The organism is Pseudomonas sp. P1_F7 (assembly GCF_056405655.1).
In genome coordinates, this window is record NZ_JBFUBR010000021.1 from 1 (window position 1) to 55,099 (window position 55,099).

A 55,099-nucleotide genomic window follows, 5' to 3' on the forward strand; every position below is an offset into this window, starting at 1 on the left:
CCACTACCGCCACCACCCCCATCCTTGGCCTGAGCACTGGATACCCCGGACAGGCTGTCCGGAATCAATACGGTAGACGCCGACAGAACCGCGCCAATAGCTACTGCCAGTAAAAGCTTATTGATGTGCATGTCGTTCTCCGTCTTCTTATTCAGATTGGAACGTTGATGAACATTGCAACGTGTTGCTTTTTTCGCATGGGAACTTGTTAAACACCTCGACGGACTGATTTATTCAATTGGAGGTTGAAAAAATGCAACGGGCAGCGTGGCCCTGTTCCATATGGTCAGTGAATGCTTGAGGCCAGTTCGAAAATCGGGATGTACATCAGGATCACGATCACCCCGATCAACAGGCCGATGAAGGTCATGAGCAGAGGTTCGAACAGCCGCACGAACCATTCGATCCAGCGGCTGATTTCTTCGTCGTAGAAGTCGGCGCTGCGCTCCATCATCTGCCCGAGGTTGCCCGACTGTTCGCCGGCGCGCAGCAGGCGCAGGGACACCGGGGTCACCAGGTGATTGAGCTCCAGCGCGGCAGAAAGCGATTGCCCCTCGCGCACCCGGTCGCAGGCCTGGTCCAGGCGCGCGCGGGAGGCGACGCTGAGCAAACCACGGACCATGCCCATGGCGGTGACCAGGGGAATGCCGCCTTGCAACAGAATCCCCAGCGAGCGGTAGAAGCGCGCCAGCTCATACATGAAGATGCGTTGGTGCACCGCGGGGAGTTTCTCGATCAGGCGGTCCAGCCCCCGACGAAAGGCCGGTTGGCGCTGGAGCAGGGCGAGGGCGACGATGATGGTCAGCAAGCCACCGAAGAATTCGCCCTGATGGGCGTGAAGGAACATGCCGCTGCTCATCAGGATCTGCGACAACCAGGGCAGGTTCGACCCCAGACCTTCGAACACCAGGCTGAAGCGCGGTACGACGTAGCCCATCAAAAACAACACCACGCCACCGCCCACCACCAGCAGCAGCATGGGGTAGATCGACGCGCTGACGATCCTCTGGCGAACCTCGTCCATGCGCTGGCGGTAGCTGACATACCGGCCCAGGGCATCGCCCACGGCGCCGGTTTTCTCACTGGACTGCACCAGCGCCACGTACAAAGGCGGGAAAACGGCCGACATCTGGCTCAAGGCCTGGGAAAACGATTTGCCCTCGTAAAGCAAGCGCACCAGCTCGCTCAGGGTTTTGCGGGCTTGTGGCGCGTTTTCCTTTTCCGCCAGGCTTTCCAGCGCATCGATCAACGGCAGGCCGGCGTTGAGCAATGTGGTCAGTTCCTGGCTGAACAACACCAGGTTGAAGGTCTCGCGCTGGTGCAGGCGCAAGGCCCGCCAATGTCGCTCGGCGTGCAGGCTGACGACCCGCAGGCCCTGGTCTTCGGCGATGCGCCTGGCTTCGCTGTGCCCCGGTGCCTCGATGGTCATTGAGACGACACCGGCCTTGCCGACAGCTTTGAGATGAAAGCGCATGGTCGCCATTCCCGTCAGTTCCAGTTGGTGACTTCGGCGTTCTCGCCTTCGCCGCCGGGTTGCCCGTCCTTGCCCATGGACAACAGGTCGTACTCGCTGTTTTCACCGGGATAGCGATAGCTGTAGTTGCGGCCCCAGGGGTCTTGCGGGAGTTTTTTCTGCAGGTACGGGCCGGTCCAGTGCGGTTCGTCGGCGGGGGCAGTGACCAGCGCCTGCAAGCCCTGTTCGGTCGACGGGTAATGGCCGACCTCCAGGCGGTAAAGGTCCAGGGCTTTGCTCAAGCCTTCTATTTGCGCCTTGGCCACTTTCACTTCGGAACGGCCCAGTTGGGCGAAATACTTCGGCGCCACGATGCCGGCCAACAGCCCCAGCACCACCAGCACCACCAACAGTTCGAGCAGGGTGAACCCGCTTTGGATTCGCCTGGCGTAACACAGTCGCTGATTCATGATGACCTCCCTCAGTCGACAGCAGAGTCGCTATACAAGCGCATGCAATTGCCATGCTCATGACTGGGCATCCTTTTGCACCCCCCGTGCTATGGGCTTTTCACTTACGGCACAGTGCTTGCGTATGGCTGTTTTACTACCGGCCATTGGGGCAATACCCCCATTTTTCGGGGCCGGGCAGGGGAGGCATAACAATGAAAGCCATCACCGCAGGATTGCTCGGATTACTCGCGCTCGCTGGTGCCGCACAGGCCGATGTGTTCGTCTCCGTGGACGCCAAGGGCAGCTATGTCCTGTCCAATGTCCACCGCCCCGGACGCCACTATGAACGGGTGATCCATGAGCCCGATGCGGCGGTCGTCAGCCTCGACCAGCAACCGCAGATGATCGCCGCGCAACCCTACGCCGAGCTGGTGTCGGCGGCGGCCACGGCCAACGAACTGCCGGCGGCGCTGCTGCACGCAGTGATCAAGACCGAATCCAGCTACAACGCCCGCGCTACCTCACCCAGGGGCGCTCGCGGGCTGATGCAGTTGATGCCCGACACCGCCCGCGAAATGGGTGTGACCAACGTCTACGACCCCAAGGCCAACATCCAGGGCGGCGCCCGTTATCTCAAGCGCCTGATGACGATGTTCGACAACGACATCCGCCTCGCCGTGGCCGCCTATAACGCCGGCCCGCAAGCGGTGCTCAGCCGGGGCAACGTGGTCCCGCCGTTCGCCGAAACCCAGCGTTATGTGCCCAGCGTGCTGAACCAGTATCGGCGTTTGCAGGGGTTGTCCGCGGATGCGCCGTTGTGATCGAAAACCGGGGGGCGGTTTTCCCCAATAGTGGGGAATAGTGGCCCCGGCGAGAAAGTGGGGGGATTGGGTGGGGAATATCCCCCGGCTTATCAAGTCGTGATTATAAAGTGCTGATTAATAACGTATTTTTTTGTGGCATGCGGATTGCTCCGGACGAATTGTCGAGAAGTGTTTCCCGATAACCCGCAGCGAGGCCCGAGTACATGATTGGCATATCCCACGCGCCGTCCCTCATCAATTTGCTGTTGTTGGTGACATCGATGCTCGGCATCGAGATTGCCGGCTAGCAGATTCTGAAGGGGATTTTTGACATGGACAGGACCATCACAATCGCTGGCGGTGCGCTGATTCTCGGGATGGCGTTGATCGGGTTCGGGGTATGGCGGACCGTGCCCCCGACTGCGCTCGACGAAGTCGCCTTGCCCGACACCTGGAGCGAGCAGGCGCCGGAGCGTAACGGGATTTCGGTGGAACTTGCCGACATGCAATTTCGTGTGATGGACAAAGCCTCGGGCCAGCCCTTGTCCGGCGTCGCGCCGGGTGTTCGGGTCATACCCGGCGATACCCACTAAGAGGAAGCTGACATGAACCGATTAGCGCATCGCAGCCTGCTGACGTTCGGCCTGTTGGCCTTCGGTATCGGCCAGACGCTGGCCCACTCGGCGGACGAGCACACCGGGCACGACATGGCGGCCAATAAGGCCAGCCCGGAGACCGCCCGGATCAAGTTTGCCGATGTGGCCCTGCTGGACCAGAACGGCAAGGTCGTCAGCCTGGAAAAAGACCTGGTGAGCAACAAGATCGTGGTCATGGGCTTCATCTCCACCAGCTGCACCACGGTCTGCCCGGTGGTGTCCTCGATCATGGGCAAGGTGCAGAAACAGTTGGGGGCGCGGGTCGGCACCGAGGTGCAATTGGTGTCGATCAGCATCGACCCGCAGCGTGATGATCCCCAACGCCTGAACGACTACGCCCGCACCTTCCAGAACGGGCCGGGCTGGAGCTGGCTGACCGGTTCGCCGCAGTCGGTCACGGCCACCCTCATGGGTCTGGGCGCTTACAGCGGTGACGTCGAGAACCACTCGCCGATGATTCTGGTGGGGGACGGCAACAACCGTTTCTGGACCCGCTACTACGGTCTCACCGAACCGACGGAGCTGGCCCGGGCCGTCGAGAGGCTCAGAGGTGAACGCAACGCCCACGCCAAGCACACCGCCATCGCCATGGAGCATCAGCCATGAGAGCCATCGTCTGGTTGGCCCTGAGTATCTGTTACTGCATCTTCAGTTCAGTGGCGCTTGCCCACGAAGGGCATGAGCAGGCCGCGCCCGCGGTGGCGGCCGCGCAACCGTCCACTGGCACCGACGATTCGAAAACCTGGTTCACCGACACGCCGTTGCAGGACCAGAACGGCAACACGCTGCGCTTCTACAGCGACGCGTTGCAGGACCGGGTGGTGCTGCTCAATGTGATGTACACCCGTTGCGACGATGCTTGCCCGCTGATTACCCGCAAGCTCAAAGAAGTGCGTGAAGTGCTGGGCGACAAGGCCGACGGCATCACCTTTATCTCCCTTACCAGTGATCCGCTGCGGGACACCCCGGCGGTACTCAAGGCTTACACCTTGAAACAGGGCATCGATGGGCCCCACTGGTTTTTTCTTACCGGCGACAAGGCGCAAATGGACCTTGTATTGGATCGCATCGGCCAGACCGTGCCGAACCCCGAGCAGCACTCCACCCAGTTGATCGTCGGTGACGTGGCGACCAAGCGCTGGAGCAACATCCGTTCCGATGCCCCGGCCGCCGCCATTGCCCAGCGCTTGCAGTCGCTGACAATGCCCGTGGCCTGTCACTGAGCCACGGCCATGAACACTGCCCTCGTCCTTGGCCTGCTGCTCCTCGGCGGCATCACGCTCAGCGCCCAGGCGCTGCCGCTGAGCCTCAGCGAAAGTGCCGGCAAGCGGTTGTACCGCGAAGGTGTGTCGGCCAGCGGCGAACCGATCATGGCCTGGGTCGGCGCATCGAACATGGTGCTGCCGGCCAAGCGCCAGGCCGAAGACCGCGATCCGGGCCTGACCCCCGACAGTCTGCACCTGGGCACGTTGTTGCCGGGCACCGGGCCATTGAGCGAGGAGGGCGCCACGGTGGCGGCGGTGCTCAACGGCTGCGTGGTGCGTATCAACGAGGCGGGCGGAATTCATGGCCGGCAGTTGCGCCTGACCATCCTCGACCCCGGCACCGACCGTGCCAGTGCCGAAAAGGCGCTGGACCGGCTGATCGATGAAGAGCAGGTGTTTGCCCTGATTGCACCGCTGGCGCCGGCATTGGACATGGACCTTGCCGCGCGTCTGGAAGAGGCCGGCATTCCTCTGATCGGGCCGCTGTCCTTGCAGGGCACGCCCCACACCAGCCCGCAGATATTCGAACCGCTGCCGGGGCTTCGCGAGCAATTGATCGCCCTGGCCGATTACGCCGGTGCCAGCCTGCGGGTGCTGCCGGGGCCGACGCTGATCGCCTATCCGGACGAATCCGGCCAACGGCTGGCGGCGCAGGAACTCAGCCAGTACTTGCAGGGGCACGCCTGGCAAAAGGTGCGTCTGCAAGCCTACGACCCGACCGGGGATGATTTGCCCCTGGGGTCGCGCTCGGTGTTTTACCTGGGCAGCAGCAGCGGCTTCAGTCGACTGGCCGAGCGCTTGCAAACGGCGGGGCAGGTGCCGTACCTGTTCGCCGCCTCGAACCAGGTGGCGGGCAATCTGATGCAGGTGCCCAGCGGATTTTCCCGGCGGGTGTTCCTGGCCTTTCCGTTCGTGCCCAGCGACTGGACCCTGGCCGGGCGCCTGGCCTTGACCCAGTTGCGCGAACACCAGGGCCTCGGTGGCCAGCACGCGGTGCTGCAAGTGGGCGCGTTCAGTTCGATGATGCTGCTCAGCGAAGGCATGAAGCAGGCCGGGCGGGATGCCAGTCGCGAGAAGCTGGTCAGTGCCCTGGAAGGCCTGCATGACTTCGATACCGGGCTCACGCCGCTGATCAGCTTTGGTCCGGGCCGGCGCCTGGGCTTGAGCGGTGCCCATATCGTCACGGTGGATCTGCCGGGCCAGCGTTTCTACCTGGTCGCCCCCTATAAACCCTATAAACCCTATAAACCCGTTGCTACCACGCCCTGACCGGAGGCCGATCATGAATCTCAACACCTTGCCGGTCCTGCTGACGCTATGGGGGCCCGGTGCAGACGCTTCCACTGTCGAAGCCGCGCGGCTACGCTTAACCGGGATGCGGGCGTCGGCGCCATTGCGCTCGCGCAATCGAATCGAGCGGATTGACAATGAATAGGGGGTTTCCCCAACAGTGGGGAAAAAACCTCAATGCCAATCCGGTCGCTTTCCCCGTTTTTGGGGGAATGGGATATCTGTACAAGAAGGCATTGTTTTTAAATTCAAGGACATGAAGACCTGAAATTACCGGTGCTAAGCCTGGCGTGAAGTGTGCATAAGCCCCATCAAGGCGCGCACTCAGCCAGGTTCAAAACCCGGACCTGAGGTTTCAAGGAGTCGACCTTGTTAAACAAAATACTGGTTGTTGATGACGAACAGTTGCTGGCGGAAAACCTCCAGGGTTACCTGCAGGGGCAAGCACTGGAAGTCCGGATTGCCCACGACGGTGCGCAAGGAATCGCTGAAGCTGACGATTTCGCGCCCGATGTGATGGTGTTCGATTACCGCTTGCCCGATATGGAAGGCTTTCAGGTGCTCGATGCCGTCCGCCGGAACAGGAAGTGTCATTTTGTGCTGATCACAGGGCATCCCACCGCAGAAGTTTGCGAGCGGGCCCGGCAAAAGGGAGTCAGCCATATCCTGTTCAAACCGTTTCCATTGGCGGAGCTGGCCCGTGCAGTGCTTGATCTTCTGGGCAGGCAGCGCGAGCCCAAAGCGGGCGTGAGCACTTGCGAAGGATTCGTCGAACGACGCCAGAGCAGGACCGAGAGTTTCCCGCTGCAGTTGTACGACGGTAGTTGGGTGCTTGCAGATCGCCGAAAAAGTACATCGGCCTCCATGGCACCAGACGACGAACAATTGCTCACCGGGGAGTAGTGGCGCGACAAGACGTTCCGGCCCCCGCCGAAATGGCTCGCCGCGCCGACAGGGCTCAAAGCCCCGGGCGTTGGAGAGCAAGCCATGGACCGTCTATCCCTTGCCGTAGAACCGGCGCAACCGGAATGTGTACCGACTCGCTTTACCAGTGAACAACTGGCCCAGGCCCGAGCCCTGGCCACCAGTTCCGGCGAGCGGATGCTGGACGCCCTCGGGGGGCTGTGCGAACTGGCTCCCATGCCGTTCATTCAATGCCTCGGCGTAACCCTGCACTACCCGGTGCTCGATACCGATAGCCTGTTCAAATCCACGCCGGTGTTCGACCGGGTGACCCTGGCCCAATGCCTCAAGCGCGAATTTATCCTGCTGCGTCACGACGATGCGGTCATTGGTGTGTTCGCCGACCCCTTCGACAGCGCACGCCTGGCCTGGATCGATGAATGCCTGCACGGCGCGCCGCTGTACCTGGTGCATGCCGATGACCTGAAGGCCTACCTGGCGCGTCACGAAGAAAGCTTCCATGCGGTGGAGTCGCTCAACGCCCAGAGCGACGCCGGCGCAGAAATCGATAACCTGCAAAGCCTGTCCCTGACCAGCATCAGCGAAGATTCCAGCGTGGTGGTCAAACTGGTCAACTCGACCCTGTACGACGCGCTGAAAATGCACGCCAGCGACATCCACCTCGGCACCACCGGCAGCGGTCTGGTGATCAAGTACCGGATTGACGGCGTGCTCAACAACATCAGCAAGATCCAGGGCAGCGAGTTCGCCGAGCAAGTGATTTCCCGGGTCAAGGTCATGGCCGAACTGGACATCGGCGAAAAACGCGTGCCCCAGGATGGCCGCTTCAAGATCGGCATCAGCGGCCGGCAGATCGACTTCCGGGTGTCGATCATGCCGAGCATTTTCGGGGAAGACGCGGTGCTGCGGGTGCTCGACAAACAGGACCTCGCCGACAAGGTCTGTGGCGTGCAGTTGCAGGCCCTGGGCTTTGAAGAAGAAACCCTGCGCCAGCTGCGCCGGCTGGCCGCCGAACCTTACGGCATGGTGCTGGTGACCGGGCCTACCGGTAGCGGCAAGACCACCACCCTGTACGCGATGATCACCGAGATCAACCACGGCGTGGACAAGATCATCACCATTGAAGATCCGGTGGAGTACCAGCTGCCGGGCGTGCTGCAAATCCCCGTCAACGAGAAGAAAGGCCTGACCTTCGCCCGGGGTCTGCGCTCGATCCTGCGGCATGACCCGGACAAGATCATGGTCGGTGAAATTCGCGACCCGGACACCGCACAGATCGCCGTGCAATCGGCGCTCACCGGTCACCTGGTGTTCACCACCATTCACGCCAACAACGTGTTCGACGTGATCGGCCGTTTCACCCAGATGGAAATCGATCCCTACAGCCTGGTCTCGGCACTCAATGCCGTGCTGGCCCAGCGTTTGATCCGCCTGGTCTGCACCAGTTGCAGCAGCCCTTACAGCCCGACAGAAGAAGAGCTGGAGGTCTCGGGGCTTGACCCGCAAAAGGTCGCTCACTACCAGTTCGTCCACGGCAAGGGCTGCGGGCATTGCCGGGGCACCGGTTATCGCGGACGTAGCGCGATTGCCGAGCTGCTGCACCTGGACGACGAACTGCGGCAAATGATCGTCGAGCGCCAACCCATTTCGAAAATCAAGGCCCATGCCTGCAAACGTGGCCTGCGCCTGTTGCGCGAGTCGGCGCTGGAGATGGTGGAACAAGGCCGGACCACTCTCGAGGAGATCAATCGTGTCACTTTTGTCTCGTGAGCAATTTGTCGCCGTGCTCGGCGCCAGTGGGGTTGGCCTGGGGCAACGGCAAGGCAGCGCAACCCATTGGCTGGGCAGCGTCGGCTACATCGACGAAGGCTTCCAGGCCTGGGCGGTGGCCCTCGACACCCTCGACCGTTTGCTGGCCGAACACAGCGTTGCCAGGGCGGAACTGACCGTGGTGATCTCCGGGCACTTCAGCCGCTATTGCCTGGTGCCCTGGAGTGAGCAGATCAGCAGTCCGGCCGAATTGCGCAGCTTCGCCCAACTGTGTTTCGAAGACCTCTACGGTGCCCCGACGCAACCCTGGAGCCTGGTGCTCTCGGCCGAACCCGCCGGTTATGACCGCATCGCCACCGCACTGCCACAGGACCTGCTCGAACACCTGCGCGCCCTGGTCAGCGCTCGCGGATTGCGTCTGCGTTCGGTGCAGCCGTACCTGATGGCGGCGTTCAATCATTTCGATAAAAGCTTTGATCCCGGGGACTTCCTGTTCGTAGTCGCCGAACCGGTACGCAGCGTATTGCTGCTGGCCCGGGAAGGGCGCTGGACCTCGGTGCGTTCGGTGGGCAGCAGCGACAGCGATGCCGCGCTGACCGCGTTGATCGGCCGTGAAAACCAGTTGCAGGCTTCCACCAGCGAACGGCCGTTGAATGTCTACCTGCATGCACCGGCGCGCATCGATTCGCATCCTGACGTGCCCGGTGTGCATCTGCGCACCCTCGAAGAAGACCGGACAGCCGTACGCGATTGCCTGTACGTCATGTCTCGGGCGGTGGCCTGACATGCGCCCGTTGATGCTCGACTTTCAGCCGCGCCGCCGTGCAGGTCCTCTGGGCTGGAGCCTGCTGGCCGGTGGCGTGGTACTGACACTGACTTGCGCGCTGGTGCAACAGCACCTGAGCAACGAGGCCGAACAACAGCAGGGCCACCTGCAAACCACACAGCGGGTGCTCACCGGCGATACCGGCACCAAGCTCAGCCTGACTCCGGCGCAAATCCGCGAGCAGGCGCAGAACCTGGCCGAAATGCGCAAGGTCTCCCAGCAGTTGCGCCGCCCCTGGGAACGCCTGTTTGCCACCCTCGAAGCCATGCCGCGGGACAACATTGCCCTGCTGACCCTGACCCCGGACGCCCGCAAAGGCCAGGTGCGGATCAGCGCCGAGGCGCTGGACCTGGACGCCATGCTCGATTTCCACCGCCGCCTCGAAGCCAGCGACGAGCTGTCCGACGTGTCGCTGCTGAGCCACGAAATTGTCGCCAACGTGCCGGAACACCCGGTGCAGTTCAGCCTGTCGGCTACCTGGGAGATCGGCGATGCAAATCCATAAATTGATCGTCCACGAATACCTGCAAGGCCTGGGCGTTCCGGGGCTGGCAGGGCTGGCCCTGTTGGTGCTGGCGCTGAGCTATGGCCTGGTCGGGTTGCTGCCGGACTGGGAGTCGCTGCAAAGCCTCAGCCAGCAGACTCGCGAAGCTACCGAGTATCTGGCCAAGGTCGAAGACGGCAGCGTGGCTGCGCCGGTGGTACCGCAGCGCCAGCTCGACGATTTCCGCAGCAAGTTGCCGTCCCAGCCTCAGGCCACCGTGGCCATCGACAAGATCTACGCCCTGGCCGCCCAGGAGCGCATCACCTTGTCCCGGGGTGAATACTCGCTGGGCGTGGACCCCAAGACGCACCTGGCCCGTTATCAGATTCTGCTGCCGGTGCGTGGCAGCTATCCGCAACTGCGGCGTTTCCTGCACGCCTTGCTCGGCCAGTTGCCGGCGGTGGTGCTGGAGGATGTGGAGTTTCAGCGCAAGAACATCGCCGATACCGACCTGACCGGGCGGATCCGCATGACCCTTTACCTGTCGAGGTCATGATGAATACCAAACGAGCGGTGGGTTGGGGGGCGTTCTTCGCTGTAGCGGCAGCGCTCGCCTGGTTCCCCGAATACTTCAAACAGGCTGACGACAGCGACCCTGTGGTGGCCACCGTGGCCGCCGTGACCACGCCAGCCAAGGTCAAGGCCCCTGGCGTATCGGCGACTGCATCGAGCGCCGCGGCGGTAGCGCCGATCAAGGACCTGAGCCCGGCAGGCGACCTGTTCGCCGCCCGCAGCTGGAAAGCAGCGCCGGCCCCCGGCACCGTCACTGAACAACCGGTCGTCGTGACTCCGGTGGTGCAAGTCCCCACTGCACCGCCGTTGCCCTTCCAGTTTGTCGGCAGGCTGGATGACCGTTCCGACCTGCAGGTGTTTTTGCAGAACGGCGAAAAAATATACGTCGTGCGCAAAGGGGATGTCATCGACGAAACCTGGCGGATCGAGCGGATTTCCGATGAGGAACTGAGCCTGGTTTACCTGCCGCTGCATGTATCGCAGACCTTGTCTGTGGGGAGTACGGAATGAACAAATCCCGTTTGCTGATGAGCCTGTGTCTCTGTGCAGGGCTGGCCGCGTGCAGTTCGGCGCAGATCGCCAGGGACGAAGCTTCCGCCCTGATGGAGTCGGGACAGTACGAAGCCGGTCTGGCCCGCATCGAACAGGGATTGCGTGAAAACCCTCGCGATACCGATCTGCACATGGCCCTCAACAACGGTCGGGCCCGCGCCGTGACGGCGCTGCTGACCCAGGCCGACATGGACCGGGCCCAGCGTAATTTTGCCGGGGCCCGCATGGCTTACAGCCGGGTCTTGAACATCGAACCGAACAACCGTCGTGCCCAGGATTCCCTGCGCCAGCTCGACTATCTGCGCAGCATGGATGAGAAACTCGAACTGGCTCGTGGCGACCTGCGTCGCGGTGACATCTACGGTGCCGACCGCCAGGTCAAACAGATTCTCGAACTGGACCCGAAGAACGAGGGGGCCCTGGAACTGCAGGACAGCATCCGCCTGGTGCAGAGCCGCAACGTGGTGCAGTACCCGCAGCTGCGCACGCGCCTGGACCGGCCGGTGACCCTGGAATTTCGCGAGGCCAACCTCAAAACCATTTTCGAAGTGCTGTCCCAGGTCGCCGGCCTGAACTTTATCTTCGACAAGGACCTGCGCCCGGACATGAAAGCCACGATTTTCGTGCGTGACGTGCGTATCGAAGACGCCGTGGAACTGCTGCTGCAACAGAACCAGCTGCATCAGAAAGTGGTGAACGAAAACACCTTGCTGATCTACCCGGACTCGCCGCAGAAGATCAAGGATTACCAGGAGCTGGTGATGCGCACCTTCTACCTGACCAGCATCGATGCCAACACGGCACTGAACATGATCAAGACCATGCTCAAGACCCGCGACGTGTTCGTCGATGAGCGCCTCAACACCCTGACCATGCGCGATACCGGTGACGCGGTGCGCATGGCGGAAAAACTTCTGCAATCCCAGGACCAGTCCAACCCGGAAGTGGTGCTGGAAGTGGAAGTGATGGAAGTCGCCCGCCAACGCATTCTCGACCTTGGCCTGCAATGGCCCAACACCTTCGGTGTGGTCAACAGCGACGGCTCGGCGGTGACCCTTCTTGATCAACTCAAAGGCATCGACTCCAGCCGGATTACCATCTCGCCATCGCCGCAGGCCAAGATCAACGCCCAGGACAAAGACATCAACACCCTGGCCAGCCCGGTGATTCGGGTCAGCAACCGCGAACAGGCGCGCATCCACATCGGTCAGCGCGTGCCGATCATCAGCGCCACCTCGGTGCCTTCGACCCAGGGCCCGGTGATCACCGAAAGCGTGACCTACCTCGACGTCGGTCTCAAGCTCGAAGTGCAACCCATCGTGCACCTGAACAACGAAGTGGCGATCAAGATCGCGCTGGAAGTCAGTAACGCCACGCCGCTGACGCCGACCGCTCAGGGCACCATTCCGGTCCAGGTCGATACCCGCAACGCCCAGACCACCTTGCGTCTGCATGACGGCGAAACCCAGATTCTCGCCGGCCTGGTGCGCAACGACCATGGCAGCACCGGCAACAAGATTCCCGGCCTGGGTGACATTCCCGGCTTGGGCCGCCTGTTCGGCAGCAACAAGGACGACGTCAGCAAATCCGAACTGGTGCTGTCGATCACCCCGCGGATCGTGCGCAACCTGCCGTACCAGAGCCCGTCCGACATGGAGTTCCCGACCGGTACCGAAACCAGCATGCACATCCAGGCACCGGACCGTTCGATGAGCACGACGGTTCAGACCAACCCCATGAGCGCACCGATCGCCACCACCGTTACCGTTGGGAAGCCTTGATCATGAACGTCTCGCAACGCGGTTTTTCCCTGATCGAAGTCGTGGTGACGCTCGCCCTGGTCGGCCTGCTGGCCGGCATGGCCGCACCGCTGACCGAGACGGTGGTGCGCCGGGGCAAAGAGCAGGATCTGCGGACTGCGCTGTACGAGATCCGCGATGGCATCGACGCCTACAAACACGCCTTCGACGCCGGCTACATCGAGAAGTCGGTCGACAGCAGCGGCTACCCGCCGAACCTGAAAGTGCTGGTCGATGGTGTGCGTGACGTGCGCAGCGCCAAGGGGGCCAAGTTCTACTTTCTGCGGCGCATCCCCCGTGACCCGCTGGCCATCGTCAAACGTGACGACAATGGTGGCTGGGGCCTGCGTTCCTATGACAGTTCGGCTGAGAACCCGCGGGAGGGCCAGGACGTCTTTGACGTTTACTCCAAGGCCCGGGGCAAGGGTCTCAACGGTATCGCCTACCGAGAGTGGTGAGCCTATGCGTCGGCAAAAGGGTTTTACCCTGATTGAACTGATGGTGGTCCTGGCAATCATCGCGACCCTGATGACGATCGCCTTGCCACGCTACTTCAGCAGCCTGGAGGCCTCCAAAGAGACCACACTGCACCAGAGTCTGTCGTCCATGCGCGAGGCGCTGGATCACTACTACGGGGACACCGGGCGTTATCCCGATTCCATCGAACAGCTGGTCGAACTGCGCTACCTGCGTAACCAGCCGCTGGACCCGATTTCCGAGCGCAAGGACACCTGGGTCATGGTCGCGCCACCGGATGGCGTGGCGGGCGGGGTGGCCGATATCAAGAGTGGGGCCGGCGGGAGGGCGCGTGATGGCAGCCTGTATTCCGAGTGGTAAGCCATCGGGCCAGGACGGTTTCACCTATCTGGGTGTGCTGTTTCTGATCGTCGTGATAGGCATGGGCCTGGCCAGTGCCGGCGAGTTGTGGGCCACCGCTGCGCGCCGGGATCGCGAAAACCAGTTGCTCTGGGTCGGTACGCAGTATGCCCAGGCACTGCGCAGCTATTACCGCAGTTCGCCTGGTGTCGCTCTGTACCCGAAAGAACTCGCGGACCTGTTGCAGGACGAGCGTTTCCCTTCGGCCAAGCACCATATCCGGCAGTTGTACCCGGAGCCGATGACAGGTGGCGAATGGGAGCTGATACGCGGTATCGACGGACGGATCAGCGGTGTGTACTGCCCGTCCACCGAGAAGCCGCTCAAGCAGGCGAATTTTCCCAGTGAGTGGTCGGACTTCAACGGCATGGCCAGCTACAAGGACTGGCAGTTCGTGGCCGAAAAAGCCTCCCTCGAAGATACCGGCGGGCCGCCGAAAGCACAGTCCACCGAGCCTCAGGCATTGCAGCCTTGAACCGCAGGAGCGAGCTTGCTCGCGAAGGCGGCCTGACTGCCGACCTGTCTTTTGTTGACTGTGTACATATCCGTTTTTTTGGTAACGGCGGCTTATGGTTTCGCCCTTACGGCGAGTCACTTTTTTTACAAGCGCCTAAAAAAAGTAACCCAAAAAACGCTCGGCCTGTTGAGTGGTGAAAAGCAGCAGGTGTACGTCGTTTGCACTTCTGTGGGAGCGAGGACGAGTTATCACATTTAATTTAACTTTACGTGAGGATTTGGCGATCTTCCGGCTCCCATAATCGGCTCCAACGAACAACAACCGGGAGCCGGACATGTCGCAGACCACTGCTTCACCCAAGTCCAGTCATCCACGCTGGCTACGCCTGACCCATTGGCTCAACGCCCTGGCGGTGTTGGTGATGGTGACCAGCGGCTGGCGCATCTACAACGCCTCACCGATCTATGAATTCAGTTTTCCCAAGTCGATCACTCTCGGCGGCTGGCTCGGCGGCGCGCTGCAATGGCATTTCGCGGCGATGTGGCTCCTGGCGATCAACGGCCTGATCTACCTGGCCTTCAACCTGTTCAGCGGACGCCTCAAACGGCGTTTCTTCCCGGTTTCGCCCAAAGGCGTGCTGCAGGACCTGTGGGCCGCGTTGCGCGGAAAACTGCCGCATGCCGATCTCAGTCATTACAACCAGGTGCAACGGCTGGCGTATCTGTTCGTGATGGTCGACATCACGCTGCTGGTGCTCTCCGGGCTGGTGTTGTGGAAGTCGGTGCAGTTCCCGCTGTTGCGTGAATTGCTGTTCGGTTACGAAGGCGCACGTCGTGTGCACTTCTTCGCCATGGCTTTATTGGTGGCCTTCGTGGCGGTGCATCTGCTGATGGTCGCACTGGTACCGAAAACGCTGTTGGCCATGATCGTCGGTCGCAAGGAGCAGGTATGAAAAAGCGTATTCAAGTTCCCGGGCTGGACGAGTCTTCGATCCTCACCGACGCCCGCAAGATCCTCGCTCCGCAGATCGAAGACCGCTCGCGCCGCTCGTTCCTGCTGCGTGGCCTGACCCTCGGCGGTGTGGCGATGTTGTCCGGTTGCAACATCACCGACAACGAAAGCGTCGAGACTGCGTTGTCGTCCATGTCGCGCTTCAACGACCGGGTCCAGGGCTGGTTGTTCAACCCCAACGCGATGGCGCCGACCTATCCCGAGTCGATGATCACCCGGCCGTTTCCCTTCAATGCCTTCTACGGCATCGACGAGGCACCGACGGTGGAGGAAGAGGGCTATCGCCTGGAGGTCACCGGCCTGGTCGCCGACAAACGCAGCTGGCGCCTCGAAGAACTGCGCGCCATGGCCCAGACCGAGCAGATCACCCGGCACATTTGCGTCGAAGGCTGGAGCGCCATCGGCCGCTGGGGCGGCGTGCGCTTCAGCGATTTCCTCAAGCGCATCGGCGCCGACACCGACGCCAAATACGTCGGTTTCAAATGCGCCGACGACTACTACACCAGCATCGACATGGCCACCGCGCTGCATGCGCAGACTCAGTTGACGCTGACTTACGACGGCGCCGTGCTGCCCCGCGAGTACGGCTTCCCGATGAAGCTGCGCATGCCCACCAAGCTCGGCTACAAAAACCCCAAACACATTCAGGCGATTTTCGTCACTAACACCTATCCGGGTGGCTACTGGGAAGACCAGGGCTACAACTGGTTCGGTGGCAGCTGACGGGGGCCTGGCCATTTCACACCCCCACAACCCACGCTCCAAGGAGTTTCATCATGAAAAAGTTGACCACTGTTGTTCTGTCCATGTGCCTGGCCGTTGGCGCTGCCTCTGTGTTCGCCGCTACTGCTGTTGACAACGGCAGCATGAGCAACGGCAGCATGAGCAACGACAGCATGAGCAAGGATTCGATGTCCAAGGACGCCATGTCCAAGGATGCGATGAAGAAAGACGCGATGAAAAAGACCGATTCGATGTCCAAGGATGCAATGTCCAAGGATGCGATGAAAAAAGACGCGATGTCCAAGGATGCGATGAAAAAAAGCGAAATGTCGCAGTAATTACAAGCGACCCGATACCTGTGGGAGCGAGCTTGCTCGCGATGAGGGCCTGACAGTCGACATCGATGTTGACTGATCTGCCGCCATCGCGAGCAAGCTCGCTCCCACAGGTTTTTCCGCAGGGCTTCGGGGTAGCGTGTTGCACAAGATTGATCAGCCCACTTGATACCAGCCACTTGGCTGTATCAAAAATGAATTTTCCGCCGAGTCCGCTGCTCATACCCTATAGGTAGCGGATCAGAACCCGCGAAATCATTCAGGCAATCAGGGAGCGACACGGTCATGAGTCGAGTACCGACGGCGGGTGGAGATCTTCCTGGCGGGTTGATTCTGGTGGTTGAGGACGACCCGCTGATCCTGGAGTTTCTCTGTGAGATTCTTCAGGAGGAAGGTTTTGTCGTCGAGCCGCAAGTCAGTGCGGACGCAGCGGCAATCTATCTGGAACAGCATGCGCCGCAGGTGCACATGCTGCTGACAGACATCACCATGCCCGGCACGCTCAATGGCGCGGACCTGGCCAACCAGTTCGGTGATCGCTGGCCGGACAAGCCGATCATGATCATGTCCGGTTTCGAAACGCCTGAAAGCGCAGGCGTGCGGCACGCCGTTTCTTTCATCAAGAAGCCCTGGATGATCGGCGGGCTGCTCGATTGTGTGGGCGAGACCTTCAAGACCAAGCGACTCAACTGATCCGCTCGCAGATGCTACATTGCCGGGCAAATCCGTCCGGCACCTGCGAGGTTCTTTTCCTTGGCTGATCACTCTGTATTCAACTCGACTTACCGTGCCTTTCTGTTCGACATGGACGGCACGGTCCTGACGTCCATTGCCGCCGCCGAGCGGGTCTGGACAACCTGGGCGGTGCGCCATGGCGTCGATGTCGACAGCTTCCTGCCGACCATTCACGGCGCCCGTGCCATTGACACCATCAGGCGCCTGGGCTTGCCCGGGGTGGATGCCGAGGCCGAAGCTGCATGGATTACCGAAGCGGAAATCGACGACGTCGACGGGGTGTTCGAAGTGGCTGGCGCGGCGAAATTTTTGCGGTCATTGCCAGCCGATCAGTGGGCCATCGTTACTTCCGCGCCGCGGGAACTGGCGTTGCGGCGGATGGCCGCGGCGGGGATTCCCGAACCTGCCGTCATGATCACCGCCGAGGATGTGACTGCCGGCAAACCGGACCCCGCGGGTTACCGCCTCGCAGCCCGGCGCCTGGGTGTCGAGCCTGGACAGTGCCTGGTTTTTGAAGATGCCACGGTGGGGATTCTGGCGGCCGAGGCGGCGGGGGCGGACTTGATGATTGTCACGGCGACCCATGAGCAGCCGATCGAGACGTTGCATGCGACGTTGGCGGGTTATGAATCGGTCCGGGTTCAGGTGGATGCCGATGGTTCGGTTCGATTGAAGTCTGTGTAAACAACAGCAATCCCTGTGGGATCAGTGTTCCAGTTAGTAAAGTCCGGGAATCAGCCGCCAGCTGCGGGCGCAATAGGCCTCGTATTCGCTGCCGAACTGCGCCCTGAGCAAGGCCTCTTCCGACTGAATCCGGGCAATCAGCGGGATCAAGGTCAGGGCTGCCAGCAACAACCCAACCCCCGAACGAAACGCCAGTGCCCAGCCCACGGCGATGACCATCATCCCCAGATAACTGGGGTTGCGCAGGTTGCGGTAAATCCCCTCGGTGACCAGTCGATGTCCCGGCTGAATGGCCACCAGCCCGCTGAAGCGCTTGCCCAGCACAAACACCGGCCACAACCGCAGCGCGCCGCCGGTGATGAATAACAGCGCGCCGAGCCAGCGCACGCCTTCGCCTCCGAAGGTCCAGAAATCGATACGGTCGGTGTAGGCCGGCAGAAAGCCGCTCAGCACACCGATCACGCCGAAGGCCGGGATGACCCAGCGATTGGCCCGGTCTTCGCGTTCCCCCGAACTCAGGTTGACTTCGGTGAACAGTGATACGACGGCCATGATCAGGGTGGCCAGGGCCACGACGACCAGTGAACCGTGGCTGAAGTAAGCCGCGAAACCACCTAGTCCCCAGATCGCCAGGGCGAGGTAGGCGAGGGTGCTGACGACGGCGAAAAACGCCAGTTTGGCCGAGATTTTCATGGCGCCTCCCAAAAAAAGCCTCCGGTACGTTCAGTGTAGATAGCGATGGTTCCCTCGCCGGGCGAGGGCGCGATCAAAGCACCTCTGCTCTGGCATTGCGCCGAATCACCTGTGGTGGTTGTCCGAACACCCGCAGGAAGGTTTCACGCATGCGTCGGCGGTCAGTGAACCCGGTTTCCAGGGCGATCTGGTCGAGGGTCAGGCGTCCGCGTTCAAGCATCTGTCGCGCCGTTTCCAGGCGCAGGTTTTCGATGGCCTTGGCTGGCGATTGCCCGGTTTCGGCGCGAAACGCCCGGCTGAATTGCCGGGGGCTGAGGTTGGCCACTTGTGCCAGTTGCTCCACCGAAAGGGGCTGGGCGAGGTGTTCCCGGGCGTAGCCAAGCACGGTTTGAATGCGGTCGGATTTCGGCGCCAGCTCCAGCAGCGCCGAGTGCTGCGACTGGCCGCCAGCGCGGCGGTGGTACATCACCAGCTTCTGCGCCACGGCCCGGGCCAGCTCAGCGCCGTGGTCCTTTTCCACCATGGCCAATGCGAGGTCGATACCCGCGGTCATGCCGGCGGAGGTCCAGATCGAACCGTCGATCACGTAGATGCGATCGGCCTCGACCTTGATCGCCGGAAACCGCGCCTGCAGTTCCCGGGCGTAGGCCCAGTGGGTGGTGGCCCGCCGCCCGTCGAGCAGGCCGGCCTGGGCCATGACGAACGCCCCGGAGCAGATCGACGCCGTACGGCGCGCCGTGTTGATACTGGCCCGCAGGTAATCCAGCACGGCCTCGGGTGCCTGTTCGACGATGGAGTCGCCACCGACCACGATCACTGTGTCGAACACGCGCCCGTCGAATGCCTCTGTGCCGACGTTCAGGCCACCGGAGGCCCGCAGGTTGTGACCGTTTTCGGACAGCACGCGCACGTCATACAGCGCCTCTGCGGCACTGAAATTGGCGTACTCGAACACCGGCATGGCGGCCAGCGCCATGGACTGGAAACCGTCGAAAACCACGAACGCCACGCTGATCATCGGCCTGTCCTCAAATGCTGATGTCCGAAAAACGTACTTTAAACGTCATTTGAGACAAGCGTAAGTCCCTCTATAACGGTTTGCACCCGGCGAATCTCTCGCCTCACCGTAGAGGAATTGCACCATGGCGCTCTCATCCAAAGGCACTGCACTGATCACCGGCGCTTCTTCGGGCATTGGCGCGGTGTATGCCGATCGCCTCGCTCGCCAGGGTTACGACCTGATCCTGGTGGCCCGCAGCCAGGCGAAGCTCAATGCCCTGGCCAATCATTTGAGCGACCAGACCGGGCGCACCGTGGAGGTAGTTGCTGCCGACCTGAAGAACAAGGCGGATTCGCTGCGGGTCGAACAGATCCTGCGCAGCGACGCCAGCATCACCCTGTTGGTCAACAACGCCGGGGTCGGTGGCGTCATGCCGCTGCTCGGCAGTCCAGTGGACGACATGGAAGCGATGATCAACCTCAACGTGACCGCGTTGATGCGCCTGGCCTATGCCGCGGTACCCGGCTTCGTCGCCCGGGGCGCCGGCACCGTGATCAATATCGCCTCCATCGTCGCCATCGCCCCGGAAATCCTCAACGGCGTGTACGGCGGGACCAAGGCGTTCGTCTTGAGCCTGAGCCAGTCGATGCAACATGAACTGGCGGACAAGGGCGTGCGCATCCAGGCGGTGTTGCCGGGGGCGACCGCCACCGATTTCTGGAGCGAGGCCGGCAACCCGGTGGAAAACCTGCCGCAGGAAATCGTGATGTCCGCCGAAGACATGGTCGATGCCGCGCTCGTTGGCCTGGCGGCCGGCGAAGTGGTGACCATTCCGGGTCTGCACGATGGTAGCCAGTGGGACCGTTACGAGGCCCAGCGCCGGACGCTGTCCGGGTTGTTTGGCAACTCCGCGGCGGCGCCGCGCTATCGCTGAGACGGTCGCCCCGAGGCCGGGTGAACTAAGCTTGGGAGAGAGGACCGTTCACCACCGGCTCGCGCAAGCTCGATGAGCCGGTGGCGTGTAACAGGAGCCCATATGCTTCACATCCGAACGCCTTTGATCCTGCATCCCGGCCTGTCGACCCCGACCCGCCGTATCTGGCTGAAACTGGAAAACCTGCAACCCAGCGGCTCGTTCAAAATACGCGGCATTGGGTTGCTGTGCAGCAGGGTGGCGCAGCAGGGCAAGCGCAAGGTGGTCTGTCCCTCCGGCGGTAACGCGGGACTGGCCACGGCCATGGCCGCTGCATGCCTGGGGCTCAAGGCATGCATCGTGGTGCCGCATACCACCCCGCAAAGCACCCGGGCGCGGATCAGCAATACCGGAGCCGAGGTGATCGTGCACGGCAAGGTCTGGGACGAAGCCAATCAACGGGCACGGGAACTCGCCCAGGACCCACGCAGTGAATTTGTGCCGGCCTTCGACCACCCGGTGTTGTGGGAGGGGCACAGTACTATGGTCGATGAAATCCTTAACGACTGCCCGCCAGTGGATGTGCTGGTGGCATCGGTGGGCGGCGGTGGCTTGCTGGCGGGGCTGCTCACCGGCCTGATTCGTCATCGGCACACTGATTGCCGCATAGTTGCCTGCGAAACCGAAGGCGCGGCGTCGTTCGCCGCGGCAGTGGCGGCCGGGTACCCGGTCAAATTGGCGAAAATCGACACCGTCGCCACGTCCCTGGGCGCCGCGCAAGTGGCCGCCTGGCCGGTCAAGCACATCGGCGATTTCCCCCATGAATGCGTGGTGCTCAGTGATGATGAGGCGATCATGGGCGTGGTGCGTTACGCCAATGATTTGCGTCAGTTGGTCGAGCCGGCGTGCGGTGTTTCATTGGCGATTGCCTACCTCGATCACCCGGCGATTGCCGACGCCCATGACGTGGTGATCGTGGTGTGCGGCGGGGTGAGTATCAACGCGCAACTCGTGGCCGGGTGGGCACGCTTGTCCACTGGCACGCACGTGAGGTAGGGCTGGAAACGCTATCCCGGTGTCACAAGCCCCACCGCTGGCGATGACGATCTTCAGTGATCGGTCGCAACGCCTTCCTGGACCAGAATGGCGCGGGCCAGGTCTTCGTCGCTTGCGTTGTTGAGGGCGGGATTGTCCTGGCGGATCTTTTTCAACACCGACTCCAGGTAAGCACCACGAATTGCACCGCCGCTGGCGACGAAGCTGGATGCGTCATCCCGGGCGGGAATCATGAGTTTGTCGTCTTTGAACGTTGAGTACAGCGAGGCGGAAACCCCGGCGGAAGTGGCGACGTCACCGGCATCCACTTTGGCCAGAGCCGAGCCGAAGGGTAAACAAAGTACCAGGGAAGAAATGATAAACATCCGGCGCATGACGGTGTCCTCCGACAGCATGAAGCATAAGGGAAGTACCACATAGTTTAGGATGCGCGGCGGTCGCCGAGAGTTCCCTGGCAATAGCGAGGAACGGGCTGAGAGGGAGGCAGGGTCGTTGAACGTCGATATTTAAAGCGTGGTGATCGGGGCTGGTGTGGTCGGGCTGGCGGTGGCCAGGGCCCTGGCCATGAGCGGGCGGGAAGTGCTGGTGGTCGAAGCCGATGGGGGGATCGGCACGGGCATCAGTTCGCGTAATTCGCAAGTGATTCATGCTGGTATCTATTACCCGGACGGCAGCCTCAAGGCGCGGTTGTGCGTGGAGGGCAAGCAGCGTCTCTACGCGTACTGCGATGAGCACGGTGTCGATTACCGGCGCGTGGGCAAGCTGATCGTGGCCACCGATGAGCTGCAGCGCACGGCTTTGCAACGTCTGTTGGAGCAGGGGCGTCTTAACGGTGTCGATGACCTGCAATGGCTGGATGGTCCACAGGCCCGGGCGCTTGAACCGGCATTGTCCTGCGTGGCGGCGCTGTGGTCGCCGTCTACCGGCATCGTCGATTCCCATGGACTGATGCTGGCGCTTCAGGGCGATGCCCAGAGGTTCGGCGCGACGCTGGCCTTGCGCACGCCGCTGCTGTCGGCCCGTTGCATGGAACAGGGCTTCGAGCTGCACATGGGCGGCATTCAACCCATGACGCTGTGCTGCCGCGAGTTGATCAACTGCGCGGGGCTGTCCGCTCCCGAGGTGGCGCGCGCTATCGTCGGTCTGCCCGGGCAATTCATTCCCCGGGCGCATTTGTGCAAGGGCAGTTATTTCAGTTACAGCGGCCGGGCGCCGTTTCGCCACCTGGTATATCCGGCCCCGGAGAGCGCGGGACTGGGTGTGCACATGACGCTCGACCTGGGCGGGCAGGCGCGCTTCGGGCCGGATGTCGAATGGGTCGAGCACATCGATTACCGCGTCGAACCCCGCCGGGCGGAGGGGTTCTATCAGGCGATCCGCCGTTATTGGCCGGGTTTGCCGGACAACAGCCTGCAACCGGCCTACAGCGGCATTCGCCCGAAAATCAGCGGGCCGACCGAGTCGGTCGCCGATTTTCTCATCAGCGGCTGCGCCGAACATGGCGTGCCGGGGCTGGTGAATCTGTTCGGCATCGAATCACCGGGGCTGACCAGTTGCCTGGCGCTTGCCGAGCGCGTGGTGGAGCAGCTGAACGACCGATGATCAGTGCTGGCGCTGCCTGGCGGGCATCGGGTCTATGCTAGGGAGTGCGCTTACTGCCATCGGAGAACTCTGATGATCACTGTACGCACTGCCTGCCTGCTGGCCGATTACAAACGCTGGGCCAATCAACGCCTCTTTGACAGCCTCGCGGCGCTCCCTCCGGGCGAAGTCAAAAAAGAACGGGTGTCGGTGTTCAAAAACATGATCGGCACCCTCAATCATGTGTACGTGGTGGATTGCATCTGGCAGGCGCACCTCGAAGGCCGGGGGCATGGCTTCAAGACTTCACACGACCTGCTGCATGCCGATCTGTCCGAACTGCGCCTGGCGCAAAAAGACATCGATCGCTGGTACTGCGACTGGAGCGCCCGGCAAACCGATGCCTCCCTGGACAAGCCCCTGGAATTCACCTTTGTCTCAGGCGAAAGCGGCACCATGAGCGCCGGCGCGATGCTGATGCACGTGGTCAACCACGCCAGCTATCACCGTGGCTGGGTGGTGCAGATGTACTTCGAGATTCCGGCCATGCCACCGGTGACCGACATGCCGGTGTATTTGCGCGAGTCCGAGCCGGTGGTCCTGCAGTCGATCAATGCCCCGATAGTGGCGCCGCCATGTGCTGTGCAATTTTCGAGCGCAACCAGCGTTCTGCCGGATCGTTATCGCTGACCCCGTTCCAGACCATCGACAGTTCGGACAGCTTGATATCAAACGGCGCATCGTCCGCCCGTAACTGGCTGCTGCCTTCGATCAACGCACTGGCCGCGTAATCCGGCACGGTGGCGAGCATGTCAGTACCTGCCAGCAAGGCCCGCAGCCCCGCGAACTGTGGCACTGCCAGCACCACTCGGCGCGAACGGCCGATCCGGGCCAGGTCATTGTCGATGGCACCGCTCAGATCCCCGGAAAACGACACCAGTGCGTGAGGGCGTTCGCAGAACTCATCCAGGGTCAGCGGGCCCGGACGATCATCGCCGCGCAGGATCTTCACACTCAAGTCGCGCAATTTCTTGCGCTTGGCGTTGGCCGGCAATTCCGTGGTGTAGCTGATACCGACGGAAATCTCGCCGCTGGCCAGCATCGACGACATCAGCAGGAAATTCACCCGGCGCACCACCACCACAACGTTCTGTGCCTCCTCGCGAATCTGCTTGAGCAGCGGCGGAAACAACCCGAACTCGGCGTCGTCGGACAGGCCGATGCGAAACACCTCGCGACTGGTGGACGGCTCGAAATCCTTGGCCCGGCTGACCGCCCCGGAAATGGTGTCCATCGCCGGCTGCAATTCCTTGAGAATCTGCAAGGCCCGCGGGGTCGGCTCCAGGGTTCGACCGTTGCGCACCAGCAACGGGTCGTCGAACAGATCGCGCAACTTGGCCAGCGACGCGCTGACGGCGGGCTGGCCGAGGAACAGTTTTTCCCCGGCGCGGGTCAGGTTCTTCTCGAACATCAGGGTTTCGAAAATCACCAGCAGGTTCATGTCCACGCGGCGCAGGTCGTTGCGGTTCATGGTGGAGGGCTCGCTGGGGTTTGGGGTCTTTTCAGTAAAGCAGCAAACCCTGTGGAGCGACGCGCAACCTGTAGGAGCGAGCTTGCTCGCGATAGCGGTGGGTCAGTCACATGGATGTTGGATGTGCTGCCGCCATCGCGAGCAAGCTCGCTCCCACAGGAGTTGATTGGGTTACCTGCTAATCGGTGGGATCAAGTCGATCCAGCGCCCGGTTCACCGCCAACTCACCCAGCATGATGACCTGGGCAATGCCCAGCAGCGTGTTGCGATGCGAGCCCTCCAGAAAACCCGCCAGATCGTTGGTCATCACATTGGCCGAGGCCAGTGATTCGCAGGCGTGGGCCAGCAGGGTTTCGGTGTCGATGTCGGGGTTGATGGTGAACATCGCGGAGGGTTTGTGGGGCGTGGCCATGATGTTGGCGGCGGGGTTGAGGTAGTGATTGAGGGCGCGTTCGGCCGCTTCGTGGAATTGCCTGGAATCGGGGCTTTCGTAGGGGGAGGCTGGATCGGCTTCTGGCGGGTTGGGTGTTGGTTTGATCATCGATAGAACTCCAGTACTGTAAAAATTGGAGCCATCACTTTCGCTACCAAACGAAGGGCGGTGGCCATGCACAGGTTGGTAGACCGGAGTACTGGAACCGGCGCCCCCGAAGAGGCCCTGCGCATGACGACCATAAAAGCAGCAACTGCTTGAAGTGGCGCTACGCGCAGTACTCCGGGCTACCAAACCCGATCGCTGTTTTTCAGCGACCGGCTAACGATAAAGCCCGGACCCAAGGCGCGTAAGCCGGCGGATTCTGGCGTACCCGTAGGCAATGACGCAAGGCGCTGTAGCTTTCATCAAGTTACGCTGACAGCCGTTAAACATGCGCTTTAAACAGGCGCCGCCATCGCGAGCGAGCTCGCTCCCACACTGGATTTTCAGCGAGCACAAATGCTGCGTACGACACCAATCAACTGTGGGAGCGAGCTTGCTCCTACAAGGTTATGTGGCGGCGTCAGGCTCCGTCAGCACCTTCCTGAATGTCTCCACCAGCGGCCGCAGGTTGATCCGGTGCCACGCCGCCCACAATGGCGTGGTGAAGCAAATCCACGGCACTTCCCGCAGCACCACACCCGGCGGGGCGTTGCGGCTCAGGCCTTTCTGGATCATCGCGATGCCCAGCCCCGACGCCACCAGCCCCAGTGCGGTGAAAGGCTCGGTAGCCTCCATGCGGATATCCGGGGTGAAGCCGGCGCGGATGCAGGCGCTGACGAAGTCGTCGTGGCAACTGGCGTTCAGCCGGTGTTGCACGCCGATCCACTCCTGGTCGGCGAAGTCCGCCGGGGTCAGCACGGTCTGCTGCGCCAGCGGATGGTGCTCGGGCAGGGCCAGCAGCATCGGGTCGTCCAGCACCTGAAAGCCCAGCAGGTCCGGGTCGTCATCGGTCGGTGGTTCGCTGACCAGGGCAATGTCCAGGCTACGCTGGCGCAAGCCTTCGAGTTGTTCGGCCGAGCTGAGGTTGTACAGCGCCACGTGCACGTTCGGGCGGTCGACCCGCAGCACGCGCAAGGCATTGGGCAGCACGCCGGCGTGCATGGCGTTTTCGATGTAGCCGATGCACAAGCCGCCTTCTTCGCCGCGGCCCAAACGCTTGCCGAGAGATTCCAGACGATTGGCGTGGGTCAGCAGGGCGCGGGTTTCGGCGAGGAAGGTCTGGCCGTCGCGGGTCAGGCGGATACGTTGCTGGCTGCGTTCGAACAGGGTCAGGCCCAGGCGTTCTTCGAGCTGGGCGATCTGCCGGCTCAGGGGCGACTGGGAAATGTGCAGGCGTTCGGCGGCGCGCCCGACGTGTTCTTCCTCGGCGACGGCAACGAAGTAGCGCAATTGGCGGATGTCGATCATGTCAGACCTGTAGGGACTCAAGTGCTGCGCATTATGTCTTGGACGGTCCGATCCTCGCAATCTAGCATCTGCTCAACGGTCATCACTGACCCCTGACTACTGACGAGGAATCATCCATGAGCTTGAAAGACAAACTGCCCGGCGCGCTGGGTTTCGGTACCGCGCCGCTGGGCAACATGTTCCGCGCCATCCCTGAAGAGGAAGCGCAAGCGACCGTCCACGCGGTCTGGGATGCCGGCGTGCGTTACTTTGACACCGCACCGTTCTACGGCTCGGGCCTGTCGGAAATTCGCCTTGGCGCCGCACTGTCGCGCTACAACCGTGACGACTATGTGCTCAGCAGCAAGGTCGGTCGGGTGATTCTCGATGAAGTCGAAGACACCGCCGCCCGGGATTTGGGGGAGAAGAGCGGGGTGTTCGAGCACGGCCGGCCGAACAAAATCGTCAACGACTACAGCGCCGACGCGACCCTGCGCTCTATCGAAGACAGCCTCAAGCGCCTGCAAACCGATCGCCTGGACATCGTCTGGGTGCACGACATCGCCCAGGATTTCTATGGCGATCAATGGCTGGAGTACTTCAACCAGGCCCGCACCGGTGCCTTCAAAGTGCTGACGCGTTTGCGTGAAGAAGGCGTGATCAAGGGCTGGGGCCTGGGCGTTAACAAGGTCGAGCCATGCGAGTTGACCCTTGATCTGAGCGAAGCGCAGCCGGACGGTTTTCTGCTGGCGGGTCGCTACACTCTTCTCGACCATGACCGCGCCTTGCAACGCTTGATGGACGCCGCTCGGGCGAAAAACGTCGAGATCGTGGTCGGCGGCCCGTACAGCTCGGGCATCCTGGCCGGTGGCGCACACTTCGAGTACCAGAAGGCCAGCCCGGCGATCGTCAACAAGGTCGAGCAGATCAAACGCATCGCGGTGGCCCATGGTGTCGACGTCAAGGCCGCTGCATTGCAATTCTCGTTGGCTAACCCGGCAGTTGCCGCGGTGATTCCGGGCTCCAGTCGCCCGGACCGGATTGCCGAAGATGTGGCCGCATTGTCGGCGGTGATTCCCGCTGCGTTCTGGCAGGCGATGCGTGAGGCGAAGCTGGTTTCCGAGCGCGCACCCTTGCCCCTCATTGGAGCTTGAGCATGAAGATTGATTTGAGCGGAAAACTGGCGATCGTCAGCGGCAGCACCGCCGGCATTGGCCTGGGCATCAGCCAGGCACTGGCCGAGGCGGGCGCCACGGTGGTGGTGATCGGCCGCGACACGGCCAAGGTTGAACAGGCGTTGGCGAGCATTCGCCAACGCGTGCCCGGCGCGCAATTGCGCGGCGTGACCGCCGACCTCGGTACCGCCGAAGGCGCCGAGACCCTGTTCGCAGCAGAACCTCGGGCAGACATCCTGGTGAACAACCTCGGGATCTTCAACACGGTGGATTTCTATGACGCCCCGGACAGTGAATGGACGCGCTTCTACGAGGTCAACGTGATCTCCGGCGTGCGCCTGTCGCGGCACTACACGCCGGAGATGGTCAAGCAGGGCTGGGGCCGGGTGATTTTCCTGTCTTCGGAATCCGGCGTGGCGACACCGGCGGACATGATCAACTATGGCGTGACCAAAAGCGCCAACCTGGCGGTGTCCCATGGTTTGGCCAAACGCCTGGCCGGCACCGGCGTGACGGTCAACGCGATCCTGCCCGGCCCGACCTTTACCGATGGCCTGGAGGACATGCTCAAGGACGCCACCGCCGAATCGGGGCGCAGTGCCCGGGACGAAGCCGATGCGTTCGTGCGCAAGGCCCGGCCGACGTCGATCATCCAGCGCGTGGCGGATGTCGAGGAGGTTGCCAATCTGGTGGCCTACATCGCTTCGCCGTTATCCTCGGCCACCACCGGTGCTGCCTTGCGGGTCGACGGCGGTGTCGTCGACAGCCTGGCCATCTGAACCTTATTGATTAGAGAGAACATTTCATGGCAACTGCATCAGCCTTCATCGACATCCCGGCTTCGGCCGAACAGGTCTGGCAATTGATTGGCGGTTTCAACTCGCTGCCGGACTGGCTGCCGTTCATTCCCAAGAGTGAACTCAGCGAAGGCGGGCGCGTGCGCAGTCTGCAAACGGCTGACGGCGCGGTGGTGATCGAACGTCTGCAAGCGTTCGACAACGCGGCTCAAACCTACAGCTACTCGATTTTGCAGGCACCCTTTCCGGCGACTGATTATCTGGCGACGATCAAGGTCGAGGCGCAAGGCGAGGGCGCGCGGGTGACCTGGTCCGGAAGGTTCGAGCCGGTGGGTGTGAGCAACGAGGAAGTGGAGGCGTTGTTTACCGGCATCTATCAGGGTGGGCTTGAAGCGCTGCGGGCCAATTACCCGGCCTGATTCACCCAGCGGAAAACACCACCAATCCCCTGTGGGAGCGAGCTTGCTCGCGATAGCGGAGTGTCAGGCGATACATTTTTACCTGATACACCGCTATCGCGAGCAAGCTCGCTCCCACAGGGGTTGATCATTGTTTGTAAGAGTTTGTCAGGCCTGCGGTATCAAACTCTCCCGACAATCAAGCACCAGCCGCGCGCCACCCAGTTCGCTACTGCCCACCTCCAGGGTAAAACCGTGCAGGCTGACAATCGCCGCGACGATGGACAGCCCCAGCCCGAAGCCGCTTTTTTGATTGCCCGCCTCGGCGCGATAGAAACGCTGGAACACTGCTTCACGTTCCGCCTCGGGAATGCCTGGACCGGAGTCGAGCACTTCGATCCGCGTGTGCCCGCCATCATTGATCCCGCGCAAGATCACCGCGCCACCGGGCGGGGTGAATTTGATCGAGTTGCTGAGCAGGTTCGCCACCGCTTCGAACAGCAGTGCCCGGTCGCCATGGAGGGGTGGCAATGACGCGGGCAGGTGCAGCTGGAACACCAGGCCGTCGTCTTCCGCCAGGGGCAGATAGAACTCATGCAGCTCTTGCAACAACGCCACCGGGTCCACTTGCACGAAACCGGAGCGGCGCTGGCGGTCTTCCAGTTCGGAAATCCGCAGCAAGCCACGGAAACGTGCCATCAGGGTATCGGCCTCGGCCAGCACCAGGTCCAGTTGCATGGCTTGCGGTGAACCTTCGCCGGCTTGCTGCTGCATACGATAAAGCTGCGCGCGCAGGCGGGTCAGGGGCGTGCGCAGGTCATGGGCGATGTTGTCGCACACGCCCTTGACCTCGTTCATCAAGCGCTCGATGCGTTCGAGCATGGCGTTGACGATGGCGGCGAGCATGTCCAGTTCGTCACGCCGGTTGGACAGTGGCAAACGCCGGCTCAGGTCGCCAGCGACGATGGCTTCGGCACTGGCCTGAATCCCGCGAATGCGTCGCAACGGCCGGCGCCGCAGCAGATACCAGCCGACGATGCCCGGCACAATGGTCAGGGTCACACCCCAGAACAACGCGTGAAGGATGATCCGGGTCACGGCAAACAACGAACCGTTGTCGCGCACCAGCACCAGCCAGCGGCCGTCGAGGGTGCGGGTCGCCACGGCGTCGCAACTGTCGGCGGGCAGCGTCTGGTCGTCGCTGTCGTCGGAGGCGTCGCAGTCGCGCAGCATGTGGATCTTGCCATCGAGCGGCAAGCCGTCGGGAATGTAGCGCAGGGCGCCGCTGAGGTAACGGTGTCGGGCATCGAACAGGCCGTAGGCGTCGATGCCGCGGATGTCGAAGGTCATGCTGACGGCGAGGGCATCCACCAGTTGCTCGCCTGAGAAGCGCGAAAACAGGTGCTGGCGTTGCATCAGCGAATGCTTGGCCAGGTTGTCCAGGTAAGCGGAAACTTCGTAGTACATGACCCCCATGAGAATCCCGCTCCAGATCACGAACAGCGAACTGTAGAGCGCCAGCAAACGGCTACTGGAAGAGCGCCAGCCTTTAGACGGGTTCGGCAATGACATAACCCGAGCCTCGCACAGTCCGAATCAGTGGGACATTGCCAGGCGGGTCGATCTTCTTGCGCAGACGGCCAATGTGTACGTCGATCAGGTTGGTGCCGGGGTCGAAGTGGTAACCCCAGACTTCTTCGAAAATCATCATCCGCGAGAGGATTTGCCCGGTATTGCGCATCAGGAATTCCAGCAGTTTGTATTCGGTGGGCAACAGCGTCAGCAGTTGACCGTCGCGGCTGGCTTCGTGGCTGATCAGGTTCAGCTCCAGATCCGCCACCCGCAGCGTGGTGGCCTGGGCAGTCACGGTGTTCTGCCGGCGCAGCAGGACTTCGACCCGGGCGGCCATTTCATCGGTGGCGAAGGGTTTGGTCAGGTAGTCGTCACCGCCGGCGCGCAAGCCGCGTACGCGCTCATCGACATCGGACAGTGCGCTGATCATCAGGATCGGCGTGGCCACGCCCATGGTCCGCAGCGTGGTGACGATCGCCAGGCCATCGAGCTCGGGCAACATGCGGTCGAGGGTGATCAGGTCATAGTTGCCGCTGACTGCACGCTCAAGCCCTTCGCGACCATTGTCGACCCAGTCGACGTCGAGGCCGTGGCTACTCAGTTCGGCGACAATTTCCCGGGCGGTCACGGCGTCGTCTTCGATGGTCAAGATGCGGGTCATAAGGCTGGCCTGATAAGCAGTTCAATACGAAGTTGCAAGCATTTTGCCAAGAATTGTCCGCGACTTAATAAATTAACTTTCATCTAGCTCGCGATAGCGGGCTGACAGGCAATTCATGTGTCGACTGACACGACGCCATCGCGAGCAAGCTCGCTCCCACAACGGATTGATGTCGAACACAAAGCCCGCGTACGACGAAAATTACTGTGGGAGCGAGCTTGCTCGCGATGACGGCAGATCGGGCAAAACGAATCTGTCAGTCAATCGGCGTACTGACAAACACCTCAAGCCCCTCGGCATACTTCGTGAACGCTGCAATCTTCGGAAACTGCACCGCATTCACCTGATCCGGCACTACCAGATTGGTAAAACTCCAGGCTACGGCAAGGGTAATGCCATCCTGCTCAAGTGAACCGTCAGTCTTCAGCGGCTGCTTTTCCAGCTCCCGCTCCAGCGCCGAATAGGCCGCCGTCAGTTGTCCTTCGACCCGCTCAACCCAAGGTTCGAATTGAATTTCCGCCGGCCGCAGGTTGCGCTCGTAGTAAAGCTGCACGGACTTTTCGCTGGCGGCCAACGCCAGGCCAATCAGGCGCAACGCGCGCAGGCGCTGATTCGCCTCGACGGGCATCAGGCCGTTATCGGCCAGGGTTTCCAGGTAGTCGATGATCAGCGTCGAATCCATCAGCACCTCACCGTCATCCAGCACAAGGGTGGGCGCCTTGACCACCGGGTTGATCTGCTGGAATTGTTCGAAGTGGCGGAACACCGAGACCGATTGATGTTCCAGGGCGATTCCCAGGCATTTGGCAGAAATGGCGGCGCGCCTGACATAGGGCGAATCCAGCATACCGATCAGCTTCATGGTCCTTTCCTTTATATGGCCATTTCGGGAGGGACAACCTTAGCTGAGGTTCGCAGCCCTGCAAATGACAGCGAAAAATGCCCGGTGCAGGCCGTTTGTCTTCTATATACAGCCGCTCGATTGAATTTCTTGCTATAAACGCACTCCGATTACCACCTCAAAGCCTGCCGTAGAGCATTTTCGGGGCTTTGTCGGACAAATTCGCTGTCTTTTCAGTTGCTGAGGCCTCAAGTCGGCCGTAGACTGCCGCCCCTCGTAAATTGAGTGCCGGGTGGCGCTTGGAACAAACGGCGCCTTTCCGATGGCCTGCCCAGGTCTGCCGGAACGCTCCCTTATTCGCCTTAATGCACGTTTTTTTATAGAGATATCAATGACAAAGGACAAGTTGCTGGCCATGCCGGCGGATGACTACATGAATGCCGAGCAACATGCTTTTTTCTCCGAGCTGTTGCAGAACATGAAAGTCGAAACCCATGAGCGCATCGAACAGAACCGCATCGCCATCGAAAGCCTGGACACCCCGGCCGATCCGGCAGACGCGGCTTCGGTCGAAGAGGAGCGCACCTGGCTGGTAAACGCGATCGATCGCGACCAGCGCATGCTGCCTCAGTTGGAACAAGCCCTTGAACGCATCAAGGAAGACAGCTTTGGCTGGTGCGACGACAGCGGCGAGCCGATTGGCCTCAAGCGCCTGCTGATCAGCCCGACTACCAAGTACTGCATCGAAGCTCAGGAACGTCACGAGCAAATCGACAAGCACCAGCGTCAGGCCTGATTCTGCGAGGCAGTCCATCAAGATGGACTGCCTTTGAAAAGATCGCAGCCTGCGGCAGCTCCTACGCAATTGAAGTAGGGTGCTGCCGCAGGCTGCGATCTTTGCTTTCTGCCGTCTTCGATTTCCCGGTTCTTCTATTGATCTGCTGCAACGTTCGCGACTAAAGGCTCATGGATAATGGCTTTATGATGGCGTTTAATGCGAAGACAACAATTAGAAGCTTTCCGGGGTGACGATGATGACGAGAGACGGGTCTCTGGTTGCGGCAGTGCCTGCACCAGTGCTGTTGCCGAGAAACCGCTGGCTGACACCGACGCTGCAAAGCATCGCCCTGGTGCTGTTGTTATGTGGCATGACGCTGGGTGACGGGTCGCTCTACCTTGGCCTGCCCCTGGCCGTATTGATTATCTGGCTGCCTCGCCTGCGTTCGCGCGCGACCCCTGAGGCTGCTTGCCCCGACAACCCCGATGCCATCGGCGAGTTGACTCGCGATCTTTCCTACACCACCAGTCATAACGCACTGTCAGCCGCTGGTGTGGCGTTTTCGGTTCGGCAACTGGCGGACAAACTGCAATCGCAGCTCACGGCGGCGGCACAGATCGTCAGCAACGCCGAGGTTATGATCACCACCGAACAGGCCACCTCGGCGCTCAGTCGCCAGGCGCTCAGTGCTGCCAGCGAAGCTCATCAAAGTGGCGCGGTCGGGCGTACGGAACTGATCGAGTCCATTGCGCGCATGCATCAGCTCAGCCAGCGCGCCAGCAACAGCCGTGAACTGATCGAAGCCTTGAGCCTGCGCAGCGATGATATCCAGAGGGTGACCCTGGTGATTCAGTCCATCGCCAGCCAGACCAACCTGTTGGCGTTGAACGCAGCCATTGAAGCGGCGCGGGCGGGGGAGCACGGTCGCGGGTTTGCAGTGGTGGCCGACGAGGTTCGTGGGCTCGCCGCACGCACAGCGACCGCTACAGGTGAAGTCGGTGAGATGGTGGCGGACATCCAGCAACGCACGGCGCAGGTGGTGGAGCAGATCCGCCAACTGTCCAGCGACCTGGATACCGGCGTCGAGCAGGTCGAACGGACGGGACAACACCTGGAGAACATTGCCCGTCTGGCGGCCAGTGTCGAGTCCCAGGTCGGGGAAATCGCCCAAGGGGCAGACACCAACCGTGAACAACTCGACAGCCTGTTTCATGCCATCGAACAGATGCGCAGCGACCTGGCGGTCAGCGACCAGCAGACTCAACGTCTGGCCCATGCGGCGGTGCAAATGGAAGGGCAGGCCGAAACCATCAGCGAGCGTCTTGCCGAGGTGGGGCTGGATGACTATCACCAGCGGATCTATGACCTGGCCCGGGAGGGCGCGAGCCAGATTGCCGCGCGTTTCGAAGCGGATATTGATGCCGGTCGGATCAGCCTCGACGATTTGTTCGACCGCAATTACCAGGTCATCCCCAATACCAGCCCGGCCAAGTACCAGACGCGTTTCGACCGCTACACCGATCAGGTTTTGCCAACGATCCAGGAGCCGTTGTTACCGCGTCACGAAGGATTGGTGTTCGCCATCGCCTGCACCCAGCAGGGTTATGTGCCGACCCATAACAAGGCGTTCAGCCAGCCGCTGACGGGGGACGCACAGATCGATGCCTTGCAGAACCGGACCAAACGCAAGTTCGCTGACCGCACCGGGATCCGCTGTGGCAGCCATCAGAAGGCCGTGTTGTTGCAGACCTATACGCGCGATACCGGCGAGTTGATGCACGATCTCTCGGTGCCGATCATGCTCAAGGGCCGGCATTGGGGCGGTTTGCGCCTGGGCTACAAACCGGAAAAGCCGCGTTAGAAACCCCGGGCTGCCGGGCGATTGTTACGAATTCTGCAATTAACCTGTGCAGGGTTTTGCTGTTTCCTCGTCGAAAGACTAATTAACATACCTATTAATTAGGTTGCTAATTAAATTCGGGAGGTCAGTATGCAAGGCAAAGTTGATGTCGCGGTCATGATCGGCAGCGGAGTACCTGCCAATCTGCGCTCCATGGGACGCAAGGTTTGCTGGGTGGTGTTGCTCAATGGCGAGCGCCGGGGCACGGCGTTCTCCAGTCGCGAAGAAGCGCAAGAGTGCAAGGCTGCCTGGTTGGCGCAATTGAACGCCGAAAGAACTGGCAGCCTGCATTGAGGTTGTCAGTGCGTCTGGTGCATGCGCAGGTTCAGGTCGTCAACCACCCGCGCCCAGTCGGCGTCTTCGCGTAATTGTTCTTTGAGGAAGCCGGCCTGCTGCGGTGACCAGAACTCGGCGTCGATGAGTTTCTTGTCGTCAGGCAGGGAATGGCCGGCAATGAAGTCGTCGATTGCATTCTGGCTGGAGTCCAGGCCGAGCTGGTCGAACAGGCCTTTCAAGTCGTGGGTCGGTGATTCCATCTTCATCTCCTTGCAGGTCATCAGTCGGGTCGAGAAGCGAAGCGCGGTGTCCTGACTTCGAGGGCGCCGCACCGTTGGAGTGCGATCGCGATATTCAAGCGCAACAATGAGCATAGACCGCCAACCCGACAATCAGGCTTTCAATGCGCCCGCATCGACCGCCGTCTTCAGTTCCCTGGCCGACTCCTGGGCCGCAATGGCGGCGACATCCGGGGTTTTGAACCAGCGATCTTTTTCGACCTGGTGATACGTCACGGTCTTGAGCGGTGGTTTGGCGCGCATGACAATCACGGCCTGGAATTCACCGTCGATTTCTCTGGCTTCACCCCGGATAAAAAACTCGCCGATATCAAATTCCGTCACGTTGCAGACTTCCCCTGGAAATACATTGTTGTTGTCAACGCAACCCGATTTTTGCGGATCCGTTTTATTGGGCGGGCAGTATGGCAGTAGTTGCCCGCCGACGGCTGAGATAAGTCGGCGGGCAGACGAAACGTCGATGGCGATGAGTGCGGCGGGCATGTCAACAATGTGATTCAAGAAACCGGGCGAGGGCACACGCTTCATTATGATCAGCTCGGAAACCTCTTACGCAGCCTGTCGAAATATCCTTGATATGAAAGAATGCAATGCCCGCCATCACCACCTGAAATCGCGGGCGGCCCGGGACATCGGGAAGCGGTTCGTGGTGGCGGAACCGTATCGGGTGCGAGATCGGCGCTGTTTCTGTGTCAGGCACCAAGGGATAAGCAAAGTGAGTCAGCGTGCACATATGAAGTCCTTTTCATTGTTTACCGACGTATGTACGTCGTTTTGGCTAGTCTCCAAGAGCATCGCTGCTCTAGAATCACCCCTACTGGTGGGTGAATGATGTTTATCTAAAGCAATTTTTTGCGGACGATATGTAGGAAAAGATTTTTTCTTGATGAGATTTTTCCCCGAAGTTGATAGTCCATAATTTTCTGGCAGCAGGAAGGGTGTTTTCCTTCAGCCTGTGACGAACGCCAGGCAGGACGACGCGAGCGACGTTCCAGTAGTCTTCTCAAGCTTCGTGATGAGTGAGCGCACTGCTCATTCAGGACTTCAATCCGGGTTCTTTGGCGACACCTTCGGCATTGCCGCTTTTTTTGGCTGTGCGTTTATTTTTCGCGCACGGCACCATTTTTCAGATGTGGGGATGTTTCCTTGGCAGTAAGTAATCTCGATATGCATGCTTTGTTCGTGCTGGGTGATTTGCGCGCAAAGCTGGTCAAGCAGTTTCAGTCACGTTTCGTTTACATCACTGAACAGAACGCTGAAGGCATTTACATTGCCGAAATCGACACCGAATCAGCCCTGGTGGTGGACGACAAACCTGGACTCAAACTCAAGGTCGGCGATCATTTCAGCGCGTCCGTGCTGCCCAGCCGCGAAGGCGGCAAGCTGGACATCAAGTTCCGCGACATCAAGCTGACGGTTTACGGCATTGGCGATTACGCCTTCGTGACCACGGCCGACGGTCAGGGGATCGTGTTCAAGGAAGGTCACAGCGTGGTGATGGTGTTTGCCGCCCATCAACAGTTGCAGGAAGGCCTGACCAAGACCCTCAAAGCCGTCACCGCCAAAGCGGCCAAGTGGCGCAAGGGCGAACTGGTGACCTTCAAGGCCAGCGAGTGACGACCCTGACCCGCGCCGACTTCCACGAACAGAACCTGGCCAGCGCTCAAGACGAGGCGCTGCGGCTGTTCGGGCAGAAGACCATTCTGCAAGGGGCCTGGCTGAATTGGGTGGCGTCACAGCTTTACCAACTGCAACCGGCACAATACGCCAGCATGGTCAGACGAGAGCTGATGCGTTTGCAGGAGACCTGCGAAAACTGATCCACGCACCTCGAAAGCAGGAACCTCTACTACAGTCATTGGACTGAGTATTCAGAGGCTTCGCGGTCTACTGCCAGGCCATCCTGCTATTGCTGTGAACAGCACGAGGTGCAAAAGCATGAACGGATTTCGACAGTTGCTGGCTGCGGTCCTGGCCACTTTCGGTTTGCTGGCGACACCCGCCCCGGTGTTTGCCGCCCAGACGCCCATCCACTTCGCCGACCTGAACTGGGAAAGCGGCAGCCTGATTACCGATGTTCTGCGCATCATTGTCGAGAAGGGCTACGGGCTGCCGACCGATACCTTGCCGGGCACCACCATCACCCTGGAAACCGCGCTGGCCAACAATGACATCCAGGTCATTGGCGAAGAGTGGGCCGGTCGCAGCCCGGTCTGGGTCAAGGCGGAAGCCGAAGGTAAAGTCGTCAGTCTTGGCGACACGGTCAAGGGCGCCACCGAGGGCTGGTGGGTGCCGGAATATGTGATCAAGGGCGACCCGGCCAAGGGCATCAAGCCGCTGGCACCGGACCTGCGCAGCGTCAGCGACCTGCCGCGTTACAAAGACGTGTTCAAGGACCCGGAGTCCCCGACCAAGGGACGTTTCCTCAACAGTCCTATCGGTTGGACCTCGGAAGTGGTCAACAAGCAGAAGCTCAAGGCCTATGGGCTGGACGACAGCTACGTGAACTTCCGTAGCGGTTCGGGCGCGGCACTGGATGCAGAGATCAGTTCGTCCATTCATCGTGGCAAGCCGGTGCTGTTTTACTACTGGTCGCCCACGCCATTGCTCGGCCGCTTCAAGCTGATTCAACTCGAAGAGCCACCGTTCGACGCCGAAGCCTGGAAGACCTTGACCGACGCCGACAACCCCAATCCACAGCCGACCCGTTCCCTGGCCTCCAAGCTGTCGATCGGTGTGTCCACATCCTTCCAGAAGCAGTATCCGCAGATTGCCGAGTTCTTCGCCAAGGTCGACTTTCCGATCGATCCCCTGAACAAGGCGCTGGCCGAGATGAGCGAGAAACATACACCGCCGCGTCAGGCGGCGCAGGCGTTCATGAAGGCCCATCCGGACGTCTGGCGGGCCTGGCTGCCCAAGGACGTGGCGGATAAAGTCTCCGCCACCCTGTAGGAGCTGCCGCAGGCTGCGATTTTTTGATCTTGTCTAAAAAAGCAAAATCAAAACATCGCAGCCTGCGGCAGCTCCTACAATGTTCTGTTCATATCCCTTTCAAGGATTCCTGAACCATGACCCTGTTGTTGGCTCAGTCGCTGGTGACGATCTTCGCCGTGATCAGTCTGGTGCATGTCTATTGGGCGTTGGGTGGTGAGTGGGCGGCGGTGGCGGCGGTCCCGCAAGTACCGCAGGAGGGCAGCGCGCAACTGCGACCGGCGTTCAAGCCACGAGGCTGGATCACGCTGGTGGTGGCTGCGGTGTTGCTGTTGATTGCCGCGCTGGTGTGCTTGCGGGTGGGTTGGTGGCTGCCACCGTTGCATCACTGGTCGTTGCAGTGGGTGATCAGCGCGATCGCGATTTTGCTGTTTGCCCGGGCGATTGGCGATTCGGAACTGGTGGGTTTTTTCAAAGAGGTCAAAGGCTCGAAATTTGCCCGGCTGGATACCTGGGTCTACTCGCCGTTGTGTGTGGTGCTGGGGGCTGGGTTGTTGGCGGTGGCCTGGGTCTGATTGAGTGACGTTTCTGTAGTGACAGTACTGGCCTCATCGCGAGCAAGCTCGCTCCCACAGGAATCTCCAGTGAACACAATTTCTGTGTACGAAAAGGATCACTGTGGGAGCGAGCTTGCTCGCGATGAGGCCGGTCCAGTCAATACAATCCTTTCTAACTACCGCTCTCGGTCCGACGGCTGCTCACCTCGGCCGGCACATCATCCCCGGCCATGCGTTTGCGGAACAGCGCCGCCCGGGCCAGCAACAAGGTGGTCACCGGCACGGTAATCGCCAGCAGGATCGGAATCAGCCAGGCGTGCAATACCGGCGCGGACTTGAGCGCGGAAAAGTAGATGATCGAAGCCAGCGCCACGCACCAGGCCCCGAGCGTCGAGGCCAGGGCCGGCGGGTGCATGCGCTGGAAATAGTCCTTCATGCGCAACAGGCCCGTGGCGCCGATCAACGCAAACAGACTGCCGAGCACCAGCAGGATCGCCACCGGGATTTCCACCCACAACGACAATGGCGTATTCATTCGATCACCTCACCACGCAGCAGGAATTTCGCCAGGGCGAACGAGCCGACGAAACCGAACAGTGCTATCAGCAGCGCCGCCTCGAAGTACGTGTCACTGGCATAGCGAATACCCAGCGCCAGCATCATCAGCATCGCGACGATGTACAGGTAGTCCAGCGCCAGGACCCGGTCCTGGGCCGACGGCCCCTTGAACAGGCGGATCAGGGTCAGGATCATCGCCAGGGAAAAGAAGAACAGGCTCATCAGGATCGCGTTCGACAGCAACGGGCTCATTCGAAGATCTCCATCAACGGACGTTCGTAGGTCGTTTTGAAGTGCTGGATGAACAGCGCCTCATCACCCAGGTCGAAGACATGCAACAGCAAGATGCTGCGGTCCAGCGCCAGCTCCGACCAGACCGTACCGGGCACTACCGTGGTGATCATCGACAGCGCGGCCAGGCCGTTGGCATCGCGCAAGTCCAGCGGCACCTTGATGAATCGCGAGCGGGGCGGGCGGCGACCGGCATTGAGTACGTTCCAGGCCACGGCGAGGTTGGACACCAGCACATCGCGCCCGACCAGCAGGACCAGACGCAGGATCACCCCGGGACGACGGATGCGTACCGGCAGCGGACGCAGCCTGCGCATCATCAGCGGCGCACAAAACCCCAGCGCCGCACCCAGCAGCAGGTTGCCGGGGCTTGTCGACAGGTTCAGCAGCAACCACAGCAGCCACAAGGCCAGCGACAGCAACGGTGCAGGAAACAGACGCTTCATGGTTGCACCTCCTGCGGGGCCGCTTCGGCCGACGGGTTCGGTACGACGCGCGTGTCGAGCACCGCCATCACGTATTGCTGCGGGTTGTACAAGGCATCGGCGGCGGCCTGGGTGTAGCGCAGCAGCGGCTCTGCCTTGAAGGTCAGCGCAATACTCAAGCCCAGCAGCGCGAAGATCGGCACGCATTCGAAGCGTCGCAGCAGGGGCGATGGCCGTTCCGCTGGCGTCCAGAAACGCTGGATGCCCAAGCGCGAGAACGCAATCAGCGACGCCAGCCCGGACAAAATCAACAACACCAACAGACCCCACGCGGCGTTGGAAACCGGTTCGTCGCCGCTGTTGCCCAGGCCCAATGGGTTGAGCAGGGCACCGATCAGCCCGAGTTTGCCGATAAAGCCGGAGAGCGGCGGCATGCCGATGATCAGCAAGGCGCAGGCGATGAAGCTCAGGCCAAGAAACGCCATGGTCCAGGGAATCACCTGGCCGACCACGGCTTTCTGGTCGTCGTCGAGGTTGATGCCTTTGGGCGGATGCAGGGATTCCAGTGGCCTTGGCAGCAGTTCGGTTTCATCTTCGAGCAGGATTTCGTTGGCCGAGCGCGAGCGCTCGATCAGTTCGGCCAGCAGGAACAGTGCGCTCAACGCCAGGGTCGAGCTGAACAGATAGAACAGTGCCGCGCCGACCAGGTTCGGCTGGGCGAAACCGATAGTCGACAACAGAATGCCCGCCGACACCAGAATGCTCAGGCTGGCCATGCGTTCCAGGCGTTGCGCGGCGAGGATCGCAATGGCAGCGCAGACGATGGTCGCCATGCCGCCGTAGATCAGCCAATCGCCGCCAAAGAACGCCGATGCCCCGGCCTGGGCGGAGAACAGCAGCGTCCACAGGCGCAGCAAGGTGTAGACGCCGACCTTGGTCATGATCGCGAACATGGCTGCCACCGGCGCGCTGGCCGAGGAATAGGCCGGCACCAACCAGAAGTTCAGCGGCCACATGCCGGCCTTGGCCAGGAACGCGATGGCCAGAATTCCCGCGCCGGCGTGCAGCAAGCCCCGATCAGCTTCGGACACCAGCGGGATCTTTACGGCCAGGTCAGCCATGTTCAGCGTGCCGGTGACGCCATAGATCAGCGCCGCGCCAATCAGGAACAGCGACGAGGCCAGCAGGTTGATCGAGATGTAATGCAGCCCCGACGACACCCGCGCCCGGCCCGAGCCGTGGAGCATCAACCCGTAGGACGCCGCCAGCAGCACCTCGAAGAACACGAACAGATTGAACAGGTCCGCGGTGAGGAACGCGCCGTAAAGCCCCATCAACTGGATCTGGAACAGCGCGTGAAAGCTCGAACCGGCGCTGTCCCAGCGGGCCATGGCAAACAGCAGGGCACTGACGCCGATGATGCCGGTCAGCACCAGCATCAGCGCCGACAGGCGATCGACCACCAGCACCAGGCCGAACGGCACTTGCCAGTTGCTCGGCAGGTACACACCGATGGAGCCGGGCACGCCGGTGGTTTGTGTCCATTGCCACAACGCCACGGCAATGCCCAGCCCGAGCAGGCTGGAGAACAGATTGATCTTCGCCTTGAGCGGGCGGTGCTTCTCGCCGAGCATCAGCATGATCGCGGCGGTCAGCAGCGGCAGCAGAATGGGCGCGACGATCAGGTGAGTCATCGCCATCATTCCTTGGGCTCCCGGCCGTCCACATGGTCGGTGCCGGTCAGGCCCCGGGAGGCCAGCAGCACCACCAGGAACAGCGCGGTCATGGCGAAGCTGATGACGATCGCCGTCAGCACCAGGGCTTGCGGCAATGGGTCGGTGTAGTGCAGCAGATCCTGCGGCACGCCGTCCTTGATGATCGGCTCTTTGCCGATGAACAGGCTGCCCATGCTGAAGATGAACAGATTGACGCCGTAGGACAGCAGGCACAGGCCCATGACCACCTGGAACGTCCGTGGGCGCAGGATCAGCCAGACGCCGGACGCGGCCAGTACGCCGATGGCGATTGCGATGACTTCTTCCATCAGACGACCTCCTTCATGGCAACGGATTTAGGCTGGGCAGCGGTTTTGTGACCCCGCACCGATTGGTGGGCGAGGGCGGTGAGGATCAACAGAGTCGAGCCGACCACTACGCCGTACACGCCGATGTCGAAGAACAGCGCACTGGCGAGGTGAATGTCACCCAGCAACGGCAACGAGAAATGCCAGGTGTGGGTGGTCAGGAACGGATAGCCGACCAGCATCGCACCCAGGCCGGTCGCGGTGGCAATCATCAGTCCGGTGCCCATCCAGCGCAGCGGCCGCAGGCTCATTTGCGCCTCGACCCACTGCGTGCCGGCGACCATGTACTGCAGGATGAACGCCACCGACATCACCAGCCCGGCGACAAAGCCGCCGCCCGGTTGATTGTGCCCGCGCATGAACAGGTAGAACGACACCACCAGCGCCACCGGCAACAGCAGGCGCACCAGCACCGCCGGCACCATCATGAAGCCGAGTGCGGTGTCGCTGGCGTGACGCGGGTTGACCAGGTCGGTGACCACATCCGGTGCGAGCAAGCGTTGCTGGGCCGGCAGTTGCAGACTTTCTTTCGGCGGACGGAAGCGGCGCAGCAGGGCGAACACGGTCAGGGCCACCGCCACCAGCACGGTGATTTCACCGAGGGTGTCGAAACCACGGAAATCCACCAGCATCACGTTGACCACGTTGCTGCCGCCGCCTTCAGGCAAGGCGCGACTCAGGTAGAACGAGGAAATATCGTTGGGGGTCTGGCGCGTCAGCATGGCGTAGGCCAGCAATGCCATGCCGACACCGACCGCGGTCGACAGCAGCAAGTCGCGGATACGCCGCACCCGCGCCCGGCGCAGGCTGCCGGGCAACGGCGAGACTTCTTCGATCCGTCGTGGCAACCAGCGCAGGCCCAGCAGGATCAGCACCGTGGTCACCACTTCGACCGCCAGTTGGGTCAGGGCCAGGTCCGGCGCCGAAAACCAGACGAAGGTGACGCAGGTCATCAGGCCGCAGACGCTGACCATGGTCAGGGCCGCGAGCCGGTGATACTTGGCCTGATAGGCCGCGCCAAGGGCACAGGCGATGGCCAGCAACCACAAGGTGACGAACACGATCGACCCCGGAATTTTCGGCCGGTCGCCCCAGTGAAGGCTGCTGTGCAGCATGGGAATCAACCCGGCCAGCACGGCGGCGAGCACCACCAGGAACAACTGCATTTGCAGGCGCCGGGTGCCAATTCGGGGCTCCAGACGACGGGCCAGGCGCAGGATGGCGACCAGCGCGTATTCGAACAGGTGCTTGCCGTCCAGGCGACCGATGACGGGCGGACGGTCGAAGCGTCCGCGCTTGAATTGATTGCGCAGCAGCAAATAGAGCACGGTGCCGCAGGACAATGCGATCAGGCTCATGATCATCGGCGCGTTCAGGCCATGCCAGATCGCCAGGCTGTACTCGGGCAGCGTGCCGCCGACCACCGGTTGCGCCGCCGCCGCGAGCAGCGGGCCGACCACCTGGGCCGGGAAGATCCCCACCAGCAGGCAAGTGAACACCAGCAACTCGACCGGTGCGCGCATCCAGCGCGGTGGCTCGTGGGGCGTGTGAGGCAAGTCGGTCGCGGGTGGACCGAAGAACACATCCACGGTGAAACGCAGGGAGTAGGCGACGCTGAAGGTGCCGGCAATGGTTGCCACGATCGGCAAGCTCAGTTCGACCCAGCGCGTGGCATTGATGAACACGGTTTCGGCGAAGAACATCTCTTTTGAAAGGAAGCCGTTGAGCAACGGCACGCCGGCCATCGAGGCGCTGGCGACCATGGCCAGGGTGGCGGTAAACGGCATCAGCTTGTACAGGCCGCTGAGTTTGCGGATGTCACGGGTACCGCTTTCGTGGTCAATGATGCCCGCGGCCATGAACAGCGAGGCCTTGAACGTTGCGTGGTTGAGGATGTGGAACACCGCGGCGACGGCGGCCAGCGGGCTGTTCAAACCGAGCAGCAGGGTGATCAGGCCGAGGTGGCTGATGGTCGAGTAGGCCAGCAATCCCTTGAGGTCGTTCTGGAACATCGCGCAGTACGCCCCGAGCAACAGGGTGCAGGCGCCGGCGCCGCTGACGATGTAGAACCATTCTTCACTGCCGGAAAGCGACGGCCATAGCCGTGCGAGCAGAAACACCCCAGCCTTGACCATGGTCGCCGAGTGCAGGTACGCCGACACGGGTGTCGGCGCGGCCATGGCGTGGGGCAGCCAGAAGTGAAAGGGAAATTGCGCACTTTTGCTCAGTGCGCCGATCAGGATCAGGGGCAACAGGATCGGGTAGAGGGCATGGGCGCGAATCAGGTCGCCGGCGGCCAGGACCTTGTCCAGGTCATAGCTGCCGACCACATGGCCGAGCAGCATGACCCCCGCCAGCAGGCACAAACCGCCCGCACCGGTCACCATCAACGCCATGTAGGCACCGCGCCGGGCATCGGCGCGATGGTGCCAGTAGCCGATCAACAGGAAGGAGAAGAGGCTGGTCAGCTCCCAGAAAAACACGATCTGGATCAGGTTGCCGGAGATCACCAGCCCGAGCATGGCGCCCATGAAGGCCAGGAAAAACGCGAAGAAGCGCGGCACCGGATCGTTCGGCGACATGTAGTAGCGGGCGTACAGCGAAACCAGGGTGCCGATGCCCAGCACCAGCATGGAGAACAGCCAGGCGAAACCGTCCATGCGCAGGACGAAGTTCAGGCCCAGGCTGGGCAGCCATGAAAACTCTTCGCGAATGACGCCGCCATGGGCGATCTGCGGGTACAGGAACGCGACCTGAGCGGTGCCGATCAGGGCGATCAGGCCAGCCAGCAGGGATTCGGCGTTACGGGCATTGTGCGGCAACACGGCCGCCAAACAGCTGCCTATGAAAGGCAGAAGCAGTAGAACTATCAGGGACATAGGCTTCTAATCTGCGGAAGTTTGTTAAGCATCATACGTGCCAGCTCCCGGATCACCAAACGCCAAGCTGTCGCAGAATCCTACACGGTAGACGGAAAAGTCCTGGTTCACATTGTTTCTGGTAGAGGGTTTTCGCCTGTGCTGACGCCATCGCGAGCAAGCTCGCTCCCACAGGTTTTGAGGTGTACATACAGTTTTGTGCGCAATACAAAACACTGTGGGAGCGAGCTTGCTCGCGATGGCGGCCTATCAGGTAATGCAGAATCCGCGGCTTATCACTGTGTTTCCTGCTCCAGCTCCTGCTCTTGCGCCGCAGCCTTACCCTTGGTCTTCAATTCACTGACTATCACCGCCGCCACAATCAACCCGGCCCCGACCAGAGCAATCGCCGGCAGGCGTTCCCCGGCAATGCGCCCGACAATTCCGGCCCATACCGGCTCGCCGGCATAGATCAGCGTGGCGCGGGTCGGTGAAACGCTTTTCTGTGCCCAGTTCATCGCCACCTGAATCGCGGCACTCGCCGCCCCAAGGCCCAGCGCGCTGCACAGCAGCAACCAGGAAAAGTCCGGAATCGCCTCGTTGGTCGGCACCACCATCAGGAACGACAGCACCGAAGTGACCGCCAGTTGCACCACCGTCACCCGGCGCACATCGACCTGGCCGGCATAGGTGCTGATCAGGATGATCTCGGCCGCAATGGCCACGGCGCTGATCAAGGTGGCGATTTCACCGGGGCTGAAGTTGAACGACGCACCGGACGGACCGGACAACAGCATCAACCCGGTAAAGGCCAGCATGATGCCGATGCTCGGCATCAACCCCGGGCGCCGGCCCAGCACCAGCCATTGCAGCAACGGCACGAAAGGCACGTACAGCGCGGTAATGAATGCCGATTGGCTGCTGGGAATGCTTTGCAGTCCGACCGTCTGCAGGCCGTAGCCGAGCATGATCGCCACGCCGATAAACGACCCGGCCTTGAGTTCGAACAAGGTCAGGTCGCGCAGGTGACGCCAGGAAAACAGGGCGACGATGCTCGCGGCGGCGGCAAAGCGCAGGCCGACGAAAAACATCGGGCCGCTGACGGTCATCGCATGCTGTACCAGCAGGAAGGTACCGCCCCAGACCATCGTGATGAGCACCAGCACGCATTCGGCCTTGCTGAACCTTGTAAAACGGGAGGAAGCCTTTGGGGAGTTCACCGACGTCATGACCTTGCACGCTACTGGAGGGGGACGCACAATGCGCCGAATGTTGCGCAGTATACTGCCCAACCCCACTAAGTGAGCAATATAGTGCACAAAGATTCTACCCAACGGGCTTCGGTCCTCCAGCACGTCAGTCAAAACGTCCGTCGTTTGCGTCATGCCGCCGACCTGAGCCAGACCGCGCTGGCCGAAAAGTCCGGTGTCAGCCGCCGAATGCTGGTGGCGATCGAGGCGGGGGAAAAGAACGTCAGCCTGACCACCCTCGACCGGGTGGCCGAAGCCCTCGACGTCGCCTTCAGTGATTTGATCCAGGCGCCCGACGCCCGCGATCCCAGCCGTATCAATGAGCTGGCCTGGACCGGCACCATCCCCGGCAGTAAAGCGGTGTTGCTCTCCAAGGCCCAGGCCAGCCGCGAAGTCGAGCAGTGGGAATGGTGCCTGCAACCGGGCGAGGTGTATCCGTCGGAGCCGGACGCCGATGGCTGGAGCGAGCAGATTTATGTCTTCGAAGGTTGCCTGACCGTTATGCTCGGCGACCAGCCACAGCATATCGCCGCGGGTGAATTCTTCATGTTCGCCAGCAACCAGCCGCACTGTTATCGCAATGACGGGGCGGTGGCGGCGAAGTTTGTGCGTAATGTGGTGATCTGAACAGGGAGAGCACGATGGACCAGACCTTGACCAATGACGCCGACATCCTGATTGTCGGCGGTGGCCTCAGTGGCGCGATGCTGGCGGCGCAGTTGATGCATCTGCCAGGGCAGCGCCGGGTGCTGGTGATCGAGCCCAGGGCCGAATTGGGCCGGGGTGAAGCCTACAGTGCGGTGGAACTCGGCCATACGCTCAACGGCAATGCGGCGCGAATGAGTGTCGACCCGGACAACGCCGACGACTTGACCCAATGGTTGACCGAGTACATCGCGGCGGGCGGCTGGCCGGAATCGGATCAGCAGCACGTGCCGATCAGCGAGCTGTTTCCACCACGGGGCGTTTTCGGTCTGTACGCCCGGCAGCGCCTGGCCGAAGCGCAGGCGGTGGGCGCACTGAACGGTTCGACGGTCGAGCATGTGCAAGCCGAGGTGGTCGATTTGCAAACCGATTCCGACGCCGTGCGGTTGACCTTGAGCGACGGCCGATGCGTGCAGGGTGCGTTTGCGGTACTGGCCACCGGGATGTTTCCCGCCGCGCGCACGCCACAAACCGTATCTAGCGGCTTGAATGCGGCCGCCCTCGATCCATGGGACGTGGCGGCCATGCAGCAGCTCGATCCGCAATCGACGGTCATGATCATTGGCTCGGGCCTGACCATGGTCGACGCCGTGGTGTCCCTGGAGCAGGCCGGGCATCGCGGGCCGATCGAAGTGTTTTCCCGCCATGGGCTGCTGCCCCATGTGCGTCGCCAGCCACCGGCCTGGGTGGATTTTCTCGCTGAGGACCAGAGCATCCGCACGCCTCGCCAGCTGATGCGCGAACTGCGTCGACACTGTCGGGACGCCATCACCCAAGGCATCGACTGGCAGGCGCCGCTGGACACGGTGCGGGAGCACATTGGCCGCTTGTGGCATCAGGCGACGGATATGCAGCGTCGGCAGTTCGTGCGGCATGTGCGGCCGTGGTGGGAAAGCCATCATCACCGCTCGCCACCCTTGAGCGCCGAACTGGTGGAGCGCTTATATAAAGAAGGGCGGTTACGTATTCACGCGGCCTCGTTCAAGGACCTTGAGCTTTCGCTGAATGGCGAGGTGAGTATCCGCCTTCGACGGCGCGGCGAGGCGCAGACTTGTGTGGTCAGCGGTGCCGCCCTGATCAACTCCAGCGGTATCGAATACGACTGGCGCCGTGTCGCGCGGCCGCTGCCCCGGCAATTGCTCGTCCGCGGCCTGGTGCGGCCGGGGCCGTTGGCCTTGGGCATCGCGGCAGAGGTCGATGGCGCGGTCCTGAACGCCGAGGGTCAGCCCGCCCGCCGTCTGTTTGCCATGGGGCCGCCTTTGCGCGGTATGTGGTGGGAAAGTACCGCCGTCACCGATGTGGCCAGCCAGGCCAAGGCGTTGGCCGAGCGACTGGTGCGCTAGTCGTTCATTCAACACACCGCGCAGTCAGCGCGGTGTGTTGGCGCTCAGCCAGCGCCTCTTGCCAGTGTGCCACTGACGGGACTCGTCGATCAGGTTGTGGGTCTGAGTGCATATCCGTTTCCTTAGTAACGGCGGCTGGTGGTTTCGCCCTTACGGCGAGTCCCTTTTGGCAAACGCCCCAAAAGGAACCAAAAGGTCTCGCCCCTTACGTACGGCCCCTCGCTGAGGCTCGGGGTTCCTTCGCTCCGGTATTCATCCGGGGGCATTGCCCTCCGGTCGGCTTCGCTTCGACCTACATGCAATGTGTTCGACTGCGTCGAACGGCGCTGCGCGCCAATCCCCGGATGAACACCAGCGCTCAGCCTGCCGAGGGGGCGGGTGGATCAAGATCAAGAGCTGCAGGCGAGCTAACGCTCGGCCTGATGAGTGGTGAAGAGCGTGGGTGTACGCCGCTCTGCCTTTGCTCTTCTGTGGGAGCGAGCTTGCTCGCGATGGCGGCCTGCCAGCCGACCAATTTCTTGCAGATGTCCCCGATCCCTGTGGGAGCTGGCTTGCTCGCGATGGCGGCTTACGAGCCAACCATTCACTTGCAGTTGTCCCAGCCCATTGGATTGAGCTTGGTTGGGCACTGCTCCAGTGATGGTAGCCAGACCACTGCTGGATTGCTTCTATCAATGCACCCGGCAAAAAACCGCGGCCCCCCACCCGAGGCCGCGGTTTTCCATAGGGTTGAAGCCGGCCCCATCAACCAACGTGGCTAATGGGGCGCAGGCTCAGTTGGCGATCACCGGCACCGTTCGCACGGAGCCTTGGGACGAGGTGATCGTGGCAGTCGGGTTCGCCGATGGAACGACCGTGGTGGTGTTGTTCACCGTCAACCGCCAGCGACCGTTCCCCGGTACGGTGGTGGTGCCCAGGGTGACCAGTCCGGTCGGCGTGGTGACCTTGATGGTGATGGTGTTGCCGGTGGTCACCGATGAGGTGCCGGCAAAGTTCCAGGTGAAGCGGTTATTGGAGCGGGCACTCACCGTTGCGGTGGTCACTGCGAAGGCTTCCGCAGCAGGCCGTGGCGAGACCTGCACCGTGACCGTGGCCGGCGACGTCGACAGGGCGCCGAAGCTGTCCCGGGCGATGTAGGTGAAGGTCGTGGTGAAGGCCGTGGTGACTGTGCCCGGCGGGGTGTAGGTGAGCACCGTGCCGTTACTGCTGACGGTGCCGCGACCTGCCGCTGGTTGAGTGAAGCTGTCGACCGCTAGCGGCACGTTGCCCTCCGGATCGGTGTCGTTGGCCAGCACGTTGATTGGAATCGCCACCCCCAGTGTCGTGACGGCATCGGCGACTGCCACCGGAGGCCGGTTAGGTGCCACGGTAATGGTCACGGTTGCCGCCGTCGTCGAGGCCAGGCTTTTGATGTCCTGGGCCTTGTAGGTGAAGGTCGTGGTCAGCGGCGCGTTGACGACAGCGGGAGGGGTGTAGACCACCGCCGTAGTGCCGCTCAATGCCACGGTGCCCTGGTCGGCGGCCGGTTGGGTCAGCGCGGTAATGCTCAGCGGCGTATTGCCGTCAGGGTCCCTGTCGTTGGCCAGCAGGTTGAGGGTGATCGGCACGCCGAAGCTGGTGCTGCCGGTATCGGCGACAGAGATCGGAGCCTGGTTCGCGCCGGTGTCCGGTGCAGTGCCGACGACTACGACCGGCTCGGTGTCACTGCCGCCGGCGGCGGATTTCACCGTAACGGTTGCAGGGGGTTGAGTCAGGTCGGCCACCGTCAGGCGTTGCAGGATTCCGGTTTTCGACAGCCGTCCGTAACCCTGGGCGACCATGTCCGGTACCACCACTTCGTCTGTGGAGGTGGCCTCGATCAGCAGGCTGTGGTTGCTCCAGTCGTAACGAGCGGTCTGGATTTTCACCACGTCCGAGAGCTTGCCCGACACCGCGGTCGGGCGGGTGGTCCCGGCGGGATTGGTGGCGGTGACCACCACGACCGGTGGCACGGTTCCGTTGCTCAGCAGATGCTGGCCAAAGAACACGCCGTTGTTATCGCTCAGCATGTTGGTCTGGCAAGGCGACAGGGGCGGGCCGGGCACCAGGGCGATGCTCTCGCGAAAGCACAGGGTCGAACCGTTGGCGGCTTTGGCAAACACTTCGACCCGGGTGTTGTTACCGCCCGTGCCTGCTGTACGGCGGTAGGTGGCACGGGTCATGTCCACCGCGGTTTGCGCGCGATTGTCGAGCACCTTGCCGGACAGGGTGAAGAGGTTGGTCTGGAGGGTCCCGGCCGGACCCTGGATGCGCACGAAGTTGGTGTTGTTCGGGCTGCCGGTCACGGCTTCGGTGAGGTTCGGGTCGCCGACGAAGGTTTCGACGGCGCCGGTGTCCGGGTTCACCTCGGTGTAGGGGCCGTTGACGCTACGCAGGAACGGCCCGATCGCCCCGTTGACTGCACCGCTGAAAACCCCCGGTGCACCGATGCCGACGTCCCTGGTGATGTTGATTGCACGACGACCGGGGGTGGTGACGTTGACCGTTTCCACACCATAGGGGTGGGTAATGGTGTAGGTCCCGGCCGTGGGAATATTCACCCGCATACGAATCCGCGCGAAGCTGATCTGGTCGCCGTCGACCGGGTTGCCGCCAGCAAATGCAGCCTCGATCCCGGCGACATAAGCGTCCATGCCATAGCCGGCGGCATTGTCGGGGATGCTGGTCTCGGCAAGGAACCAGAAGGCTTCGTCCGGCCAGTTATCCGGGAACACCATCGGCAGGGTGTCGTCGAAAATGCCGGGTGTCGGCAGCAGGGTGCACATGTAGGCCGGTGGCACACTGGCCGGCACCCGCGAGCTGGCGGCGCGGGACTGGCACAGCTCCATCGACAGTAGATTGTTGTCCTGATACCAGATCGGGAATTTCCCGGTGGCAAAGGTGTAAGGGCCGGGATCGACGGCGGCGAGTTGCGCAAAGGCACTGCCGGACAGCGATAGAGTCAGTCCCAGGGCGTTGAGCGCCAGGCGTGGCCATTTGTTCATGATGCCTCCTGATGAGGATCTGGGCATGTAAGCGTTCATTGCACGATGACCACTTCTTCGGTATCGCTGCCGCCATTGGATGACGTCACGCGAACCTGGGCTGGCGGAATCGGCGAGATGCCGGTGGCCAGGCTCTTCACTGCGCCGTCGCCACTCAGGGCGCCGATGGCGAGACCGGTGCCGGAGGTGGCAGTGAGCACCGGTGGCGATGTTTCATCGCTGGTCGAGGCCACGATGGTGATTTGCCCGGTGCTCAGGCTGTATTCGGCACGTGAGATCGTCACCAGGTCGGTCAGGGGCATGGGCAAGGTGGTCGGGGTGCTGCTGGCGATGGCCAGGTGGTTGTCGGCGGTCACTTGCAAGGTGCCCGGCAGCGTCGGATTGTTCGGTGACTGCGCATACCAGTGGCCGGTGGTGTTCGCTTCGGTGAAGTTCAGGACCGGGTTGTTGCTGGCCAGGGTCACGGTGGCCGGTGGCGGCGGGGCCATCACGAACACATCTTGCTGGGCCACCGGTGCGCTGGCGCCGGCCTGTCGCGAGTAGGTGCTGCGCTCGGCGATCACCGGGGTCGGCCGGACCACAGTCGACAACTTGCCGGAAACGGCGAAGAGGTTGGTGCGCAAGTCCAGGCCATTGGGGCCTTCGATGCGTACGTAGTTGGTGTTGAACGGGCTGCCAGTGACGGCTTCGGTGAGGTTCGGATCGCCGACGAATTGTTCGGCCTGGCCCGTGGTCGGGTTGGTCTCGGTGTAGGGGCCATTGACGCTGCGCAGGAACGGCCCGACGTCGCCCTTGAGCGCGCCGTCGTAGGTTTTCGGCGCACCGATACCGATGTCCCGGGTCATGTTGATCGCCCGCCGGCCGGGGGTGTCGACGTTGAACACTTCGACGCCGTAGGGGTGGGTGATGACGTAAGTGCCGGCGGTGGGCACGTCGATGCGAATCCGGATACGGGCGAAGCTGATCTGGTCGCCCTCCAGCGGATCTCCGCCACTGAAGGCGGCTTCAAGCGCCGAGACATAGGTCAGGTCGATGCCCCGGGCGGCATCGACGATGGTGGTTTCGCCTGTGGCCCAGAACGCTTCGTCGGGGAAGTTGGTCGGGAAGACCAACGGTTGAGTGTCGTCGAAAATACCGGGATTAGGGATCAACGAGCACATGTATGTCGGGGCACCCGGCGCACTGGCAACCCTGGAACTGACAGCCTTTGATAAACACAGGTCAAGGGTTCGGCCGTGAGTATCTTGATACCAGGCGGCGAAATTGCCATTGGCTGGCAGGTAGGGTCCGGGGTCTACGGCAAACAGCGCTGCCTGGGCAATGCCTTGGACTAGAGCGGTCACGAACAGGGCGGTCGCGGTTTTGCACAGTAAAGGGTGCATGAGTATTCCCTCTATCGAAGTACCTGCCCCTTGGGGACGGGTCAGTTGGCAGGGTGTTTGGCAACTTCCATACCAATCAGCGAAAACGCCCGTGAGAAGCCCGCAGTAAAGGCGTTGGTGCAGTCGCGGGTGACAGACCGGGAAGTTGGAGCGCGGGCAACTGTCCCCAACTTTGGGGGTGGATGGGGGCCGCGGGACGGGAGGGGATCGCAGTACCCCGGGCAAACGGCTATGGGTGGGCTATAAACCTATAGGGGGTTTCCGGGAACCGTGTCCATGAACTCAATCACCAAAGTGCTTGTGACCGAAAGCGAAGCCCGCTTGAACACGCGCAAGCGGCCGTTCGATCTGCTGCGCTGGTTTTCGCTGATCAGCATGGCGGTGATCGGCACGGTGGCGGTGGCGCTGGGGGCGGTGTCCTCGCAGTTCGTGATTACCGAAAGCGTGCAGCGCGATGCGCTATTGACCTCGCAATTCATTCAGGCGATTGCCTCGGTCGAGGTGCGCAATGGGTCGATTCCCAACATCCGGACCATGGGCGAGTTGCTCGACCCACGAAATGACCAGGACTTTCCTGACGTCGACCCGCTGTTACGCGCCAATGCCCGTGATGATTTCCTCGACCATATCGCAAATTTGCCGGACGTGATCCTGGCCAACATCTATGCCCCCGACCGCAGGGTGATCTGGTCGACCAACCCGGCCTTGATGGGCACCACGATCCATGGCGATGAAGACCTCGACCGGGCGTTCAGCTCCAAGCTTCCCGTGTCGACCAGTTACCACGATGTGGACAAATCCCGCATGGAACAGAAGTTCGTGGAGCCCCCCAAATACATCTTCATCGAAAACTACATTCCCCTGTTCGACGCCGATGGCCGCACCGTCACGGCGATGGTCGAGATTTATAAGGAGCCGCAGGACCTGATCAACCGCATGGAGCGCGGCCTGGTGCTGATCTGGCTGGCGACCGCCCTGGGCGGCGCTCTGATTTACCTGGGCCTGTACTGGATCGTGCGGCGGGCGGCGATCCTGCTGGCGACGCAGCAGAAGCAATTGATCACCAACGAAACCTTTGTGGCGCTGGGGGAGATGTCCTCGGCGGTCGCCCACAGTCTGCGCAATCCGTTGGCGAACATCCGTTCAAGCGCCGAGCTGGCGATAGAGTTCGACAGCGGTCCGGCACACGGGAACATCAACGACATCATTGCTCAGGTCGATCGCATGACGAAATGGGTACGGGAGTTGCTTCAGTCCCTGCGACCGCTCAATGACGAGGCCGAACCGGTGAACCTGGTGGCGGCGCTGCATGACAGCCTGATGGCTTACGAGCATCAGATCAGCAAGGCCAGGGTCAAGGTGGTGTTCGAGCCGGACCAGACGCCCATGGTCCTGAGCCAGCAGGTGCAACTGACCCAGATCCTCAACAGCCTGCTGTCCAACGCGGTGGAAGCCATGGACAGCGGCGGTGCGCTGACCATCCAGATCGAGCCGCGCGATGCCCGGCACGTCAGCGTGAGGGTGAGCGATACCGGCAAAGGCATGAGCGAAGAGCAGCGCACCATGGCCTTCCGGCCGTTCTTCACCACCAAGCAGGGCGGGCTGGGCGTCGGGCTGGTGCTGGTCAAGCGGATCATGGAGCGTTTTGGCGGTGCGGTGACCCTGGAAAGCCGTGAAGGCGAGGGCACCACTGTCCGCCTGTTGTTTAATTTGGCCCCCTGAAAACGGGGATGAACTATCCCCAATATCGGGGGTTCAATCCCCGGTCATTTCCACGGTCATCGCCCATTGATTTTGATAAATCATTGTTTTGTTGAGTGTTAGTACTTTTTTATAAAAAAAACACATGATTGGCGAGGTCCTTGCAAAACCATCATGACCCCCTTCACGACATCGAGGCGGCTGGTGATGGAAAAAAAAGAGATGCATTCACCACGCTCACGAGCCTTGGGCATGCACCTGGTGCTGATGGTGGTGACCGGTTTGCTGGCCAGCCAGCTGCTGGTCGCCAGCCAGCCAACGTCGACGCCCGCACCTGCTCCGGCATCCACTCCCGAACCCGCTGTCGTTGAAGACGCCACCCCGTGGGGTGGCAACTATTTCCCCAACACCCTGCTGACCGACCAGGACGGTCAGCAGCTGCGTTTTTTCGATGACATGATCAAAGGCAAGGTGGTGGTGATCAACTTCATCTTCACCTCGTGCAGCGACTCCTGCCCCCTGGAAACCGCGCGCCTGCGCCAGGTGCAGAAACTGCTGGGGGATCGGGTCGGCAAGGACATCTTCTTCTACTCCATCAGCATCGACCCCCTGAGTGATACCCCCGAGGTGCTCAAGGCCTATGCACAACGCTTCCAGGTGGGGCCGGGCTGGAAATTCCTCACCGGGGAGTTCGCCGACATCACCGAACTGCGGCAGAAACTGGGGCTGTTCATCGAAGGCGTCGATAACGGGCGCAGCAAGAACCACAACCTGAGCCTGATCGTCGGCAACCAGGCAACGGGCCGCTGGATGAAAGCCTCGCCGTTCGAAAACCCGTGGATTCTGGCAGACCAACTGGCCAATACCTTGCACAACTGGAAGCAGCCCAGCGTCGAAGAAAGCTACGTCAACGCGCCGGAAATCCGTCCGCCGAGCAATGGCGAAGAACTGTTCCGCACCCGCTGCGCGTCTTGCCACAGCCTCGGTCC

62 protein-coding genes (1 of these 62 cut by a window edge) are annotated in these 55,099 nt (G+C 61.6%); 39 read left to right on the top strand and 23 right to left on the bottom strand.

The genetic code is table 11. The features are described from left to right. Positions 1–286: 286 nt before the first annotated feature. Together AC1D1M_RS26670 and gspG are read right to left on the bottom strand one after the other, a co-directional pair. A complete protein-coding gene (locus AC1D1M_RS26670; protein ID WP_477777968.1) occupies positions 287–1,474 on the bottom strand; it encodes a type II secretion system F family protein in 1,188 nt (395 codons plus the stop codon). 14 nt (positions 1,475–1,488) lie between these two features. Next, the gene (gene gspG, locus AC1D1M_RS26675) at positions 1,489–1,923 is read right to left on the bottom strand and encodes a type II secretion system major pseudopilin GspG (RefSeq protein WP_477777969.1); all 435 of its coding nucleotides are present in this window, start codon (positions 1,921–1,923) and stop codon (positions 1,489–1,491) included. Positions 1,924–2,117: 194 nt separating this feature from the next. Between gspG and AC1D1M_RS26680 the strand changes: the two genes are divergently transcribed. From AC1D1M_RS26680 to AC1D1M_RS26780, 21 genes are all read left to right on the top strand, one after another. Beyond that, entirely contained in the window at positions 2,118–2,726 is a 609-nt protein-coding gene (locus tag AC1D1M_RS26680) for a lytic transglycosylase domain-containing protein (protein WP_477777970.1), read from the top strand. Positions 2,727–3,040: 314 nt separating this feature from the next. Next, positions 3,041–3,301, top strand: a complete 261-nt coding sequence (locus AC1D1M_RS26685) for a hypothetical protein (RefSeq protein WP_477777971.1) — start codon at positions 3,041–3,043, stop codon at positions 3,299–3,301. Positions 3,302–3,313: 12 nt separating this feature from the next. Beyond that, positions 3,314–3,970, top strand: a complete 657-nt coding sequence (locus tag AC1D1M_RS26690) for an SCO family protein (RefSeq protein ID WP_477777972.1) — start codon at positions 3,314–3,316, stop codon at positions 3,968–3,970. Further along, entirely contained in the window at positions 3,967–4,587 is a 621-nt protein-coding gene (locus AC1D1M_RS26695) for an SCO family protein (RefSeq protein WP_477777973.1), read from the top strand. Before AC1D1M_RS26690 ends, AC1D1M_RS26695 begins: the two co-directional genes overlap by 4 nt. A 9-nt stretch (positions 4,588–4,596) precedes the next feature. Next, positions 4,597–5,898 (top strand): ABC transporter substrate-binding protein, encoded by a 1,302-nt coding sequence (locus AC1D1M_RS26700; protein WP_477777974.1) that lies wholly within the window; start codon positions 4,597–4,599, stop codon positions 5,896–5,898. 13 nt (positions 5,899–5,911) lie between these two features. After that, positions 5,912–6,064, top strand: coding sequence for a hypothetical protein (locus tag AC1D1M_RS26705; protein ID WP_477777975.1), 153 nt, complete (start codon positions 5,912–5,914; stop codon positions 6,062–6,064). A gap of 224 nt (positions 6,065–6,288) precedes the next feature. Then, the gene (locus AC1D1M_RS26710) at positions 6,289–6,822 is read left to right on the top strand and encodes a response regulator (protein ID WP_477777976.1); all 534 of its coding nucleotides are present in this window, start codon (positions 6,289–6,291) and stop codon (positions 6,820–6,822) included. 84 nt (positions 6,823–6,906) lie between these two features. Further along, complete coding sequence (locus AC1D1M_RS26715; RefSeq protein WP_477777977.1) at positions 6,907–8,613, top strand: GspE/PulE family protein; 1,707 nt, start codon at positions 6,907–6,909, stop codon at positions 8,611–8,613. Beyond that, the gene (locus AC1D1M_RS26720) at positions 8,594–9,397 is read left to right on the top strand and encodes a hypothetical protein (RefSeq protein WP_477777978.1); all 804 of its coding nucleotides are present in this window, start codon (positions 8,594–8,596) and stop codon (positions 9,395–9,397) included. Before AC1D1M_RS26715 ends, AC1D1M_RS26720 begins: the two co-directional genes overlap by 20 nt. Position 9,398: 1 nt before the next feature. Further along, positions 9,399–9,944, top strand: coding sequence for a PilN domain-containing protein (locus AC1D1M_RS26725; RefSeq protein ID WP_477777979.1), 546 nt, complete (start codon positions 9,399–9,401; stop codon positions 9,942–9,944). Continuing rightward, the gene (locus tag AC1D1M_RS26730) at positions 9,931–10,479 is read left to right on the top strand and encodes a pilus assembly protein PilO (protein WP_477777980.1); all 549 of its coding nucleotides are present in this window, start codon (positions 9,931–9,933) and stop codon (positions 10,477–10,479) included. Before AC1D1M_RS26725 ends, AC1D1M_RS26730 begins: the two co-directional genes overlap by 14 nt. Next, on the top strand, positions 10,479–11,006 hold the full coding sequence (locus tag AC1D1M_RS26735; protein WP_477777981.1) for a hypothetical protein: 528 nt from the start codon (positions 10,479–10,481) through the stop codon (positions 11,004–11,006). The genes AC1D1M_RS26730 and AC1D1M_RS26735 overlap by 1 nt, the downstream gene beginning before the upstream one ends. Beyond that, positions 11,003–12,829: a secretin N-terminal domain-containing protein gene (locus AC1D1M_RS26740; protein ID WP_477777982.1), complete on the top strand. Its 1,827-nt coding sequence runs from the start codon at positions 11,003–11,005 to the stop codon at positions 12,827–12,829. Before AC1D1M_RS26735 ends, AC1D1M_RS26740 begins: the two co-directional genes overlap by 4 nt. A 2-nt stretch (positions 12,830–12,831) precedes the next feature. Beyond that, positions 12,832–13,305: a type II secretion system protein gene (locus tag AC1D1M_RS26745; protein WP_477777983.1), complete on the top strand. Its 474-nt coding sequence runs from the start codon at positions 12,832–12,834 to the stop codon at positions 13,303–13,305. A 4-nt stretch (positions 13,306–13,309) separates the two neighbouring features. Continuing rightward, entirely contained in the window at positions 13,310–13,684 is a 375-nt protein-coding gene (locus tag AC1D1M_RS26750; protein ID WP_477777984.1) for a type II secretion system protein, read from the top strand. Continuing rightward, entirely contained in the window at positions 13,659–14,198 is a 540-nt protein-coding gene (locus tag AC1D1M_RS26755; RefSeq protein WP_477777985.1) for a type II secretion system protein, read from the top strand. The genes AC1D1M_RS26750 and AC1D1M_RS26755 overlap by 26 nt, the downstream gene beginning before the upstream one ends. A gap of 316 nt (positions 14,199–14,514) precedes the next feature. Next, positions 14,515–15,132, top strand: a complete 618-nt coding sequence (locus AC1D1M_RS26760; RefSeq protein WP_477777986.1) for a cytochrome b/b6 domain-containing protein — start codon at positions 14,515–14,517, stop codon at positions 15,130–15,132. After that, positions 15,129–15,914 (top strand): molybdopterin-dependent oxidoreductase, encoded by a 786-nt coding sequence (locus AC1D1M_RS26765; RefSeq protein ID WP_477777987.1) that lies wholly within the window; start codon positions 15,129–15,131, stop codon positions 15,912–15,914. The genes AC1D1M_RS26760 and AC1D1M_RS26765 overlap by 4 nt, the downstream gene beginning before the upstream one ends. Positions 15,915–15,967: 53 nt before the next feature. Then, positions 15,968–16,252, top strand: a complete 285-nt coding sequence (locus AC1D1M_RS26770; RefSeq protein ID WP_477777988.1) for a pentapeptide MXKDX repeat protein — start codon at positions 15,968–15,970, stop codon at positions 16,250–16,252. 282 nt (positions 16,253–16,534) lie between these two features. Further along, positions 16,535–16,942: a response regulator gene (locus AC1D1M_RS26775; RefSeq protein WP_477777989.1), complete on the top strand. Its 408-nt coding sequence runs from the start codon at positions 16,535–16,537 to the stop codon at positions 16,940–16,942. A gap of 60 nt (positions 16,943–17,002) precedes the next feature. Then, on the top strand, positions 17,003–17,668 hold the full coding sequence (locus AC1D1M_RS26780) for an HAD-IA family hydrolase (RefSeq protein ID WP_477777990.1): 666 nt from the start codon (positions 17,003–17,005) through the stop codon (positions 17,666–17,668). A 33-nt stretch (positions 17,669–17,701) separates the two neighbouring features. Here the strand turns inward: AC1D1M_RS26780 and AC1D1M_RS26785 are convergent, their stop codons facing one another. Beyond that, positions 17,702–18,361, bottom strand: a complete 660-nt coding sequence (locus AC1D1M_RS26785; protein ID WP_477777991.1) for a methyltransferase family protein — start codon at positions 18,359–18,361, stop codon at positions 17,702–17,704. Between the two features lie 73 nt (positions 18,362–18,434). Beyond that, entirely contained in the window at positions 18,435–19,379 is a 945-nt protein-coding gene (locus AC1D1M_RS26790) for a GlxA family transcriptional regulator (RefSeq protein WP_477777992.1), read from the bottom strand. Between the two features lie 124 nt (positions 19,380–19,503). On the opposite strand from AC1D1M_RS26790, the gene AC1D1M_RS26795 reads away from it, so the two are divergent. After that, complete coding sequence (locus AC1D1M_RS26795) at positions 19,504–20,295, top strand: SDR family NAD(P)-dependent oxidoreductase (protein ID WP_477777993.1); 792 nt, start codon at positions 19,504–19,506, stop codon at positions 20,293–20,295. A 102-nt stretch (positions 20,296–20,397) separates the two neighbouring features. Further along, entirely contained in the window at positions 20,398–21,330 is a 933-nt protein-coding gene (locus AC1D1M_RS26800; protein WP_477777994.1) for a pyridoxal-phosphate dependent enzyme, read from the top strand. A gap of 53 nt (positions 21,331–21,383) precedes the next feature. On the opposite strand, the gene AC1D1M_RS26805 is transcribed toward AC1D1M_RS26800, so the two are convergent. Further along, positions 21,384–21,704 (bottom strand): DUF2388 domain-containing protein, encoded by a 321-nt coding sequence (locus tag AC1D1M_RS26805; protein WP_477777995.1) that lies wholly within the window; start codon positions 21,702–21,704, stop codon positions 21,384–21,386. A gap of 139 nt (positions 21,705–21,843) precedes the next feature. Between AC1D1M_RS26805 and AC1D1M_RS26810 the strand changes: the two genes are divergently transcribed. Both AC1D1M_RS26810 and AC1D1M_RS26815 read left to right on the top strand, forming a co-directional pair. Beyond that, positions 21,844–22,932: an NAD(P)/FAD-dependent oxidoreductase gene (locus AC1D1M_RS26810; protein ID WP_477777996.1), complete on the top strand. Its 1,089-nt coding sequence runs from the start codon at positions 21,844–21,846 to the stop codon at positions 22,930–22,932. 72 nt (positions 22,933–23,004) lie between these two features. Then, entirely contained in the window at positions 23,005–23,601 is a 597-nt protein-coding gene (locus AC1D1M_RS26815) for a DinB family protein (RefSeq protein WP_477777997.1), read from the top strand. Here the strand turns inward: AC1D1M_RS26815 and AC1D1M_RS26820 are convergent. The 3 genes from AC1D1M_RS26820 to AC1D1M_RS26830 form a co-directional block, all read right to left on the bottom strand. After that, positions 23,522–24,442: a LysR substrate-binding domain-containing protein gene (locus AC1D1M_RS26820; RefSeq protein WP_477777998.1), complete on the bottom strand. Its 921-nt coding sequence runs from the start codon at positions 24,440–24,442 to the stop codon at positions 23,522–23,524. The two genes, AC1D1M_RS26815 and AC1D1M_RS26820, sit on opposite strands and share 80 nt — an antisense overlap. A gap of 178 nt (positions 24,443–24,620) precedes the next feature. Next, entirely contained in the window at positions 24,621–24,983 is a 363-nt protein-coding gene (locus AC1D1M_RS26825) for a DUF6124 family protein (RefSeq protein ID WP_477777999.1), read from the bottom strand. A 444-nt stretch (positions 24,984–25,427) separates the two neighbouring features. Then, positions 25,428–26,327: a LysR substrate-binding domain-containing protein gene (locus AC1D1M_RS26830; RefSeq protein ID WP_477778000.1), complete on the bottom strand. Its 900-nt coding sequence runs from the start codon at positions 26,325–26,327 to the stop codon at positions 25,428–25,430. A gap of 116 nt (positions 26,328–26,443) precedes the next feature. Here AC1D1M_RS26830 and AC1D1M_RS26835 point away from each other — a divergent pair, with 116 nt between their 5' ends. From AC1D1M_RS26835 to AC1D1M_RS26845, 3 genes are read left to right on the top strand one after another with little or no spacing between them, the layout of a single operon-like run. Continuing rightward, positions 26,444–27,460 (top strand): aldo/keto reductase, encoded by a 1,017-nt coding sequence (locus AC1D1M_RS26835; protein WP_477778001.1) that lies wholly within the window; start codon positions 26,444–26,446, stop codon positions 27,458–27,460. A 2-nt stretch (positions 27,461–27,462) separates the two neighbouring features. Further along, complete coding sequence (locus tag AC1D1M_RS26840; protein ID WP_477778002.1) at positions 27,463–28,260, top strand: SDR family NAD(P)-dependent oxidoreductase; 798 nt, start codon at positions 27,463–27,465, stop codon at positions 28,258–28,260. A gap of 26 nt (positions 28,261–28,286) precedes the next feature. Then, the gene (locus AC1D1M_RS26845; RefSeq protein WP_477778003.1) at positions 28,287–28,697 is read left to right on the top strand and encodes an SRPBCC family protein; all 411 of its coding nucleotides are present in this window, start codon (positions 28,287–28,289) and stop codon (positions 28,695–28,697) included. Between the two features lie 147 nt (positions 28,698–28,844). On the opposite strand, the gene AC1D1M_RS26850 is transcribed toward AC1D1M_RS26845, so the two are convergent. The 3 genes from AC1D1M_RS26850 to AC1D1M_RS26860 form a co-directional block, all read right to left on the bottom strand. Then, the gene (locus AC1D1M_RS26850) at positions 28,845–30,248 is read right to left on the bottom strand and encodes a sensor histidine kinase (RefSeq protein WP_477778004.1); all 1,404 of its coding nucleotides are present in this window, start codon (positions 30,246–30,248) and stop codon (positions 28,845–28,847) included. Continuing rightward, a complete protein-coding gene (locus tag AC1D1M_RS26855) occupies positions 30,226–30,909 on the bottom strand; it encodes a response regulator transcription factor (protein WP_020796732.1) in 684 nt (227 codons plus the stop codon). Before AC1D1M_RS26855 ends, AC1D1M_RS26850 begins: the two co-directional genes overlap by 23 nt. Before the next feature lie 256 nt (positions 30,910–31,165). After that, a complete protein-coding gene (locus tag AC1D1M_RS26860; protein WP_477778005.1) occupies positions 31,166–31,771 on the bottom strand; it encodes a glutathione S-transferase in 606 nt (201 codons plus the stop codon). Positions 31,772–32,141: 370 nt separating this feature from the next. Here AC1D1M_RS26860 and AC1D1M_RS26865 point away from each other — a divergent pair, with 370 nt between their 5' ends. From AC1D1M_RS26865 to AC1D1M_RS26875, 3 genes are all read left to right on the top strand, one after another. Beyond that, positions 32,142–32,546: a TraR/DksA family transcriptional regulator gene (locus AC1D1M_RS26865; RefSeq protein WP_007935965.1), complete on the top strand. Its 405-nt coding sequence runs from the start codon at positions 32,142–32,144 to the stop codon at positions 32,544–32,546. Between the two features lie 619 nt (positions 32,547–33,165). Continuing rightward, positions 33,166–34,389, top strand: coding sequence for a methyl-accepting chemotaxis protein (locus AC1D1M_RS26870; protein WP_477778046.1), 1,224 nt, complete (start codon positions 33,166–33,168; stop codon positions 34,387–34,389). 129 nt (positions 34,390–34,518) lie between these two features. Further along, on the top strand, positions 34,519–34,722 hold the full coding sequence (locus AC1D1M_RS26875) for a hypothetical protein (protein WP_477778006.1): 204 nt from the start codon (positions 34,519–34,521) through the stop codon (positions 34,720–34,722). A 5-nt stretch (positions 34,723–34,727) separates the two neighbouring features. Here the strand turns inward: AC1D1M_RS26875 and AC1D1M_RS26880 are convergent, their stop codons facing one another. The 3 genes from AC1D1M_RS26880 to AC1D1M_RS26890 form a co-directional block, all read right to left on the bottom strand. Next, positions 34,728–34,964 (bottom strand): DUF2789 domain-containing protein, encoded by a 237-nt coding sequence (locus AC1D1M_RS26880; RefSeq protein WP_477778007.1) that lies wholly within the window; start codon positions 34,962–34,964, stop codon positions 34,728–34,730. Positions 34,965–35,096: 132 nt separating this feature from the next. Then, positions 35,097–35,327 (bottom strand): hypothetical protein, encoded by a 231-nt coding sequence (locus AC1D1M_RS26885; RefSeq protein ID WP_477778047.1) that lies wholly within the window; start codon positions 35,325–35,327, stop codon positions 35,097–35,099. Between the two features lie 160 nt (positions 35,328–35,487). Beyond that, positions 35,488–35,736: a hypothetical protein gene (locus tag AC1D1M_RS26890; protein WP_477778008.1), complete on the bottom strand. Its 249-nt coding sequence runs from the start codon at positions 35,734–35,736 to the stop codon at positions 35,488–35,490. A 413-nt stretch (positions 35,737–36,149) separates the two neighbouring features. Here AC1D1M_RS26890 and AC1D1M_RS26895 point away from each other — a divergent pair, with 413 nt between their 5' ends. The 4 genes from AC1D1M_RS26895 (at position 36,150) to AC1D1M_RS26910 (ending at position 38,509) form a co-directional block, all read left to right on the top strand. Next, complete coding sequence (locus AC1D1M_RS26895; protein WP_007986246.1) at positions 36,150–36,620, top strand: hypothetical protein; 471 nt, start codon at positions 36,150–36,152, stop codon at positions 36,618–36,620. After that, positions 36,617–36,823 (top strand): hypothetical protein, encoded by a 207-nt coding sequence (locus tag AC1D1M_RS26900; protein ID WP_477778009.1) that lies wholly within the window; start codon positions 36,617–36,619, stop codon positions 36,821–36,823. Before AC1D1M_RS26895 ends, AC1D1M_RS26900 begins: the two co-directional genes overlap by 4 nt. Positions 36,824–36,941: 118 nt before the next feature. Beyond that, positions 36,942–37,955 (top strand): ABC transporter substrate-binding protein, encoded by a 1,014-nt coding sequence (locus AC1D1M_RS26905; protein ID WP_477778010.1) that lies wholly within the window; start codon positions 36,942–36,944, stop codon positions 37,953–37,955. A gap of 116 nt (positions 37,956–38,071) precedes the next feature. Next, positions 38,072–38,509, top strand: coding sequence for a DUF3995 domain-containing protein (locus tag AC1D1M_RS26910; RefSeq protein ID WP_477778011.1), 438 nt, complete (start codon positions 38,072–38,074; stop codon positions 38,507–38,509). A gap of 154 nt (positions 38,510–38,663) precedes the next feature. Here the strand turns inward: AC1D1M_RS26910 and AC1D1M_RS26915 are convergent, their stop codons facing one another. The 7 genes from AC1D1M_RS26915 to AC1D1M_RS26945 all read right to left on the bottom strand — a co-directional run bounded on the left by AC1D1M_RS26915 (position 38,664) and on the right by AC1D1M_RS26945 (position 46,025). Further along, complete coding sequence (locus AC1D1M_RS26915; RefSeq protein WP_007973772.1) at positions 38,664–39,026, bottom strand: Na+/H+ antiporter subunit G; 363 nt, start codon at positions 39,024–39,026, stop codon at positions 38,664–38,666. Then, on the bottom strand, positions 39,023–39,301 hold the full coding sequence (locus AC1D1M_RS26920) for a K+/H+ antiporter subunit F (protein ID WP_477778012.1): 279 nt from the start codon (positions 39,299–39,301) through the stop codon (positions 39,023–39,025). Before AC1D1M_RS26920 ends, AC1D1M_RS26915 begins: the two co-directional genes overlap by 4 nt. After that, entirely contained in the window at positions 39,298–39,786 is a 489-nt protein-coding gene (locus tag AC1D1M_RS26925; protein WP_477778013.1) for a Na+/H+ antiporter subunit E, read from the bottom strand. The genes AC1D1M_RS26920 and AC1D1M_RS26925 overlap by 4 nt, the downstream gene beginning before the upstream one ends. Further along, positions 39,783–41,468, bottom strand: coding sequence for a monovalent cation/H+ antiporter subunit D (locus AC1D1M_RS26930; RefSeq protein ID WP_477778014.1), 1,686 nt, complete (start codon positions 41,466–41,468; stop codon positions 39,783–39,785). The genes AC1D1M_RS26925 and AC1D1M_RS26930 overlap by 4 nt, the downstream gene beginning before the upstream one ends. Beyond that, on the bottom strand, positions 41,465–41,809 hold the full coding sequence (locus tag AC1D1M_RS26935) for a Na+/H+ antiporter subunit C (RefSeq protein WP_007986256.1): 345 nt from the start codon (positions 41,807–41,809) through the stop codon (positions 41,465–41,467). Before AC1D1M_RS26935 ends, AC1D1M_RS26930 begins: the two co-directional genes overlap by 4 nt. Next, on the bottom strand, positions 41,809–44,727 hold the full coding sequence (locus AC1D1M_RS26940) for a monovalent cation/H+ antiporter subunit A (RefSeq protein WP_477778015.1): 2,919 nt from the start codon (positions 44,725–44,727) through the stop codon (positions 41,809–41,811). The genes AC1D1M_RS26935 and AC1D1M_RS26940 overlap by 1 nt, the downstream gene beginning before the upstream one ends. Before the next feature lie 275 nt (positions 44,728–45,002). Next, on the bottom strand, positions 45,003–46,025 hold the full coding sequence (locus tag AC1D1M_RS26945) for a DMT family transporter (protein ID WP_477778016.1): 1,023 nt from the start codon (positions 46,023–46,025) through the stop codon (positions 45,003–45,005). On the opposite strand from AC1D1M_RS26945, the gene AC1D1M_RS26950 reads away from it, so the two are divergent. Next, positions 46,020–46,583 carry a helix-turn-helix domain-containing protein gene (locus tag AC1D1M_RS26950; protein ID WP_477778017.1) on the top strand — a complete coding sequence of 188 codons (564 nt, stop codon included), beginning with the start codon at positions 46,020–46,022 and terminating at the stop codon, positions 46,581–46,583. The genes AC1D1M_RS26945 and AC1D1M_RS26950 overlap by 6 nt on opposite strands. 14 nt (positions 46,584–46,597) lie before the next feature. After that, positions 46,598–48,004, top strand: coding sequence for an FAD/NAD(P)-binding protein (locus AC1D1M_RS26955; RefSeq protein WP_477778018.1), 1,407 nt, complete (start codon positions 46,598–46,600; stop codon positions 48,002–48,004). A gap of 773 nt (positions 48,005–48,777) precedes the next feature. Here the strand turns inward: AC1D1M_RS26955 and AC1D1M_RS26960 are convergent. Both AC1D1M_RS26960 and AC1D1M_RS26965 read right to left on the bottom strand, forming a co-directional pair. After that, positions 48,778–51,027, bottom strand: coding sequence for an Ig-like domain-containing protein (locus tag AC1D1M_RS26960; RefSeq protein WP_477778019.1), 2,250 nt, complete (start codon positions 51,025–51,027; stop codon positions 48,778–48,780). A 35-nt stretch (positions 51,028–51,062) separates the two neighbouring features. Next, entirely contained in the window at positions 51,063–52,409 is a 1,347-nt protein-coding gene (locus tag AC1D1M_RS26965; RefSeq protein ID WP_477778020.1) for a hypothetical protein, read from the bottom strand. A gap of 276 nt (positions 52,410–52,685) precedes the next feature. Here AC1D1M_RS26965 and AC1D1M_RS26970 point away from each other — a divergent pair, with 276 nt between their 5' ends. Beyond that, positions 52,686–54,131, top strand: coding sequence for a sensor histidine kinase (locus tag AC1D1M_RS26970; RefSeq protein ID WP_477778021.1), 1,446 nt, complete (start codon positions 52,686–52,688; stop codon positions 54,129–54,131). Positions 54,132–54,332: 201 nt separating this feature from the next. Next, positions 54,333–55,099 carry the 5' portion of an SCO family protein gene (locus AC1D1M_RS26975; RefSeq protein WP_477778022.1) on the top strand. The gene runs 343 nt beyond the window's last position, so only the first 767 of its 1,110 coding nucleotides appear in the window; the start codon lies at positions 54,333–54,335; its stop codon lies beyond the right edge, outside the window.

Bases quoted from the DNA above. Each gene is read 5' to 3' on its own strand.
- AC1D1M_RS26670 (WP_477777968.1), bottom strand. From the start codon at position 1,474: ATGCGCTTTCATCTCAAAGCTGTCGGCAAGGCCGGTGTCGTCTCAATG.
- gspG (WP_477777969.1), bottom strand. From the start codon at position 1,923: ATGAATCAGCGACTGTGTTACGCCAGGCGAATCCAAAGCGGGTTCACC.
- AC1D1M_RS26680 (WP_477777970.1), top strand. From the start codon at position 2,118: ATGAAAGCCATCACCGCAGGATTGCTCGGATTACTCGCGCTCGCTGGT.
- AC1D1M_RS26685 (WP_477777971.1), top strand. From the start codon at position 3,041: ATGGACAGGACCATCACAATCGCTGGCGGTGCGCTGATTCTCGGGATG.
- AC1D1M_RS26690 (WP_477777972.1), top strand. From the start codon at position 3,314: ATGAACCGATTAGCGCATCGCAGCCTGCTGACGTTCGGCCTGTTGGCC.
- AC1D1M_RS26695 (WP_477777973.1), top strand. From the start codon at position 3,967: ATGAGAGCCATCGTCTGGTTGGCCCTGAGTATCTGTTACTGCATCTTC.
- AC1D1M_RS26700 (WP_477777974.1), top strand. From the start codon at position 4,597: ATGAACACTGCCCTCGTCCTTGGCCTGCTGCTCCTCGGCGGCATCACG.
- AC1D1M_RS26705 (WP_477777975.1), top strand. From the start codon at position 5,912: ATGAATCTCAACACCTTGCCGGTCCTGCTGACGCTATGGGGGCCCGGT.
- AC1D1M_RS26715 (WP_477777977.1), top strand. From the start codon at position 6,907: ATGGACCGTCTATCCCTTGCCGTAGAACCGGCGCAACCGGAATGTGTA.
- AC1D1M_RS26725 (WP_477777979.1), top strand. From the start codon at position 9,399: ATGCGCCCGTTGATGCTCGACTTTCAGCCGCGCCGCCGTGCAGGTCCT.
- AC1D1M_RS26730 (WP_477777980.1), top strand. From the start codon at position 9,931: ATGCAAATCCATAAATTGATCGTCCACGAATACCTGCAAGGCCTGGGC.
- AC1D1M_RS26735 (WP_477777981.1), top strand. From the start codon at position 10,479: ATGAATACCAAACGAGCGGTGGGTTGGGGGGCGTTCTTCGCTGTAGCG.
- AC1D1M_RS26740 (WP_477777982.1), top strand. From the start codon at position 11,003: ATGAACAAATCCCGTTTGCTGATGAGCCTGTGTCTCTGTGCAGGGCTG.
- AC1D1M_RS26745 (WP_477777983.1), top strand. From the start codon at position 12,832: ATGAACGTCTCGCAACGCGGTTTTTCCCTGATCGAAGTCGTGGTGACG.
- AC1D1M_RS26750 (WP_477777984.1), top strand. From the start codon at position 13,310: ATGCGTCGGCAAAAGGGTTTTACCCTGATTGAACTGATGGTGGTCCTG.
- AC1D1M_RS26755 (WP_477777985.1), top strand. From the start codon at position 13,659: ATGGCAGCCTGTATTCCGAGTGGTAAGCCATCGGGCCAGGACGGTTTC.
- AC1D1M_RS26760 (WP_477777986.1), top strand. From the start codon at position 14,515: ATGTCGCAGACCACTGCTTCACCCAAGTCCAGTCATCCACGCTGGCTA.
- AC1D1M_RS26765 (WP_477777987.1), top strand. From the start codon at position 15,129: ATGAAAAAGCGTATTCAAGTTCCCGGGCTGGACGAGTCTTCGATCCTC.
- AC1D1M_RS26770 (WP_477777988.1), top strand. From the start codon at position 15,968: ATGAAAAAGTTGACCACTGTTGTTCTGTCCATGTGCCTGGCCGTTGGC.
- AC1D1M_RS26775 (WP_477777989.1), top strand. From the start codon at position 16,535: ATGAGTCGAGTACCGACGGCGGGTGGAGATCTTCCTGGCGGGTTGATT.
- AC1D1M_RS26785 (WP_477777991.1), bottom strand. From the start codon at position 18,361: ATGAAAATCTCGGCCAAACTGGCGTTTTTCGCCGTCGTCAGCACCCTC.
- AC1D1M_RS26790 (WP_477777992.1), bottom strand. From the start codon at position 19,379: ATGATCAGCGTGGCGTTCGTGGTTTTCGACGGTTTCCAGTCCATGGCG.
- AC1D1M_RS26795 (WP_477777993.1), top strand. From the start codon at position 19,504: ATGGCGCTCTCATCCAAAGGCACTGCACTGATCACCGGCGCTTCTTCG.
- AC1D1M_RS26800 (WP_477777994.1), top strand. From the start codon at position 20,398: ATGCTTCACATCCGAACGCCTTTGATCCTGCATCCCGGCCTGTCGACC.
- AC1D1M_RS26805 (WP_477777995.1), bottom strand. From the start codon at position 21,704: ATGCGCCGGATGTTTATCATTTCTTCCCTGGTACTTTGTTTACCCTTC.
- AC1D1M_RS26815 (WP_477777997.1), top strand. From the start codon at position 23,005: ATGATCACTGTACGCACTGCCTGCCTGCTGGCCGATTACAAACGCTGG.
- AC1D1M_RS26820 (WP_477777998.1), bottom strand. From the start codon at position 24,442: ATGAACCGCAACGACCTGCGCCGCGTGGACATGAACCTGCTGGTGATT.
- AC1D1M_RS26825 (WP_477777999.1), bottom strand. From the start codon at position 24,983: ATGATCAAACCAACACCCAACCCGCCAGAAGCCGATCCAGCCTCCCCC.
- AC1D1M_RS26830 (WP_477778000.1), bottom strand. From the start codon at position 26,327: ATGATCGACATCCGCCAATTGCGCTACTTCGTTGCCGTCGCCGAGGAA.
- AC1D1M_RS26835 (WP_477778001.1), top strand. From the start codon at position 26,444: ATGAGCTTGAAAGACAAACTGCCCGGCGCGCTGGGTTTCGGTACCGCG.
- AC1D1M_RS26840 (WP_477778002.1), top strand. From the start codon at position 27,463: ATGAAGATTGATTTGAGCGGAAAACTGGCGATCGTCAGCGGCAGCACC.
- AC1D1M_RS26845 (WP_477778003.1), top strand. From the start codon at position 28,287: ATGGCAACTGCATCAGCCTTCATCGACATCCCGGCTTCGGCCGAACAG.
- AC1D1M_RS26850 (WP_477778004.1), bottom strand. From the start codon at position 30,248: ATGTCATTGCCGAACCCGTCTAAAGGCTGGCGCTCTTCCAGTAGCCGT.
- AC1D1M_RS26855 (WP_020796732.1), bottom strand. From the start codon at position 30,909: ATGACCCGCATCTTGACCATCGAAGACGACGCCGTGACCGCCCGGGAA.
- AC1D1M_RS26860 (WP_477778005.1), bottom strand. From the start codon at position 31,771: ATGAAGCTGATCGGTATGCTGGATTCGCCCTATGTCAGGCGCGCCGCC.
- AC1D1M_RS26865 (WP_007935965.1), top strand. From the start codon at position 32,142: ATGACAAAGGACAAGTTGCTGGCCATGCCGGCGGATGACTACATGAAT.
- AC1D1M_RS26870 (WP_477778046.1), top strand. From the start codon at position 33,166: ATGATCACCACCGAACAGGCCACCTCGGCGCTCAGTCGCCAGGCGCTC.
- AC1D1M_RS26875 (WP_477778006.1), top strand. From the start codon at position 34,519: ATGCAAGGCAAAGTTGATGTCGCGGTCATGATCGGCAGCGGAGTACCT.
- AC1D1M_RS26880 (WP_477778007.1), bottom strand. From the start codon at position 34,964: ATGGAATCACCGACCCACGACTTGAAAGGCCTGTTCGACCAGCTCGGC.
- AC1D1M_RS26890 (WP_477778008.1), bottom strand. From the start codon at position 35,736: ATGTGCACGCTGACTCACTTTGCTTATCCCTTGGTGCCTGACACAGAA.
- AC1D1M_RS26905 (WP_477778010.1), top strand. From the start codon at position 36,942: ATGAACGGATTTCGACAGTTGCTGGCTGCGGTCCTGGCCACTTTCGGT.
- AC1D1M_RS26910 (WP_477778011.1), top strand. From the start codon at position 38,072: ATGACCCTGTTGTTGGCTCAGTCGCTGGTGACGATCTTCGCCGTGATC.
- AC1D1M_RS26915 (WP_007973772.1), bottom strand. From the start codon at position 39,026: ATGAATACGCCATTGTCGTTGTGGGTGGAAATCCCGGTGGCGATCCTG.
- AC1D1M_RS26920 (WP_477778012.1), bottom strand. From the start codon at position 39,301: ATGAGCCCGTTGCTGTCGAACGCGATCCTGATGAGCCTGTTCTTCTTT.
- AC1D1M_RS26925 (WP_477778013.1), bottom strand. From the start codon at position 39,786: ATGAAGCGTCTGTTTCCTGCACCGTTGCTGTCGCTGGCCTTGTGGCTG.
- AC1D1M_RS26930 (WP_477778014.1), bottom strand. From the start codon at position 41,468: ATGATGGCGATGACTCACCTGATCGTCGCGCCCATTCTGCTGCCGCTG.
- AC1D1M_RS26935 (WP_007986256.1), bottom strand. From the start codon at position 41,809: ATGGAAGAAGTCATCGCAATCGCCATCGGCGTACTGGCCGCGTCCGGC.
- AC1D1M_RS26940 (WP_477778015.1), bottom strand. From the start codon at position 44,727: ATGTCCCTGATAGTTCTACTGCTTCTGCCTTTCATAGGCAGCTGTTTG.
- AC1D1M_RS26955 (WP_477778018.1), top strand. From the start codon at position 46,598: ATGGACCAGACCTTGACCAATGACGCCGACATCCTGATTGTCGGCGGT.
- AC1D1M_RS26960 (WP_477778019.1), bottom strand. From the start codon at position 51,027: ATGAACAAATGGCCACGCCTGGCGCTCAACGCCCTGGGACTGACTCTA.
- AC1D1M_RS26965 (WP_477778020.1), bottom strand. From the start codon at position 52,409: ATGCACCCTTTACTGTGCAAAACCGCGACCGCCCTGTTCGTGACCGCT.
- AC1D1M_RS26970 (WP_477778021.1), top strand. From the start codon at position 52,686: ATGAACTCAATCACCAAAGTGCTTGTGACCGAAAGCGAAGCCCGCTTG.